Raw genomic sequence first — 57,671 nt, forward strand, 5'->3', positions numbered from 1 at the left:
CCGGGGCCAGCGGCTCCGAGGCAATATGGTAGTGCGCCCAGTTGGTCTGATCGTCCGCGCCCAGTTCAAACGGCAGGCGTCCGGTCAGAAGTTCATACAGCACCATGCCGAGGCTGTAGAGATCGCTGCGGCTGTCGACGGGGCGCCGGGTGCGGGTGGTATGTTCCGGCGACATCCAGGCGGGAGTACCGCCTGAAACGGTAAGACGGGTCTGCGAGAAGGCATCGGAAAAACGGCAGGAGAGACCAAAGCTGCCCAGACGGCAGGTGGCATCGTGATAAACAAAAATACTGCCGGGTTTGATATCGCCGTGGATCAGGTTTTGCAGATGCATCTGGCGCAGGGGGGCGCAGATCTGGATCGCCAGCTCGATAAAGCGCGCAATCCCGGAGATCGCCCTGCCCGCGCGTCGCGCCAGCAGCTCAAACGAAAACGGGGCGTAAACCAGCGCGAAACGCCCCCGATACTGGGTAGAGGCGACGGCGCGAATGGCCCAGCTGTCCTGGAGCACGTCGCGCAGCGCAAACTCGTTTTTCAGCAGCCGGGTGGCCCGCTCTTCCTCTTCGTCGCTCACCGCGGTGGCAATGATGAAGGAGCCGCCGGAATGGGGATGACGTGCGTTCATCCAGGCGATGCCGCCCTCCTGCGCCAGCACGGTAAAAATCACATCCTCTTTAAGGACAAAAACCCGCCCCTGATGAAGATTTCCCTGGGCGGGCCAGAATGCAGGCTGCTCGTTTTCGTTCATCCGCGATCCTTATTGTCGGCGGGCCAGCTCCCGCTGAATATGATCCAGCAGAATATCGATGTTAATCGGCTTACGCAAAAATGCAGCGGCGCCCAGACTGAGGGCGTACCGCTGCATATTTTCATCAGCATGACCGGAGATAAAGAGTACAGGGGGTGGCGGTACGGCCAGCAGCCGCAGCTTGTCGAACAGCTCAAGGCCGCTCATGCCTCGCAGCTTGATATCGGTGATCACCAGCGCCGCGCCGGACAGCGCGAGAGGATGGCTCAGGAACCCCTCAGCCGAATCAAACGTATCGGTCGAATACCCTTCCGACTCCAGGAGATTACTCAACCCGCTGCGGACGGAACGTTCGTCATCAATGATGGCAATGCGCCACGGCAGCGTCATGCGGTCTTTCCTCTCACAAATCATTAAACGTCGCGCGTGTCCTTCGCGGGCGCCGGGGGCGCCGTGCCGCTGATTTTCGGTACGCATTCGTGACGAAACCAGGCGAGGGTCAGCGGTTCGCGACTCATTAAGCGTCGTCCCACCGGGATGAGCTGCTCCCCCACCAGCATGCCAAACAGGCCAAGCAGGGCGACAACCGGCGGTGCCGGCGAATGGACGTCGAGCAGAGCGTAAATTACCCCAGCTACCACGCCGCACACCAGCGAAATAATCCATGCTTTCATGACGATGCTCCTGTCTGCGGTGCTGCCGGAACGGTGACCTGTGCAGGCGCACTGTCGCGGGATAACAGATGCCGCGTCGCCTGTTCACCCGCCAGCATCCCCAGCAGGCCAATCAGCGCCAGCGCGGGCGGCGCGGGGGAGCGCACCTTCAGCACGGCATACATCAGGCCAATCAACACGCCTGCCGCAAGGGATATCAGCCCAGTACTCATTGTGAACTCCAGAGAAAAAAGCAGCGGCGAGCCGGATGAGGGACCAGCCCGCCGACAGGGCTTAGCGAGCCGGGACCGGCGCTAAGGTGCGGTGCTCGCTCTTCTGGCGAGATGGCGCTTTGTGCACCATGGTGTAGGCGTAATCGACGCCCATGCCGTACGCGCCAGAGTGCTCGCGCACGATATCCATTACCGCGGTGTAGGTCTCTTTACGCGCCCAGTCGCGCTGCCACTCCAGCATGACCTGCTGCCAGGTCACCGGGATCACGCCCGCCTGGATCATGCGCTGCATCGCGAAGTCGTGGGCTTCTTTTGACGTGCCGCCGGAGGCATCCGCCACCATGTAAATTTCATAATCGCCTTCCAGCATCGCGCACAGGGCAAAGCTGTTGTTGCACACTTCGGTCCACAGACCTGCTACCACGACTTTCTTCTTGCCGTTGGCCTTCAGCGCGTCACGCACTTTCTGGTCGTCCCAGGAGTTCATGGAGGTACGCTCCAGAATGTCCTGGCCCGGGAACACGTCCAGCAGTTCCGGATAGGTGTTACCGGAGAAGCTTTCGGTCTCTACGGTGGTGATGATGGTCGGGATATTGAAGACTTTCGCCGCTTTCGCCAGCGCCACGGTGTTATTTTTCAGCACCTGGCGGTCAATAGACTGCACGCCAAACGCCATCTGTGGCTGGTGATCGATAAAGATTATCTGACAGTTCGCAGGGGTTAACACTTCGAGCTTTGAAGAGGTCATAGCATTTTCCAGTGGTTAAGGGTGAAATCGCCGTGAGCGCACGGCGATAAAGTCACGCTCATCCTGCGGTTTATCGCCCCTGGGCGTAATTATCTCTTCGTATAGTTAACCTTAGGTATAGTTATACTTTGGTATACCTATCCTATTGTATAACTGGATCTTTGCCGAAACCGGTTCCCATAATCCTGACCATTCCCCTCTCAGTCAGGAGCAGTTATGGTTACCCTCGGTAAAGCCGATCTCATTCTGGTTAATGGCCAGTTTCATACCGTCGATCGCGAGAACCCCATCGCGGAAGCCGTTGCCGTGCGCGATGGAAAATTTCTGGAAGTGGGTACCGTCGCTGAGGTGATGCAACATCACTGCGACGGTACGAAAGTGGTCGATTTGAAAGGCCACACCGCCATCCCCGGGCTGAACGATTCGCACCTGCACCTCATTCGCGGCGGGCTGAACTACAACCTCGAGCTGCGCTGGGAAGGCGTGCCGTCGCTGGCCGATGCCCTGCGGATGCTGAAAGAGCAGGCTCTGCGCACGCCGTCGCCGCAGTGGGTACGCGTGGTGGGCGGCTGGACCGAGTTCCAGTTTGCCGAACGCCGCATGCCGACGCTGGACGAGATCAACGCCGCCGCCCCGGACACCCCGGTTTTCATCCTGCACCTCTACGACCGCGCCCTGCTCAACCGCGCCGCGCTGAAGGTGGTCGGCTATACCAAAGACACGCCGAACCCGCCGGGCGGCGAGATCCAGCGTGACGCCAACGGCAACCCAACCGGGATGCTGATTGCGCGCCCGAACGCCATGATCCTCTACGCCACGCTGGCCAAAGGACCGAAGCTGCCGCTGGAGCAGCAGGTTAACTCCACCCGTCAGTTCATGCGCGAGCTGAACCGTCTGGGGCTGACCAGCGCCATCGACGCGGGCGGCGGCTTCCAGAACTACCCGGAAGATTACGAGGTGATTGCCGAGCTGCACGAGAAAAAGCAGATGACCATCCGCATCGCCTACAACCTGTTTACCCAGCGTCCGGGCCACGAGCTGGAGGACTTTGAGAAATGGACCGACATGCTCACGCCGGGCCAGGGCAGCGACTTCTTCCGCCATAACGGCGCGGGCGAGATGCTGGTCTTCTCCGCCGCCGATTTTGAAGATTTCCTCGAACCCCGCCCGGATCTCGCGCCGGGCATGGAGGACGAGCTGGAGCGCGTGGTGCGCCACCTGGTGGAGCACCGCTGGCCGTTCCGCCTGCACGCCACCTATAACGAATCCATCAGCCGCATGCTGGACGTCTTCGAGAAGGTGAACCGCGACATTCCGTTCAACGGCCTGCACTGGTTCTTTGACCACGCGGAAACCGTCACCCAGGCCAACATCGACCGCATCAAAGCGCTCGGGGGCGGCATTGCCGTCCAGCACCGTATGGCCTTCCAGGGCGAGTACTTTGCCGAACGTTACGGTATCGAAGCCACCCGCCATACACCGCCGGTGGCGAAAATGCTGGAGACCGGGGTACCGGTGGGCTTAGGCACCGACGCCACCCGCGTGGCGAGCTACAACCCGTGGACCGCGCTCTACTGGCTGGTCTCCGGCCGTACCGTCGGCGGGATGCAGATGTACGACCACAGCGCCCGTCTGGATCGCGATACCGCCCTGATGCTCTGGACCCAGGGCAGCGCGTGGTTCTCCAGCGAGCAGAATCAGAAGGGGCAGATCAAGGTCGGCCAGCTCGCCGACCTGGCCGTACTCAGCAAAGACTACTTCCGCGTGCCGGAAGAGGAGATCAAGGGCATCGAGTCCGTCCTGACGGTGGTCAACGGCGATATCGTCTACGCGGCAGGCACCTTTGGCCCGCTCGCGCCGCCCGCCATTCCGGTTCTGCCCGACTGGTCCCCGGCCGTGAAAGTACCGGGCCACTACCGCAGCGCGCCGCCGCAGGCCGCACGCGTGGGCATGAGCGCCGTTCACCACTGCAGCGGCCCGTGCGGGGTCCACAGCCACCAGCATGATTTTGCCCGCACGTCAGAAATGCCGGTGTCCGACGATAACGCTTTCTGGGGGGCGCTGGGCTGCAGCTGCTTTGCATTCTGATGAAAAACACGCTTGCTCCGCCCCGGGTTGACCTGGGGCTGTTCTTCCTGCGCCTGACCGGCAGCCTGCTGCTGCTGTACGTGCACGGCCTGCCAAAGGTGCTGCACTTCAGTGAAGAGCTGACGCGCATTGAAGATCCGTTCGGCTTCGGGCCCTATGCCAGCCTGATCCCGGCCATCGTCGCCGAGGTAATTTGCCCGCTGTTTATCATTGCGGGCGTGTATACCCGCCTGGCGTGCCTGCCGATTATCGCCGTGCTGCTGGTGGCGATGCTGGCGGTGCACCCGAACTGGTCGATTGCCGAAGGGCAGTTTGGCTGGCTGTTGCTGATTATCTTTACCACCCTTGCCCTCACCGGCCCGGGCCAGTGGCGATTGCAGCGTAAGGCAGCGGAGAGGTTCGCATGACCCAGGTTAACGACGTTCGCGACGCACACGTCGAGACGACGCACACATCAACGGTTTCGCCCTGGCAGCCGCTAAGCCAGCCGGTGTTCAGGATGCTGTGGATCGCCACGGTGGTCTCTAACGTCGGCTCATGGATGAGCGACGTCGGCATCAACTGGAGCATGCTGACCCTGAGCGCCGATCCGCTGGACATCGCGCTGGTGCAGGCCGCCAGCAGCCTGCCGATGTTCCTCTTCGCCCTGCCGTCCGGGGTAATGGCGGATATCGTCGACCGACGTAAATACCTGCTCTTCTCCCAGCTGTGGGTGTTTATCGCTGCCGCCGGGCTGACGGTGCTCTCTTTCACCGGACACGTCACCCCCGCCGTTCTGCTGGTGGCGACGTTTCTACTGAGCGTCGGCGCGGCGATGAGCTCGCCGCCGTTTCAGGCCGTGGTGCCGGACCTGGTGAGCAAGCCCGAGCTGGGTGCCGCCGTGGCGCTGAACTCGCTCGGGGTAAACATCAGCCGGGCGATTGGCCCCGCGCTGGGTGGTTTTCTGCTGTCGCTCGCCGGGCCGTGGATGGTGTTTGCCCTGAACGCGCTCTCCGTGGTCGGCGTGGCGTGGGTACTGTGGCGCTGGCGTCAGGCCCCGACCGTGCAGCGTCTGCCGCCGGAGCATTTCTTCTCGGCGGTGCGATCCGGCATTCGCTACGTGCACGCCGCGCCGGTGCTGCGCAACGTGCTGGTGCGCACCGTGGCCTTCTTCGTTTTCGGCAGCGCGGGCTGGGCGTTACTGCCGCTGGTGGCGCGCCGCGAGCTGGGCTTAGGCCCGGCGGGCTACGGCGTAATGCTGGCGTGCATTGGCCTGGGGGCGATTGCCGGTGCGATTCTGCTGCCGCGCCTGCGCCAGCGGCTGAATGCCGACCGCCTGATGGTGGCCGCCAGCCTGACCTTTGCCCTCACCATGCTGGCGCTGGCGTTTGTGCGCCACGTCTGGCTGCTTAACCTGTTTGAGTTTTTCACCGGCTTCGCGTGGATTGCGGTGCTCTCCACCCTCAATCTCGGCGCGCAGCGCAGCGCCGCCCGCTGGGTGAAGGCCCGCGCGCTGGCGGTGTATCTGACGGTGTTCTTCGGCTCGATGACCGCAGGCAGCGCCCTCTGGGGGCAGATCGCCTCCCGGTTCGGTACCCCAACCTCGCTGGTTGTCGCCACGCTGGGGATGGTGCTGGCGAGCGCGACGGTGTTCCGCTGGAAGCTGGAGAAAGATCCGGACCTGAACCTCGACCTGAGCGGTCAGCCGCTGGACGGCGTGGAGATTGACCTGCCAAACGAACGCGGCCCGGTGCTGGTCTCGCACGAGTACCTCATCGACCCGCAACACGCCAAAGCCTTCCTGGAGGCGGTCCACGAGCTGCGCCGGGTGCGCCGCCGCGCTGGGGCGATGAGCTGGGCGGTATATGAAGATATCGAGCGCCCCGGTCTGTTTATCGAGACCTTCCTGATGGGCTCGTGGATTGAGCATCTGCGCCAGCAGGAGCGCCACACCATGAATGACCTCCTGCTGCAGAGTCGCGTTCTGGCTTTTCATCAGGGCACAACCTCACCGGCTATTCGCTACCTGGTCGCGCCGGTATAACCATAACCATCACCTGTACAGGAACACACTATGGCAACGTTTAAGGCAAAAGACGGCACGCAGATTTACTACAAAGACTGTGGCGCGGGTAAACCGGTTCTCTTCAGCCACGGCTGGCCGCTGGACGGCGACATGTGGGACAGCCAGCTGAACTACCTGGCCGAGCGCGGCTTCCGTGCCATCGCCTTTGACCGTCGCGGGTTTGGCCGCTCGGATCAGCCGTGGAACGGTTACGACTACGACACCTTTGCGTCCGACATCAATGACCTGATCACCACCCTGGATCTGCGCGACGTGACGCTGGTGGGCTTCTCCATGGGCGGCGGCGACGTGACCCGTTACATCAATAACTACGGCAGCTCACGCGTCGCCGGTCTGGCGCTGCTGGGCGCGGTCACGCCGATCTTCGGTAAATCCGACTCCTTCCCGCAGGGTGTGGATCAAAGCGTATTCGACGGCATTCGCGACGGACTGCGTAAAGATCGCGCCCAGTTCATCAGCGACTTCGCCACCCCGTTCTACGGTACCAACGCCGGACAAACCGTTTCTGCCGGTGCCCTGACCCAGACGCTGAACATTGCCCTGCTGGCATCGCTGAAAGGCACCATCGACTGCGTGACCGCGTTCGGCGAAACCGACTTCCGCCCGGATATGGCGAAAATCGACGTGCCGACGCTGGTGATTCACGGCAGCAACGACCAGATCGTGCCGTTTGAAAGCACCGGCAAGCTGGCGGCAGAGATGATCAAAAACGCCACGCTGAAGGTGTACGACAACGCGCCGCACGGCTTTGCGCTGACCCACCAGGACCAGCTCAACGAAGATCTGCTGGCGTTTGTGAAGTCGCTGTAATTTTCTGTAGGCCGGGTAAGGCGCAGCCGCCACCCGGCGCTTTCGCAGACGCGTTCCGCTCTGCCAGCAGCCGACAAATCTCCGCATGCTTCTCCTCGGTAAAGGTAAAGCGCGACATAAAGCCCATTCGGATCGCTGACCCCATCGCCGGCAGCAGGCAAATCCCAAAGAACAGCCCCTCCAGCACGCTTTCACTCTGGATCTGCGCCTGCGGCACGTAGCCAATCAACGTCAGGAACACGCCGATTAACCCGCCGCCCACCGCCACCGACATCTTGCCGGTAAAGGTCTGCCCGGAGAAGGTAATCGCCGCGCAGCGCTTGTGGGTGTGGTACTCCGCGTACTCGATGGTGTCGGCAATCATCGACGAGGTGAGGATGTTGGTCATCATCACAAACAGGGTGCTCAGGCCGAGCAGGATAAACAGCATCGTCACCTGCTGATACCCGACAAACCACATCACCACGCGCACCGCCACGTCCAGCCCGCAGAGGATCATAAACAACTTCCGCTTCTGCATCCGGCGCGTCAGCATCGGGGCGACCAGGCACAGCACTGCCGCGACAATCCCCATCACGCCAATCGCCATCTGCAGGCTGCCGTCGCCCAGGTTGTTGATAAAGAAGTAGATATACAGCCCGCCCGCCACGTTATGGAACACGCAGAAGAAGAACGACAGCAGGACGATAAACAGCGGCTTGTTCTGACGCAGGTTGTGGAAGGTATCGCGGATGGTCACCTTTTCCGGGCTCGGTGGCACGCGCTCTTTGATCTGCATAAAGCCGTTAAGCATCAGCGGCAGGCCCACTAGCATCATCACCAGCGCCGCCATAAAGTAACCTTTGTCGTTACTGTACTGGGCGAAAAACGCCGCCAGCTTCGGGAAGAAGATATTAGCGCAGGCAATCCCGGCGTTCACCCCGAGCATCGCCGCCGTCACCGCGCGGGTGCGCTGGGCGGAGTCGTTGGTCATTACCGACGACATCGACCAGAACGGAATATCGGAGATGGCATACAGCGTCCCCCACAGGATGTAGGTCACCCCGGCGTAGAGGATTTTGGTGGTCATGTCCGCTTCAATTTTATAGAACGACAGCAGCGTGACGCCGGTGATCAACAAAGGGGCGATCAGCAAAAAGTGGCGAAACTTGCCGAACCGGCTGTTAATGGTGTCCATAATGCTGGCAAAAAGCGGATCGTGAACCGCGTCCCACGCGCGGGCAATCAGGAAAATGGTACTCGCCGCCAGCGCCGAAATGCCCAGCACGTCGGTGTAAAAATAGTTAATAAACGAACCCACTAAACCAAAGCTAAAACACTGACCTAAACCATAACCAAAATAAGACCACAACTCGCGAGACGGTATTTTCATTGTCATTGCCATTGTTATATGCCTGCCTGGTTGCCCGGCGGTGGACCGCCGGGTCGATATTATTAGTCCTGCGCCTTCGGGGCGATCTTGCGCAGCTGCTGCATCAGGGCGATTTCACGACGTGAGAACGGAATGCCGTTTTCCTCAAACACGTCGTGGAACCAGAGGCGGCAGTAGTCCGTGGACTCCTTCATCACCACCGGCCACGGCAGCCACGTCTGGGTTTTGCCGCGCACCAGCCCCCACTGGTAGGGCGCGACCTTCGCCGCATACATCAGCGGGAGCTGCTCTTCGATGGTGCTGCCCACGTGGCGCGCCAGCCATTCGGTGCAGAACAGCGGACGACCGAGCGTTTGCAACTGCTGGATAATCGCCGTCATGCGCCCGGTATGGGTGTAGGCGTGGAAGCTCACCACGTCAGAGAGCGCCAGCGCGGTCTGGTCCAGCGGATGCTGGAAGAATGTTTCGCCCTCCTCTTCCGGCGGCAGACGCCACGCGCAGACGGTGAGCGGCTGGGTAGGGTCTTCTTCACGCACCCACTGGAACGCGAGCTTCATCAACTCGTGCGCGCAGGTCTCCAGCTTCGCGTCGTACTGCACCTCCTGCGTGCCCGTCGCGAAAATACCGCGGTTGCCCGGCTCGTTATAGAGATCCCACAGCAGCACGCGCTTGTCCGCGCGGAACTGGCGGACAACGTCGCGGATATAGCGCTCAATCTGCGGCCAGCAGTCGGGATCGCACACCTTATCCCGCCCCGGGCTCGCCGCCGCCTGGCTGTTGTGCTTGCCCGGCACGGGCGGCTTTTGCGGGCCGAGGTACGGCTCGTCGCCGGAGAAGCCACAGTCGTCCATCAGGGTCAGCATGGTGCTGAACCCGCGGCCGTCGGCTATGGTCAAAAACCGGTCGATGCGCGCCATCAGCCCGTCGCGGTCATGCTCCCAGACGATAAACGGCAGGTTGATGCGCAGGGTGTTGTAGCCCGCCTCCGCCGCCCAGCCCAGTTCGCGGTCGATGGTCTCGGCATCGAAGGTCTCTTCCTGCCAGATATCGGTCCAGTTCACCGCCGTCGACGGCAAATAGTTAAACCCGCACAGCCAGCCTTTTTGCTCATACCACGCCTGTGCCTGCTCCCTGCTCCACTGCTCTTTCATTACGCGTCCTCTTACTGATAATATTTAGCTAATAAATATTAGTTGCGGGATAAATGCGCAAATCACGGCACGCCGAAAAGCGACGGCCTTCACAAAGTTCGCGCTTCGATGAATGAGAAACGTGATCGACGGCGCGTAAGCGCGCGGTTAGGGTATGATGCGAATTCGCGAAAGGGAGAGGACGGATGAAGCGAAAACCGAAAGTGACGATGAACGATATTGCGCGGGCGGCAGGGGTGTCGCAGGCGACGGTATCGCTGGTGCTTAACCAGTCCCGCAACATCAAGCTCAGCGACGACACCCGCCAGCGGGTGATTAACGTGGCCACTGAGCTCGGCTACGACCGCCTCCCCGCCGTTCACGCCCCGCGCAACCAGGAAGAGATCGCCCTGCTGGTCAGCTCCATGCAGAGCTTCGACCCGTTTATCGACGCCATCAGCCAGGCGCGGGAAGCGGCGTGGCGCAACGAGACCCTGCTCACCGTCTACGACTACGGCGACGACATCGAGCTGGCGCTGAACATCATCCGCCAGCTGGAGAAGCGCAACTGCATCGGGATTATTCTCGCCTCCCCGGTCACCACGCTGGTGGACATGACGGCTTTCCAGGACTGCACCCGCATCCCACTGGTGTTGCTCAACCAGCGCGACCCCGGCTCGCCGCTGCTGCCGTCGTTTATTCCGGACGACTACGCCAACGCTTTTCAGGTCACTAAACACCTGATTGCCTGCGGGGCGACGCGCATCGCCCACATTACCGGGGAGAGCTGGATGGAGGCCTCCCGCCAGCGTCTGGCGGGCTATCAGGCGGCATTACAGCAGGCCGGACTCGCGTGCGACGAGGGCCTGGTGCGCCAGACCAACTGGCAGTTCAGCGAGTCCTTTACCGCCACCACCTCCCTGCTGGAACTGGCCGAGCGCCCGGACGCCATCTTCTGCGCCAGCGACTGGCTGGCGATTGGCTGCTATCAGGCGCTGGCGGTGAACGGCGTGCGCATCCCACAGGACATGCTGCTGGCGGGCTACGACGACCAGAAGATCTCCGAGCAGCTCACCCCGCCGCTGACCAGTATCCAGCTGCCCTACAGCGAGCTGGGACGGCTGGCGGTGGAGTACCTGTGCAATCAGGAAGATGCCGCCACGCACGTGACGCTGGCAGGCAGGCTGAAGGTGCGCGCCTCAAGCCTCGTCTGATGTAAACACCATGCCCGCATAGGGCTTCTCGCGACACGCCGCCAGCCGCGCGGCGAGGCTGCCCACGTGCAGCTCCAGCTTGTGCCCGTCCGGGTCGAGAAAATAGAACGACGCCCCCTCGCTTTTGTTCTGCTTCCAGACGGTGACGCCCGCCTGCTCCAGCCTGTGCGAGAACGGTTCAAAATCCGCTTCTGCGACGGTAAACGCGTAGTGGGTGTAGTCGCTCTCCTGCGGCGGCACATACTGGCGCGCCTCGTCGTACGACAGGCAGACCCACAGATCGCCGCAGGTGAGATAGGCCCCGGTATTCCAGCGGGCGTGGAGCGTCAGCCCCAGCAGCTCGTGCCAGAAGGTGATGCTTTTTTGTAGGTCGCTGACCGCGAGGGTCAGGTGATTGAGTGATTGCAGCATAATGAGCCCTTTTGTTTTTCGCGCCGGACGTGATACGGTAAAGAGATGAACATAAACCACGCCGTGCTCACCGTAAACCGCTGGTGGCTGCCTTCTTAAAGGCGGCTCGGAGTAGTTTTCCCCATTTTCAGATAGCCGCCGAAAGGCGGCTTTCACATTTCTAAGACCCCTTTCGGCACTTGCACATTAAGGAGTCTTTATGAACGTTCAAACCATCCTCACCGGCGACCGCCCAACCGGCCCGCTGCACCTGGGCCATTTCGTCGGTTCGCTGCGCCAGCGCGTGGCGCTACAGCAGACGCATAACCAGTTTGTGCTGATTGCCGACCTGCAGGGGCTGACCGACAACGGCAGCAACCCGCAAAAAATCCGCGACAACATTCCCGAAGTGCTGGCCGACTACCTCGCCGCGGGCATCGACCCGAACCTGACCACGATCTGCCTGCAGTCCGCCCTGCCCGCCCTCGCCGAGCTGACGATGCTGTATATGAACATCGTCACCGTCGCCCGCGTGGAGCGTAACCCGACGGTGAAAAACGAGATTGTGCATAAGGGGTTTGCCCGCTCGCTGCCGGTCGGGTTTATGGCCTACCCCATCAGCCAGGCGGCGGACATCACCGCGTTTAAGGCTGAGTGCGTGCCCGTCGGCGACGACCAGCTGCCGATGATTGAGCAGACCAACGAAATTGTGCACAAGATGAACAGCCTGCTGCCCGCCCCGGTGCTGCGCCACTGCAAGGCGATGCTGAGTGACACCAGCCGCCTGCCCGGTATCGACGGCAGCGCCAAGATGTCGAAATCGCTGGGCAACACGCTGCACCTTTCGGCCAGCGAAGAGACCATTCATCGTGCGGTGAGCGCCATGTACACCGACCCGAACCACCTGAAGGTGAGCGATCCGGGGCAGATTGAGGGGAACGTGGTGTTTACCTACCTGGACGCGTTTCATCCGGACAAGGAGAAAATGTCGGCGATGAAGGCGCACTATCAGTCGGGCGGGCTGGGTGACCGGGCGTGCAAGAACGAGCTGGAGGGGTGTTTGCAGGAGTTGATTGCGCCGATGCGGGAGCGGAGGGCGATGTATATGCAGGATAAAGGCGAGCTGATGGCGACGAAGGCCGGACTCGAATTTCACACCCAATAGACTGATATCAATGTAGTTTATAATTAGGAATAAGTAATTATACCCGCACTTGTACCCACAAGTTAAAATCCGTACAAAAAGTAGACATTGAAAGTGGGTATAAAGCCATATCAGTAGAACACCAATATAGCTGTCGAAGCAAGATTCAGGCAGGCAGGAACGTTTTCTTCAGAGGCACCAAAAGTTTAGTCTCGATATCAACTTGTTCGTAGTTCTCAATAAGCGCACGGACGAGATCATCAAGTGTCCAGAGCGTCAGTGGTATCGTCGAACGGTCGGCTTCATATCGAGCATCTTTCGTAAAACCCCCTGTACTGACATAAAGCCCGCGATCGTCTTTATGGCGACCCCCGATAAAGCTGCGAATCTGCTGACTCCCCATTTGCTCCCTGCGATGTTTTACCTCAACGACGATACGTGGATTCTCAAATCCAAATCCATCAGGTGATGCGATGATATCCTTCCCACGATCTGGACCCACAGGAGACACCTGTGTTTTATATCCCATGCTGCGTAAAACTCCTGCAACCAGATACTCCATCTCCTTCGGATCGAGCCCATTAACTCGATCTTTAATACCTTCACGCGCCAACGACTCCACATCGCGAAGCGGATCAGAAACGACCTCATCTTCATCTGTCGCTGTTGGATTATGAGTAATAGCGTCTACAGTGGGTTTCTTATCCTGTAAAAGCTCTTCTGATGCATATTCCGGAAGCTGGAAAACCGTCAGCGTAGAGCCCAATGTGTTTTTGGTAGCAACAGACAGTCTATCGCGATCGATTTCTTGAGTATTCCATTTAACCTGCCGAGCGATACCCATCCCCTCTTCCACCCATTCAGGATGATATTGGAAGTCTGAAGTAACTTTGCCTAGCAAATAAGTACGGTTGGCTGGCGAATAAGTAATAACCCAATCACCCTTTTGGATCTCATTCACAAAACGCCAGACCTGCGATGCACCAGAACGGGCTGTTCCCAGCTTTGTTAAGGGATCTGCCTCCTGGTATAAGGCGAGTAACTGAGCTCGGGACAGGCCAGGTTTGACTAATGGAGCCAGCTGAGACCAACCGATGCCTACAATTTGCTTATCGCGAAAATCGTCATAGAGCTTGCCGCCATCGCCGCGGATCATCCACATTCTGTTGCCCATACCAGTCCCTTCATGAGGAAAAGAAATTAAGCTGGATCATAAGCTTGTTCGCCGCATGCGTCAAAACCATCAACAACGACGGCCCAGCATTCCCGGATTGTACTTGCGATAATGTGCCCAGTAAAAATTACAGCTTCTATTTGCATGATATTTCGTCCAAATAAGTAAAAGCACCAACCGGCATCGGCAGGTGCTTTTTGGAGTGAGTAAATAAGTAAGGAAAGCTGCAGTGTGAATCAGGAAGGCTATTCCCAATGTTCACCGTGCCGCGCTAATACGATTTCTTTTCAATAAACCAGTTGCCTGTCGCGCCCGCAGAATATCGACTGCCCGCAGATATGGGGACTGTTCTTCCCAGTTGAATCCTCTGCGATCAATACGAACCAGCCCGTACTTTTCCACCAGAAAATTAACGGCATCAGCCAAAGATATACCGGCATCGATATGTTCCTGAATTACCGTTTCATCACTGAACGGCGTGTCGTTGAGTGTCAGGCCATAATGCTGTTCCAGCAGGCGTGCAAGCAGCATTTGCCAGACAGTTACGGGCGACAGACATAGCTTCGCCGCCTGCGGAGTTGTTGCAGGTAGAGTTTTCATATTTGCTCTTGTAAAAGTAGTTAACGATGAGTGGGGTAAACGGCGATGTATACGTAGCCGCAACTGCCAAGGGTATCGGCTTCGCAGGTGAAACCATTGTGGTACAGGGTGACACAGTGGGCATGGCGAGGATTCATTTCACCAGTAGTCAGCATCGATTCCATCTGGCTGATAAAATGCGGGAATGCCACATCCAGCTTAAGACATTCTGCTTCGCTGAACTTTCCGGTGATACTGGCCCGGTCGGCCAGATAGTGCAGCCGGTTTCCCTCCTGTACCAGACGAGCGCCAAAGCAAGGTGTCACATTACGATTCAGACCCCACTGGAGAAATGAATCGTTCTCTGAGTCAGTAGATTTCATTGAAGTGCCCTCATATCCAGCCTCGCTCTGCAAACGACACAATTCCATCTGAACCGATAACCAGATGATCGAGAGTGTTCACATCAACCAGTGCCAGCGCTTCTTTAAGCCTGCCCGTAATGTTGCGGTCACATTGGCTGGGCTCCGGATCACCGGATGGATGGTTATGCGCCAGCACAACAGCAGCAGCATTGAAGCGAAGCGCTGACTTCACTACCTCACGGGGATGGACCTGGACATGGTTAACCGAACCGGCAAATAGCGTTTCACTCTCCAGTAAACGGTGCTGGTTATCGAGATAGAGCACCATAAACACTTCCCGTTCTTGTCCTGCCAGCTGTAACCGAAGCCAGTCACGGGCAGCCGTGCTTGAGGTAAAGGACATGCCGGGCTGGCGCAGATATTTATCCAGCAGGTTGATAGCACGTCGAATGGTCCGTTGGGCATAAGGTGTCAATCCGGAGGTCGCGGGGAGCAGGCAACTATGCTGGGCCATAACCGCCAGCGGACAGAGTTCAGGCTGCGATGACTCTGGGGATAATACAGTATTCATGTCAGGCATTCCTTAGTCGATAAGATGCATAATGGCGCTGCATTCCGGATGGTTTAGCGCGTAGTCGCGTAAGCGATAATAGTGTCCAGTCATAGCGTCACACTCGGTGCGGCAGGCGTGGTGGCTGTAAGCCATTAGGCAGGCGACTATCCCTGCCGCTTCGCCAGTAAGTTCCGCGCCGTTGCCGTTCATGCTGTTGAACAATGCCCACGTCTTACCGTGCTCTGACTCAGGAGCCATGAAAGCACCGCCGTTGCTGAGTGTCGAAAAGCGCCAGATACCACCTTGGTAATCGGCACACAGCCGATCCATCCAGGCGAAAATGCGAGGTTCAAGGGTTATCCATTGTGGGATGGAGCCAAAGTGCTGCGGCCAGAAGCCGATGCATAACTCGTCCGGGACCACTGAGGCAGTAATTGCGGTATGCTCCGCGAACTGATTATTTTGTGTATTCATTAAACTATCTCCTTATGCCGGAACTGTTGTTTAACGCCCGAAAAAATCGAGCATGTTTTCTGCCATTACCCACAGGGCACGATTAAGCTTCACATCGCCGTCAATACCGGTAACAGCATGGGTGCGGCTGCTTTTCCCCTGAGCGGTTCGCCCTGACAATCCACCTTTCATCAGGTTCTCCTGCACGCGCTGGTAGACGGTCCACAGGTCATCGCTGTAGTCCTCACGGCGACGTGGGGTCAGCAACTGCGATACCGTGACCGGCTGGTGCTCCTCACCAAATCGATACTTCAGTGCAGCATTTGCCAGCGCGTGACGGGCCGGGGCTGGTAACGCCAGCGACTGCATGGCATCGCGTTTCTCATCCACCCGGTCAAAGACCCCGAGCACTTCGTAAGCCCCTTCAATCACCTTCTCTACGACATTGCCTTTATGCGGTACCCGCACTTCTCCGAATGACTGACCGCAGACCAGGCCGTTGGTACAGACGCCACGAAACAGGCCCGGCAGCATCTGATAGCTTGATGAACCGTCATGGCTGTTGAGCAAAATGATTTCCGGTACCTGATGTCCGGTCAGTTGACCGGCACGACGCAGGCGAAGCATGTGTTTGGTGTGCTCCCGCCTGCTCAGGTCACGAACCTTCGTCTGACAGGCAAAGAACGGCTCAAAACCTTCACGCTGCAGGCTTTCGAGGATGGTGATGGTCGGGATGTAGGTATAACGGTCCGAGCGTGATTCATGCTTGTCACTTCCGAACACGCTGGGGACATGGCTCATCAGCTCTTCGTGAGTCAGAGGCCGGTCACGTCGTATCTGGTTGATACGGCCAAAGCGGCTGGCTAATCGCATGGCTAACTCCTTATCTGATAATGAAATGAAAACAAAAAGGCCATGTTCCCGAAGGAGCATGGCCTGTTGCTATCTGGTGTTGGTGTGTTGTGGGCTGTAGAGGACTGAAATGTGAAAGATTAATCGCTGTAATGGGTGGTTCTGCAGCCACTGAGGTCAGACAATTCTTTCTGCGTATTCTTCAGCCCCGGACTGAAGGTGCCGACTTTTTTATCGTTGACGTAAACATCAAAATTCGCAGCCTGGCTCAGGGCGTCAATAAATGACACCCAGGCATTGTCACCGTTTCGCCAGCCGAGGAATGACGGTAACGGATACTGACTGTTATCCATGACGACCGTTATTTCCGTCCCGTCGTCATGACTACTTACTGATGTTCCATCAGGCAGGGTGAGATCAACACCGTGTTGCAGAATATTCTGCGCATCCGGATTGCCAGTACAGTTCAGATTAAACACCACCTTCTCCGGGCTGGTAATGATATATTCGGTCACGCCCATCCCAAAACCATTCGTCCACATATTGGGAATAGCCTGTGCTGTTGATACAGAAACCAGCATAGCTAATGTAAATATTACGTAAGGCAGTCGCATAATGTTGTCCTCAAATCATGTAATAAAGCTTTTGTTGTTTAAAACAATAAAGTAATGAAAAAACAGTTGGATTATTTTATTTGTTTGTAGCGAAACGCTTCTTTCCCTGCATAAATCCCGACGAGATCGTCATAACTAGGGTCCTTTTTATTCGGGCGGAACGTTACTTTCATATCGGGACTGCACATATCCTTCATGGTCAGATTGAATTCTTTACCTGGTGTAATGGTATACCCTGTTGCCACATCATCTTTACTGGGAGTGATCCACCCCCACAGGCCACCCGGACAATCTCTGGAAGGTTTCGAGCGAACAACAATAAACCATCCCATTGAATCTACTTCCGTCGCTGTACAAATTTTTCTGACCTGTCGGTGGGCATCACACCAGAATATATTCCCACTCTTATTATTCACTGCCGCAGGCAGGAACCCGCGATAAGGACGTGCTGCGTCAGCATTACCTGCGATAAGTAAGGGGAAAAACATGACTGGCAGTAAAAACAATAATTTCAATTTTTTCATTGCATTAACCTTACATTCAATTATGGAGATCATCTCTAATCAGTTTGTCCGGATTGCCCCCGACTTTCTGAGGGAGAAAATGAATTCAGCAGTTGCTGAATAAAACGGAAATGAGGTAAGGCAGAGATAAAATGTTTATCCTCCGACAGCTGATGGAGAAGCTCACTGCGAATAAATGTTTCCCGGGATGGCCTTACCAGATGAATCTCATCCAGCCGGAAGACACGTAATTGCCTGTTATGTTCAGCGACAAGATACCAATAACCGTCCAGAGCGATTAGTCGGTAAGGAGCAACTGCCTCACGACGCTCCTCTTCAGTCAGAATGGTGATCCGCTGACATCCCGAAATAGCTCTGACCAGCCTGTAGAAGCAAAGCTTTCCTGCCGGAGGATGAGGTCTGTCCTGATGCCATACCAGGCATGGTCGATCATCACAGTCCAGCAGGCTGCTGACCAGTCGCCGGTCAAAGCCCGGGAAAACCCCGGCCAACCCCGTGCGATGAACAAAAGTCAGAATATCTATTTCCTGCCGCGTACTGTGAATATCCGAGCGCAGACTGCACTGCCCCTGGTAATAGTCCAGGTCGAGATACATCAGACGTTCCCGAAAGTCACGACGTAACGTGCGCTCTGACACCCCGAATTCAGTTGCCAGTTTGCGAATAAACAGAGTTTCACCGGACACCAGGCGGCTGATAATCAACGACAACCTGACGGCAAGCCGGTCATGTCGCCGCTCCTGAAGCGTCATGAAAGATTTCTCCTGAGAAGTTAACTCTCTGAATTAATAATGATTACTTTAAAGGAAGGGGTGGACAGGGTATGGACAACATCGGAACTATTTTTTATGAGCAGCACGGGCTTGTGGGCGCTCGTCTGACAGATAATGATGCTTCTCCTGATTTAGTTGATGATAAAACGCAATGGAAAGGACGTGTCCACAATCAACAAATCATTAACAACCAGTTCATCATTCGCAGAGAAAATTTCGATATCAGAAGAATATCCAGTCCCAGACGGCCCGTGCGACCGACACCACCACATCACGCACGCTGTGAATCACCGTTTTCAGCGATGCAGACAGGAACGAAGATGATTCTGCGGTATCGAAAACCCGGCCCACAGCGTCACCGAAACTGTCACGGGCCTGCGACTTTACCGGCTCAGTGCAGAGTCTCCCTTGCAGCTGTGTCACCACCGGGCTGGTGGCGCGGTCAGGCAGACAGCGCATCATGGCTGCCACCATCTCCTCAATGCCCCATCCAGTGCGGGCTGACACCGCACAGACCGGATGATACGGTTTAAACATCGCCATAATCGCAGCCTGCTTCGCTTTAATATTTCCCAGTTGATGCGGTGAAGGTTTGCTGGTGAGAGTATCCCATTCATGACAGGGTTCGATTTTGTCGGCCTGGTTAATCACAAACTGTACCTTTTGCCTATAAGGTTGCATCACGCCGTGCCAGAACTGCTCGTCCACGGTCAGTGCCCTATCATCGGCCTTGATGATCCACAGCACCAGATCCAGCTCCGGCAGGATTCGACGGTACAGGGCCCGGTACTCATGATCCCGTCGTCCGCTTTCACCTACACCCGGTAAATCGACAATCACCAGACTGTGACAACCGCTGCGCAGCCGGAAGCGCAGTACGTCGCGAGTACAGGCGTTCACGTCACTCACCGGGGACACCTCGCCCCGGAAAAGTTCGTTGCAGAGAGAGGATTTACCAGCACCACTTTTGCCCATGATGCCAATCACCGGCTCGTAATGGGTCAGATTCTGGATACGTTCAAGAATAAGCTGGCGAAGTGTGCACGGAAGCGACGCGAGCGGTTGTTCAAAGGCCTTAAGGCCGTCAGGTTTATTCATACAGTAGTCTCAGCGTGAAAAATAAAAAACCCCGCTTTCCAGTCAGGAAGGCAGGGATTCACGGAGATAATATCTGTCTGAAATTATTTGGAATTTTAGATTAGCACATAAAGGACTTTGTGCAGTCCTAGACTGAACGATGTCCATTCCGTGCCAGGAGCGGACCTTACTAAGTTCACACAACATTGATTATTGAAGATTAGGTCAGAAATATATACGTTATTTTTGCTAATTTAGTTACGTTAGAACACCGCACTGCACAAAGTAAAAATAAGGAATAATATGAAGCGGAGTAAAATAAACGTCTGGGATGTGAGACGAGGCACCAATAGTCCTCGAGTTGAGGAGATTCGATCTGAAGCTCAGCGCGACCTTTCTCGATTGATTCACTCGTCTCCTTTCAGACGATTGCAATCCAAGACACAGGTTCTTGGTCTGGGTGAAAGTGATTTCTACCGCACACGACTGACTCATTCTATGGAAGTCGCCCAAATCGGTTCAGGTCTTCTTGCTAAGCTAAAAAAATATATAAAGGTAAAGAGGAAGAGCAATTTTTACCAGATAACGATCTGATGCAAGCAGTATGTCTCGCACATGATATTGGACATCCTCCATTTGGTCACGGCGGTGAGGTAGCTCTTAACTACTGTATGCTGGATTACGGTGGTTTTGAAGGAAACGGCCAGACGCTTCGCATTCTCTCGAAACTAGATAAGTATACCTTAGAACACGGACTCGATCCTACACGCAGACTTCTTCTAGGCGTACTGAAATATCCGGTTAGATACTCGGATCTAGTGGTTAAAAAAGACAGTATCGCGGCCACTATCGGATCGCCGAACTGGCTCTTTAAGTCATCTGATTTTAAACCTCCAAAATGCTATCTAGATTCAGAATGCGATATTGTAGAATTTGCTCTCTCACCATTTACTGAACAGGATCGGAGGCTTTTTACTTCCTTTAAAGATGGTCAAACCAAATCCGATCATAAAAAAGCTTCTTATAAAGCTCTCGATACAACCATCATGGATCTTGCCGATGAAATTTCGTATTCGCTGCACGATTTGGAGGATGCTATTTCTCTCGGAATGGTGACACGAGCAATGTGGATGGAGCATTTCAGTGGACATGAAACCCTATTTACTGACTGCCATGGAAAAACATTTTCCGGAACATGCGAATCTGTTGCGGATAGCCTTTTTGGTAAAAGTTACAAGAGAAAAGAGTGCATCGGGATGCTGGTTCACCTTATGATTACAAGTGTTGAGCTTAATACAAAGAATGCAGCATTCGAATGTGGCATGCTCAAATATAATGCGGTCCTTCCGGAAGCGGTCGAAGCACTAAGGTTGAAAATTTTCAAACTGGTCAAAAACAAAGTAATTAAGCATGAAAACGTACAGCAGCTTGAATTCAAGGGACAAAAGTTGATTGTTGAGCTTTTCGGTGTGCTGGCTAACGATCCGTGTCGGTTTCTACCTGCCTCAACGAGGGAAATTTACGAGCAGCAGATTAGCTTAGACGAGAAGGCTGGTATGCGAGTCATTTGCGACTATGTTTCAGGGATGACTGATGACTATGCTACAAAGCTTTATGAGAAGATCCTTATTCCACGCAAAGGGTCTATTTTTGACCATCTCTGACACGACAAGAATGATGCTCTGAGTTCAATTGACCTATAAACATTAACCAAGGCATCTACCAGGGGGATATCAAATCCCCCCATTCTGAATTTGTTCGTGCAGAATCGGTGAACGTTCTCATCTGAGCGTTAAGCGCCAGTAATCGTTGATCTACACTGTTCATTAATACACCTTAATACCAGCAGCGTCTTACTCCGTTATGAGAACAATCGCGAACTTCCGCAGTTTGCTCAAAGCTGCCCTTGGCTTTTCTACGGCAACTTCGAGCCAGAAGCGGACATCTAGAAAGTTACTATACGTCAGGTAAGATGTTCAAAGATGCCTAGTCCGTTGGGTAGGACGCATACACTAGTACGAAGTTTCAGAGACCCCGGCTTCACGGCAAAGGTCCCTTACGGCACGCCCGGTCTCAACGGACTTCAGTACAGCAATGATCTTATGTTCGGTGAATCGGACTTTACGCATGGAGATCTCCTTACAGGGAAAATACAGAGATATCATTGAAAAAAAGATTAAATAACAACAATTAATCTAATAGCTCGTTGTAAACCCTCTTCAGTTTCTTATCTGTTAGGCTTGCAACATAATCCTTGGCCAAAATTAACTGATATACATCTATATATTTAGTATTTCCCGGATGGAAACCTATCATCATATCCAAAGGCAAGAATTTTAAAAGATCATAAGGTATTTCAATTGTTTTATGTTGGTCTCTATAATACTTCAAGTATTCAGTTGAATTTAATCTCTCATGCTCCATTCTAAATTGTGTATTTATATGTTCAGGGAATAATGTAAAAAGTAACAATAACTCGCTTACCATTTTTGAAGCCTTCATATTAGCAGATAAAACTCTCGGATCCATGTGAAGTTTGTTGACTTGAATTTTACCCCAAATCTCTCCCATGTCATTATCTATCTGTTCACTATGAAATATACAGTAATGGCCCGCATTAAAAACATCGGCTCTGGATTTTAATTTACTGATCCTCTTTGTTGACTCCAGAATGATATCTTCCATCAGGAGTTTTATTATAGATCCCCTTTGCTCTATAAACTTACCATATAGATTTTCGCCGCTTCTCATCCTAAAGTCTATTGGAGCTCGATGAAACAGTCTTGAACCTAAGAGGTCATGAAGTTGTATAGCTCCTAACTTTATTCCATCCTCTATATCTGATAGTAGATAAGATATTTTATCAGCTGCTCTAACTGCCTGACCTTCAAGGTGACTGTATCCTCCACATTTCAGATATTTTTGATGTTTTGTATGTTTCCATATATTTTCTTGACTAGGTCCATCCCCATTGTGGCAATACGTATGTTTTAAAATGCAATCACATACCTCTGGTGTTAAATTTAGCCCATTGTGCGATTCAATAACGCTGTATTGATATGAACCTTCCAAAAATCGAACAACATCCACACCGTGCTCATAATGGTTAAAGCCACCTTCAAAACCTAATTTTCGAAACATTTGATCTATTGCGTGTTCACCAGCATGCCCAAATGGAGTATGTCCTATATCATGAGCCAATGAGCCAGCTTCTATTAAGTTCTTATCTAAACCGAAAGCAGCACCAATAGTCGATGCTAGTTGCATTACCTCTATGCTATGTGCCAGTCGTTGTCTTAAATGTTCATCTTCTTCAATAGGGAATAATTGAGTTTTATCAGCGAGTTTTCTAAACCCATTCGACCAGATAATTCTATCTCGATCCCTTTGAAATTCTATACGAAAGCCATCACTTCTGCTTCCATGTTCTCTTTCAGAGGCTTTGGCTGCCCACTCACTAGACAAAGCATCATTTTTCTTTTTATTTCTTCAGATGTGCGGCGTACTGAAGATTCTGGGGTCATCGCCCAAAAACCAGTATATTCTTCTAGCTGTTCAATTATCTGTTTAATTGAGTTTATATTAGCTTTGTCGTTATTTTTCTCACCAATAATCTTTACTGTCTCGTCTATATTATTACCATCACTCCATAATTGGATTACTTCGTTAAAAAAGACTATATCGTCAACTTGGAATCCTTGTTTTTCCGAAGTCCATAAGTTTACTTTTTCAACATTATCTCTATTGCTAATAGATTTGGAAAAGCCATCAACTCTTCTAATTGGAAATCTAGATTCTACATTGTTTTCTTCTATGAACACCCGAAAAACATGATTATTCCCAACCCTAGAGAAAGATCTGACCTTGTTAATCACTTCGGACTCAAAGCTTAGTGTTTTAGTCCCATTGACTTTTATTACTAATAAATCAGAAGATCTCCATGGTTGATTCTTTGTCTCAATACCACTATTTTTTAATGCTTCTTCTTCAAAATATGGAACTATGTATTTCATCACACCAGGCTCAATGTATAATATATCATGACCACATTTTTGCAAAGATGAAATTAGTTCCGCTCTCTCCTCTCCAATCCCTGGTCGTGTAAGATTTTGTGGGATAGAGCAATAGATTGTTGCTCCATCTTTTGATAACTCTATTGCTCTAGAAATAAACTTTTTAAATTCAGAAGGGTACCAAGGAGGGTCTATTGTTATGCAGTCATATTTTTTTCTATGTAAGCCAATATTGCCGACATTTACATCATGTACCTCGGCATTTGATATACCTTTAAATACTTTATTAAATAAAGATACAACATCTTCATCAATATCAAGTAACGTTACTTCTTTGTTGTATGAAGAAATTGTTGCGGCTAAAGTAGGAGTGCCTATGCAGGCAATGTCATGATCATTATGAATATCCAGAATCCTAGTTGTCATTAACTCCTGTGATTCAAGAGTATACCACCATTGGAAAAATTTAGGGTTGGCCGCAGGGAGTTTGAAGAAAAATTTAGATTTATAGTCAAGCGAATTAGTAGATGTTCCAAAATTGGTATCTTTCAGTTCGTTAAATATGCGAAACGCATCTTTAGGTTGGGCTCCATCACACAGTGGTAATATCTCATCAAATTTTTTAAATCCTCGCTTAAGCAGATTTTTGATTTTTATTCTCAAGTTGGTCTCCCAAACTTGTTCTTGATGTGTGCGTGTAGTCATATGCTTTCCGGTGTTAGACTAGCTAAATTAAAACTATTGTTTAGAAATGCTGAGTATTGCATAAAAAAAATTGTGGTCAACTTGAGCTGCGGCCAGTTCACTAACATACCACTATGCTTGTAAAACCTTAAGCAGCAGTGGAAATGATCGTGAACTTCCGCTTCTCGCTCAAAGCGGTCATATCGAATGGATTCGTGGCATGATTGGTTTGCAGCAAGAAGAGTTTCGGGCATCTGGTCTGCATGAACGGCTGGTCTCTGAACAGAATATTCGCTCATAGGGCTGTCGCCTTTGAAATGCAGCGTGCACCACTCATGGTCCGCCATTGAATATCGTTGATTTGAAAACAACTTTATCAGGTTCGATCTGGCGGAAGAGAGCGTTAGGAGACGTTATGACGATTGACTATCTACAAGCCTAGTACAGCGGCAGCCGAACAATGCTGCGAGTGTAATCGAAGGATCCCCCCTCGTTTCTTCGTGATAGTGTCATGATCCAGGCCTGGAGTGTGTTAGTCATCATATGGTTATCTAGCCAAGAAAAGCGATAAGTAATTCTCGTTTCTGGCAGTATGAACCGTGTAAAAATCACTTTTGCTGAATGAGAGTTACCGTGAGTCTGCGCAGAGGTCAGTGAAGCGCAGATTAATCAGCTCAGTAAGACAGTGACTATCCCTCCGATTCCTCATAAACAAGGAAAGCACCATGTTCGGATTCTTTAAAAAGAAAAAACCTGAAGCTGAAACCCGGCAAGTTTCCCGACTGACGGCAAAACAGTTTATCGCGCTGACGCTGAGTGATGAAAAGCTGTCTATGCCCGTATACCTGCCGGGGATCCGCAATGAGGCAGAATGCGACGAGCTGGGTTTATGGCCGCTCATCTACATCTGGAATGTGGATCATGCCACTGGCACTTTCAGCCTTTCTGTTAATGGTAAGGCCATTGCCCACCTCCTGGAGCCTTTTGTGACCCGTGAAGACCCTGCGTATGTCGAAATTCGTGATGAAGCGATGCAGGTCATCTCCGAGGCTTCAATGCAGTCCGTACTGGCAACCATAGAGAAAACCGGCCTCATGCCCGATGTTTTGTTCGTGTACCATGCTGAGGATGTACAGCGGGAGAAGGGCTAATTGTTGGGGGGAGATTACGTCAGGGATTTTGTTAGTCACTCCTGTCATCGCAACGCTAAACTTTCGTCAAGAAATGCTTCAGGCTGCCGAAATATAGATAATAAGTAATCCTTGATGATAAACTGAATGGATGTTCAATGAAAAAAGATATCACAGTAACTATTGATTCTTCTTCGTTTCCCAAAAGTCAAGTACAGTACTATAACCCGTTACTTACTGTTAACAAAATTGATGTGAACTGCATGCTAATTCACACAGCTCTATGGACTCGCCCCCCCAAACTTACTGGCTTTCATTTGTCTGATTTCTGGGCATGGCTAAGATACTTCCCTGCCTTTTCGAAAACCTCATCTGACTTGCGACTTCGTAAAGAATGGAAAGACATAGATCCCCATCAAAAAACCATTTTAAGTGATGAAATAGGGGTCGGTTCAACCACGTATACATTAATCAATACATTAAGTTTTCAGGGGTTCATTGATGCAATTTACGTGTTGGAAACATTAAACCTTACTCACCTTCTTTTAAAGAAATCTAAAAACGGTAAAGGTAAAACACCTGATTATATTGGTTTGGATAATTTTGGAAGGGTTATTGCTCTTGAATGCAAAGGAACACAAAATAAGATAAAGGATTTGTACAAGGCTATAACAAAGGGCATAGAGCAGAAGGAAAATTTGACAAAAAACCCTACTGGCCCAATAAAGACTGGGTTGGTTGGTGGGATATTTATTCCTCAGTTTGACAATCCTGAAAGTGCATTAATACATTTCCGAGATCCAGACTGGAATGAATTTAACGAGATTATTTCTGAGGTTGCCCCCGAGGAACTGGCTAAAGCCATCATTCGTGGGGCGGTGATTAAACAATTGTATCTCGCAGGTGCAAATAATTCTGCGAACGAGTTGTCAAATTATATTAAAGGTAACGATTTTGAATTGTCTGCACAGGCAACTCAAGAACTAAAATCCTTTGAGCGAGAAATAATTGTGTTTAGTCATAATTTCAGGAACCCAGTTGAAGGAGGGGTTTCGAATATAAAGTTCAGCGCCCAAATAGATAATAAAATCCTTCCCCTTATTGAAGGGTTAACCTCAAATAGTGCCAAGGCATCTGTATTAATTAATGAGCTAAGTGTTACAAAGAAAATTTTTGACCGACGGCATAATGATCGCTCATGGATTTCATTTGAAAATGATTATAGTGGAATGATTGTTTCTCCACACGGTTTTAAGTTTAAATTAAATTATAAAATGAATGATTAGCTGCAGCACTAACTTGAGCCGATCACTTAGTAATCACTGAGAAAAGTGTATGTTGAAGTCAACGTACATACGACCGGGCTCCGGATCAAGTGAAAGACAGAGCTGAGCACGTTCTCAAAGAAAATGAGACCACATTGACGGATGCCGTCAATAGCACCCTGCTGTTTATTGCGGATCTCCAATAGATCCCCTTCATGCCAGCCATCATGACCAGACCGTACGCGATGTGGCGATCAGAATCTGTGATCTCCTGGCTGAAAATAGGAACGCCCTGCTGCTCATCGAGACCAGATCATCCGGCGCGCAGTAGAGCAGAGTGACCTTTAGCCCCTTTTGTACGCATTTCAGCCGCTGTCGCCTGCATCCCAGTTAAACCCTTTGCTGGCTACAGTCCGCCTCTGAAATGCAGCCTTCCATGAATATGCTGACGCGGACGTTGGCGCAGTTACACCTGGTGGTCTGCGACCTAGCGCTGGTCAGCGGGAAGATCTCAATATCGGTTGGTGTACAAACGTAATCCTCTGACATTGTCTGTTCGGTCAGATCGCTGATGTGACCAGCCCCCAGTATTAGATACAACCGTCAGTTGGTAATGGAGTGACCACGCTCCGGTAGACGATCCTGCCCTATTTTTCTCGTCACAATTTTTTATCGCCGTTTTGAACGTCCGCTCCTCGCTCAAAGCTGCCGGTCAACTACTGCAATCTCCTGAAGGTGTATCAACAGCCATTACGCATGCTGGGCAGAATTTGTCTAAGGGCGTGGGGTCAGTCCACTTCTAAATTACAAAGGTTAAAAGCAAATCACAACCCTCCCGAACCTCCGCTTTTTGCTTGCTACTGCCCATGCTGAGCATGAATTTCGTCTATGTCCAGAAGCGGACATCGATAGTTCAGAAACCATGGCAAAAGTGTGGTGTCAGCCCCTCACCTGATCCCTGACAGCATCGCACCTCGCTTCATGGCTAACCTCTCTGTTAGCCCGGCATAGTCAATGGCTCTGTTGACAATGGTGCTACTTTCCAATAAGTTAAACACAAGGTTAGCGCGACCCGGCAGCTCACGGCCAAAGCGGAATGCAGCGCAGACTTATCAAATCTTTTTTGGTTAAGTGTCTTTGATTCTTATGGTTCGTGAGCACATAAGACAGATAAGAGACTTAAACCATGAAACGACTCCCCACATGCGCAGAAGCAAAAGCCCACGCTAAATACCTTTCACGGTCGCTCAATATCAATCTAAGCTACGCCCGGGATGCAGTGGCATTACGTTATAACTGCCATAACTGGTCGGAACTCAGCACAGTATTTGGTCAGCTTAGCGATAAGTACATGTCGTGCTATGGCCTTGCCAGCCATGAAGAAAAGCGTGTTTTTAGCCAGCTTCTGGCACCGTATATCGCAGAATTGCAAAATGCCATTCATCCTGACCGCCATGTGCCGGAAAGCTTGATACGTAAGATTGCTGAAGGCCATATTTCCCGAGTATCCGGTAAAGTCATGTCGGCTGTAATACGTGAATGCGAGGATTTTCCTCCCACGACAGTTAAAGACATCATTGAACTGCTTGAATTTTATGATGATACGGCCAGCCGGGTATTAGCAGGACACCACAGACAGATCCCGACCAATAATCCTTGGCTGGAACCTTGGGTATTTGGTGTGCGCTTTTATGCCTATTACCACTTTAATGGCAAGCAGGTCACCATCTTAAGCCGGGAGTGGGATTTAGATATTCATGATGCCTACCTGCCACATTCACGTGACAGAGTATTTTCACGCCCATGGTTTCAAGACTATATGATCGGCTATCTGGCCTACCTCGTGAAGCAATTTATCGGATTGGGTTACGACGGTACCGTTAAGATTTGTTGCATTAATAATTATAGCGCGCTGGATTACCATCAGAAAAAAGCAGCCCCCAACGGTCGTGTGGGGCTCAATCACTTATACAGAGAGTTACTTAATCGCGGGGGAGAGGAAAAGTGGTCGTTTAGTCAAAATGGTCATAAACATGATTTTGGTATCGAGCTCCCGTTTGCCACATTGATCTCATTGAAGAAAGGAAGAAAATGAGATGAACAAAGCCGGAAAAATAGCGTATTCATGGCTAAATGCACAGAGCGATAGCGAAAAAATTCGATTTATTGCACAAGCGCTGGGGAGTGTCGAATATCAGGCGTTTATAAAAAAACATCAGCCTGAAAAGCAGCATACCCACAATCTACCTTTAAGTTTTTTGAAATGGTATTTGCCTCAGAAACTAGTGGCCTCTTTTCACGGCAAGGAGATCGGCCTAAGAAGTGTGCCGAAGACGGTTGGCGATAAGCTGGAAATTCGGCATACCTGGATGCCAACAGGACAGTTTGCTCCTTCGCGTCATGGATCTTACATACCACTGGGAACCCACTTTGCTTGTACTGCTCTGATGCAACCCTTTTTGCAAAAGCAGCAGGAAAAATGTCTGGAGCAGGCCTGGCAGGCAGCGCTTCCCCTGCTTCTGTCACCTGACATCAGTAATGGCAATGAATTCACCGCTCCATGGCTGGATTACGAGCCCTATCTCAATGGTGAAACGGATGTCTACTTTTTACTGGATGAACCTCAGGAAAGAGTCAAGATTGGAATATCAGGTAATCTCAGGCAACGCGTGGATACCTTGAAGCAACAACATAATACCAGCCTGAGTCTTATCTCCATAATACCCGCAGGGGGTATTGAGACAGAATCTGCATTACATCTTTTCTTTAAAAAATACAGGTTGGATCAGAAGGGACTTGGTAGAGAGTGGTTTTCTTACACGGATGAATTATGCGAATTTATCAATACCCTGAACACCTATGCAATCAGGAGCCACTGCCTAAGAGCTTACGGCATTATCTGACATCAGATCGTATCTTTAGGGCCCGTGGCGCTACGCACCTACAGGTGTGAAAAATCGATTATTTAACCCCAGTGCCGTATGTAACCATTAAGCCAGTACAGGTCTGACAGAGCCAGACAACAACGTGACAGAATGAATGCTACAAGCCATCTGTCTTGGCAAGAGAAATTATATCTTCTTCGGGAGCGACACGCTGGTGAGTACAACGAAAACCTATCTTTTTACGCCACATCTAGATCGCACCAACTGCCTTTATGCGCTGGTGCGTATCAGATATCAAGACTTATGCCCTGGAACCCCGGTTCATGTCAGACAGAGCGTCGACAGTGCCGCATAATATATTCTTTGTGACTTTGCTGACTTTCATCCGCACTTGGTAAATAACCCAAAATGAGGATAAGGTTGCCACGGGATAAATGAAAACGCGTGGCATGGCAGGAACAAGAATCAACGTTACTTTTTGCCCTGGTAGACCACTGTGATGTTGTCTGGTTTTCTTAACGTCGGTGCCGTAGCTGGGTCAATCAGATACACAGGCACTATCACGGCATTTTTCCCACTAACCAGGATTGGCACCCAGCAGTGAACAAGTGGGTCTCTTGTCGTCTCCGGAATACCACTTGTACCGTATGACATAAGATCAACCACATTGATAAAAAGCGCCTTACCTATATCAAAGAAAAACTCGTTAAAAACCACATCTTTTGTCAGCAAAATTACAGCGTCACCTGCCGCCAGTTTTACTGGCGATGAAGAGTGTTCAGAGGTTTCTACATCAGTAAAAATAATCCTTTCGGTATAGATAAAACAAGCATAGCGGGCATCCTGTTCTGACCTTTCCAGGAGCGACTGACAGAACTCTTTGATATGTCGATTTTCGACCCTCCCAACTGCATTATCTCGACGGAGGTGTCGCTTATGTTCGCGAACATGCACCTTGCCATTGACGCTGTCAAAGTCATACCCTTTCCCAACCTGAAGCTTACTCTCCCAGATCTCCATACAATACTTTTCAGCAGCTACAACATTTCTTCGGCGAGGCAAATCCTGCTGGTAGACACCAGACAGTAGCCGGGCCTTAAGCTCGTCCGCAAGCTGATAATAGCGATTAATATCTTTCAGTACCGGAACGGTGGCATCCAGCAATGTGGAAATAACCTGCGATCGTGAGATCTTCTGTTTTTTGCTGTATTCATCCACAACACGCAGAGTCTCAGAATTGGTTACATTGAAAGTGATTCGTTCTGACATGCCAATCACCTATTAAGCATTTTAGAAAAAGTGCATAACAATTAACCTTAAACACCTTTATTATCAACAAGTTTATTCTATTGCTCTTTCTCTTTAGTTATCAATTCACAGTAACATGCTCTCACGTAAAAATGCTGAATATGTTGCGGCCAGAACAGTCTGGATACCAGGAACGAACATTTGGGTTTTTAGTATAATTAATGTCTTCATGTTTTAAGAACTTCCTCTTCATATCCCCTCCCGCTGTGATCCGCTTAACCCATCTGTATATCTCCTGTCCCCACAGTACTGCTCAGTAAACAGAAATACTGTGACTTTCCTGCATAAAAATTACATATCACCACCTTCCTTTGTACACACACTACAGAGGATTAAACCATGGACTTTCCCTGGCCCTGGAACCGCAAATACACGATGAACTGGTTCCTGCTGTCGTTACTGAACCACCATCTTGATCAGCTACTGGAACGTTACTCCCGCCTTCAGCCCCTCAGACTCGATTTGTTCTATCAGAATGACACATGGCGTTATAACCATCACGGATGGTACGAAACAGAAAGGGAAGTACGCCAGTTAACAGAATATCTGATGTTAGAGAGCAACATCGTTGGTCACTTCTGGGTGCTGGAGTGTACTTCCCGACACAAATGCCATGCACATATCGTGATGTATCTTGATGGTCACTATAACCAGGTCACGTATCCGGTGGCTGAACAGGCAGGGGTTGTCTGGCAGAAGATTACACAGGGTGAGGGGTACCACAATCGCTGTGATCGTAAGAAATGCTACGAAGCCGATATCACCCGCCCCGTCAATTACGATGATGCAGCAGCCATCGACAACCTGCGCTACATCATCAGCTATCTCGCCAAGGAGAAATCAAAACACGGGCAGACTTACTACGGGGCCAGCGAGGTACCACCCGCGAGTGGACTGGGCAGACCGCGAGGGCTTCGATAAAACGACGCACTTTTTTACGTCAGTTCCGGTTGTTATGCCGGAGAAAGCTACAGTGATTCATCACACGACTCCGGTACTTATTTAGCTACCGGAGAATCTCGTCATGACCATTAAACTTTCTCTGTCTGAAGACCAGTTTGTCAATATGGCTTTCATTACCCGTCTCACCGGATTAACCGATAAATGGTTCTACAAGCTCATCAAAGACGGTGAGTTTCCGGCTCCCATCAAGTTTGGTCGCAGTTCCCGCTGGCGACAGAGTGAAGTAGAAGCCTGGCTGCAGGCCCGTATCGATGCATCACGCTCACAGCGCTAAGTCCTTCTCCCGTCGTAAACACAATTCATAACCGTCATACCTAATCCGTTCCAAACGGAGGCTTACGGCTGCACTCAATTCACTTATCAAGGAATATCAAAAATGATCCATTCAATTTTACTCAACCATTATCAGACCTGGCTGGATGATTTTACCCGCATCAGTCTGTCCCACGGTTTATGCCAGCAGCACATAACGCAATGGCACCGACTGGCGATAACCACCAGCCCAACATTGGACGGAAGCGTAATAGAAATCGTCATTCCACAGCGCCTGCTACCGATCACCCGTACCGCTCGACTGGAATCCAGTACTGTCGACCCCGGCCTAACTAAAAACACAGACTATACCCTTCTACCCGGCGTGCTGCTCAGCGAGTGTTACCGGCTGGGGAAGAGCCGGTTGGCAGATCAGTTACAAATGTTATTCCGGCTTCATGTACAGCCCGGTATGCGACAGACGCTGACCCTACTGTGCTGGTGTGAGCTTGCAACAGGAAAGGATATGAGGGAATGGTATGCGCTGCATCTGCCGCTACCTGAAATGCTGAGGCAATGGCTTACGATAAAACAACGGGCATACCGGGGTCTGAAGACACTGACGGAGGATTACATTCGTGCCACCCGGCCACTATAAGAATCGGATACCTGTCCGTAACAGCGATCCGGTATCGACCAGCATGCGCGATGTTCCTGAGCATACGACCAGGATTGAGCAAAAAAATACGCTCTTACTCTATGGGTGTAACAAAGTACCTGATCGTCAATTCACCGGGCCACAGCGAGAAATCGATTTCTGAGTCTGACAGTTTTATTACGTCAGCATTCCGTAGTGTGATAAGCACATCGCGATCCCCTTTTAACCCTTTTAATCCATCCAACCGCAAGGCGCAGGCTTCCCCTTTTCGGGACGACTTGTGCCTGCCCTCAGGAGTTTTAAGATGTTTGCCAAACTCTTCCTCGCACACAACGGTAAACGGTACTGTCTGGCCTGCCATACCGGTAAATGCAGTACAAGACATAACATCCCAGTGGAGGTAGCAGCATGCGCATGCTGAAATGTTACCTTGGCAATAATCGTGACGGGCACGTTGTCACTGCTAAAGACGCTATGCAGTCACCGGGTAGGATATGGACCTGCACTTCCTGCGGCTGTCAATTGATACTTCATGCGGGTTCATCTGGTGAGGCCCCGTGGTTTGAACATGACCAGCGAACAGTGACGACAAACGTTCTGATGCAATGTACCCATCTCGACCCTGAAGTTAAAGCCGAAGCCCGATGCCAAAAATTACGCAGTATCATCGGCGGACTGGATGCACCTGTTACGGTGCCATCCTGGTACTGCGTATGGTGCGGCAGTCATTATCAGGGGCGGAAGCACTGCGGCCGCTGCCACTCGGGGATTTACAGTATTGAAGAGACCAGCTGGCAGAGAAATTACTGCTGTAACACACTCCCCGGATAAGCTCTGTGGATAGACGGACAGACTAACGAGGCGGGTACAGTGCGGGATTAATCGGGCTGTCGGCTGATGAATCGTGCTGGGATAAAGAAAACGCTCTACCGAACGAGGGAGGAGGCCCACAGCAATATTTTTGATTATATCGAAATGTTTTATAACAGTTAGCGTCGGCATTGTTCGAGTGATCAGATGCCACCAGCTGAATATAAAAAACTATATTATCAACGTCTCAGAAGTGTCTAAATTAGACGTGCCGATTCAGAGCCTATTAACAAAAACAACTATGACATTGAGATATTAGTCCTCTTCTTTCGAACCTTACCCTCTCACAAATTGCCTTTTCTCATGGCATCCCGCTCCTTCCCCCATTACAATCATCATTTGTTTTTTTGCGAGCAGCATAGCAGTTTTCAGAGGGTAGAAATGACGGTGAAGAACGACAAGGCATGGATTGGAGACCTGTTAGGCGGGCCACTGATGAGCAGGGAAAGTCGTATCATCGCTGAGCTTATGCTTACCAATCCCGATGAACAGACCTGGCAAGAGCAGATCGTGGGTTATAACATTCTGCAAGCCTCCTCTGCCAATACAGCAAAGCGCTATGCCACAACGATAAGACTACGCCTGAATACGCTTGATAAAGCGGCATGGTCACTTATTTCGGAAGGGAGCGAGCGCGAGCGTCAGCAATTACTGTTTGTCGCGCTGGTACTCCATTCACCGGTTGTTAAAGACTTCCTGGCTGAGGTGGTGAACGACCTGCGTAGACAGTTTAAAGAAAAGCTGCCTATGGATAGCTGGGATGAGTTTGTGGCTAACCATCTTCGCCAGCAGCCCGTACTCACTAGTTACTCAGATTCATCCATCAAAAAAATGGGTAACAACCTGGTTAAAGCACTGGCTGAGGCGGGTTATCTGGATACACCACGCCGACGTAATCTCCAGTCAGTCTTTCTTTTACCAGAAACTCAGGCGACCTTGCAGCGCCTTGGAAAACAAGAATTGGTTTCTATTCTGGAGGGGCAACGGTGATCGATTCCGTGCTTGAATACCGTCTGTCGCAGGTTCATAGCCGCATTAAAGAAGAGCGCTTTCTCAAAAATAACGGCTCCGGTAATGAGATTGGGTTCTGGATTTTTGATTACCCCGCTCAGAATGAGCTACAGGTGCGTGAACATCTGAAATATCTGTTTCGTAATCTGGAAAAAGACCACAAGTTTGAGCACCTTAATATCTTTCAGATCATTATCAACATGCTCGCTGAACGTGGATTATTTGAGCGCGTCTGTCAGCAGGAAGTGAAAGTCGGTACCGAAGCGCTGAAAAAACAACTCGTTGGCTTATTGAATCAGAAAAAGATCGCGGATTACATAGCAAAAAAAGTCGATCTTCAAAATCAGGAGTTTGTCATTCTGACAGGTATGGGGAATGCCTGGCCGCTGGTTCGCGGCCATGAGCTGATGAGCGCCTTGCAGGACGTGATGGGTTTTACCCCCCTGTTGATGTTTTATCCGGGAACCTATAGCGGACACGATCTCTCCCCCCTGGCGGGCATTGACTCCCGAAATTATTATCGCGCCTTCAGGCTGGTACCCGAAAGCGGGCCTGTGGCGACATTGAATCCTCGTTAAAGAGCACAGCAATGAATATTGAACAGATCTTTGAGAAACGTCTGGACCGAAATATTAATGGCGTTGTAAAAGCCGAACAGACGGACGATGCCAGCGCCTGGATTGAGCTTGATGAATACGTCATCACCCGGGAACTGGAAGGACATCTACGCCACTTCTTTGAATCTTATGTTCCGGCAACCGGTCCGGAGCGCATACGCATGGAAAACAAAATTGGCGTATGGGTTTCAGGGTTCTTTGGCTCTGGTAAGTCGCACTTTATCAAGATCCTGTCGTATCTGCTGTCTAACCGCAAAGTCAGCCATAATGGTACAGAACGTAATGCATACTCCTTCTTTGAAGACAAAATCAAAGATGCTCTGTTCCTCGCTGATATCAACAAAGCGGTCCATCATCCGACGGAAGTGATTCTGTTCAATATTGATTCTCGTGCTAACGTCGATGACAAAGAAGACGCCATCCTTAAAGTCTTCCTGAAGGTGTTTAACGAACGGGTTGGCTACTGCGCTGATTTTCCGCACATCGCCCATCTGGAGCGTGAGCTGGCTAAACGCGGGCAATATGAAGCGTTTAAAAATGCATTCTCCACTATAACTGAGTCAAGCTGGGAAAAAGAGCGCGATTCCTACTATTTCATCAGCGATGAAATGGCAGAGGCATTAAGCCAGGCCACCGGTCAAAGCATTGACGCCTCACGTCAGTGGGTAGAACAGTTGGATAAAAATTTCCCTTTAGATATCAATAACTTTTGCCAGTGGGTCAAAGAATGGCTTGATGAGAACGGCAAAAACATCCTCTTTATGGTGGATGAAGTCGGTCAGTTTATTGGTAAAGATGGCAAAATGATGCTTAAGCTGCAGACGATTACCGAGAATCTTGGTGTCGTCTGCGGCGCACGCGCGTGGGTTATTGTAACCTCGCAAGCCGATATTGATGCCGCCATTGGCGGTATGAGCAGCCGTGACGGACAGGACTTCTCTAAAATCCAGGGCCGCTTCTCTACCCGCCTGCAGCTTTCAAGCTCCAATACATCCGAAGTTATCCAAAAACGTTTGCTGGTGAAAACCGATGCAGCAAAACCCGCGCTGGCTAAAGTCTGGCAGGAAAAAGGCGATATTCTACGTAACCAGCTTGCATTTGACCCTACAACAGCCGCTTCTTTACGCTCTTACTCCAGCGAAGAGGAGTTTGTTGATAATTACCCGTTTGTCCCGTGGCACTACCAGATTCTGCAAAAGGTCTTTGAATCTATCCGTACTAAAGGCGCCGCCGGTAAACAGCTAGCGATGGGTGAGCGTTCTCAGCTGGAAGCCTTCCAGACAGCAGCACAGCAAATCGCTCCGCAAGGACTGGATTCTCTGGTTCCCTTCTGGCGCTTCTATGCGGCAATTGAAAGCTTCCTGGAGCCGGCCGTCAGCCGCACCATTACCCAGGCCTGCCAGAATGGCATCCTTGATGAATTCGATGGTAACTTGCTGAAAACGCTGTTCCTGATCCGCTATGTCGATTTGCTGAAAAGCACGCCTGAAAACCTGGTTACCCTTTCAATCGACAAAATTGATGCTGATAAAGTCGAGCTGAGCCGTCGTGTTGAAAAAAGCTTGAATACGCTCGAACGTTTAATGCTGATCGCACGCGTTGAAGATAAATACGTATTCCTGACCAATGAAGAAAAAGAGATCGAGAACGAGATCCGTAACGTCGAAGTCGACTTCTCCGCGATCAACAAGAAACTGGCCTCGATCATCTTTGATGACATTCTGAAAAACAGAAAGTATCGCTATCCAGCGAATAAGCAGGACTTCGACATCAGCCGCTTCCTGAACGGGCATCCGTTGGACGGCGCAATGCTTAACGATCTGGTGGTAAAGATCCTCACGCCAAAAGATCCGACCTATGATTTCTATGACAACGACGCGGCATGCCGCCCATACACCTCTGAGGGAGACGGCTGCATTTTAATTCGTTTACCTGCCGATGCCCGGACCTGGACCGATATTGATTTGGTCGTCCAAACGGAAAAATTCCTCAGGGACAACGCAGGTCAGCGACCGGAACAAGCCAGTCTGCTTTCAGAAAAAGCCCGTGAGAACAGCGTTCGCGAGAAACTACTCCGTGTAAAATTGGATTCGCTTATTGCCGAAGCGGACATCTGGGCGATCGGCGAGCGCTTACCGAAGAAATCGTCGACGCCATCCAGCATTGTGGATGAAGCCTGCCGCTATGTGATTGAAAATACGTTTGCCAAACTAAAAATGCTGCGTCAGTTCAATGGCGATATCGCACGTGAAATCCATGCGCTACTAATGGTGGAGAATGATGCGGAGCTGGATCTGGGCGAACTGGAGGAATCCAACCCCGACGCAATGCGCGAGGTGGAAACCTGGGTCAGCATGAACATCGAATACAATAAGCCCGTCTATTTACGCGATATTCTGAACCACTTTGCCCGTCGTCCTTATGGATGGCCAGAAGAAGAAGTGAAGCTGCTGGTTGCTCGCCTGGCACGCAAAGGCAAATTCAGCTTCAGCCAGCAGAATAACAATATTGAGCGTAAACAGGTGTGGGAGCTGTTTAATAACAGCCGTCGTCACAGTGAGTTACGTCTGCACAAAATTCGTCGTCACGACGAATCACAAATTCGCAAAGCCGCACAAACTATGGCGGAAATTGCCCAACAGCCGTTTAGCGAACGTGAAGAACCGGCCCTAGTTGAACATATCCGCCAGGTCTTCAATGACTGGAAGCAAGAACTGAATGTCTTCAGAGCGAAGGCTGAAGGTGGCAACAATCCAGGAAAAGAAGAGATTGAGTCAGGCCTGCGCCTGCTGAATTCCATTCTCAGCGAAAAAGAAGATTTTGCACTGATTGAGAAAGTCACCAGTCAGGCCAATGAATTGCTGGATTTCAGTGAAGATCGTGAAGATTTGGTCGATTTCTACCGCAAGCAGTTTGCTACCTGGCAAAAGCTGGGCGCGGCTCTAAATGGCAGTTTTAAATCCAACCGCAGCGCGCTGGAAAAAGACGCCGTGGCGGTAAAAGCGCTGGGTGAGCTGGAAAGCATCTGGCAAATGGCTGAGCCTTATAAACATCTCAACCGCATCACACCGTTGATTGAACAGGTGCAGAACGTCAACCAGCAGTTAGTTGAACAGCACCGCCAGCACGCTCTGGAACGCATTGACGCCCGCATTGAGGAAAGCCGTCAACGCTTGCAGGAAGCGCATGCCACGTCGGAGCTGCAAAACAGCGTTCTGCTGCCGATGCAAAAAGCCAGAAAACGTGCCGAGGTCAGCCAGTCAATTCCGGAAATTCTGGCGGAACAGCAAGAGACAATGGTGCTGCAAACGGATGCAGAGATGAAGATTAACCAGTGGATTGACGAGCTGCGTAAAAAGCAGGAAGCCCAGCTACGAGCCGCAAATGAAGCTAAACGCGCTGCCGAGTCAGAACAGACTTATGTTGTAGTAGAGAAACCCGTTATCCAACCGGTACCGAAAAAAACGCATCTGCTGAATGTCGCCAGCGAGATGCGCAAAGCCACCGGTGGTGAAGTGCTGGAAACCGCCGAACAGGTGGAGAAAGCGCTGGATACACTCCGTACTGCGCTGCTGGCAGCCATTGAGGCAGGTGACCGGATTCGTCTTCAGTAACCCCCATTTCAGGGCAGCGCTCTGCTGCCCTTTGCAGGATTTTCTATGAATACCAATAACATCAAAAAATATGCTCCACAGGCTCGTAACCAGTTCCGCGATGCAGTGATCCAGAAGCTGACCACGTTGGGGATTTCCGTCGATAAAAAAGGCACTCTGCAAATTGCGGATGCCGAGATCGTCGGCGAAACCGTGCGCTACGGCCAGTTCGACTACTCTAAATCTACCCTTACCCGCCGCGATCGTCTGGTCAAACACGCCCGTGAACAGGGCTTTGACGTCCTGGTTGAGCACTGTGCCTATACCTGGTTCAACCGCTTATGCGCCATTCGCTATATGGAGATCCATGGTTACCTTGACCACGGTTTCCGCATGCTCTCGCACCCGGATAATCCAACCGGCTTTGAAGTGCTGGACCATGTGCCGGAAGTGGCGGAAGCGCTGCTGCCGGAGAAAAAAGCGCAGCTGGTCGAGATGAAGCTTTCCGGCAACCAGGACGAAGCCATCTACCGTGAATTGCTGCTGTCACAGTGCCATGCCCTGCACCGCGCGATGCCGTTCCTGTTTGAAGCCGTCGATGATGAAGCCGAACTACTGCTGCCGGATAACCTGACCCGCACCGACTCCATTCTGCGCGGTCTGGTGGACGGTATTCCACCTGAAGACTGGGATGACGTTGAGGTTATCGGCTGGCTGTATCAGTTTTATATCTCTGAGAAAAAAGAGGCCGTTATTGGCAAGGTGGTAAAGAGCGAAGATATTCCTGCCGCCACCCAGCTCTTCACCCCAAACTGGATTGTGCAGTACCTGGTGCAGAACTCCGTCGGTCGCCAGTGGTTGCAGACCTACCCGGATTCGCCGCTGAAAGGCAAAATGGACTACTACATTGAGCCAGCCGAACAGACGCCGGAAGTGCAGGCGCAGCTGGCAGCTATTACGCCTTCCAGTATTGAACCGGAAAGCATCAAGGTGCTCGACCCGGCCTGCGGCTCCGGGCACATTTTGATTGAAGCCTATAATGTGCTGAAAAATATCTACGAAGAGCGCGGCTACCGTGCTCGCGATATTCCACAGCTGATTCTGGAAAATAATATTTTTGGTCTCGATATTGACGACCGTGCTGCCCAGCTTTCCGGCTTTGCCTTATTAATGATGGCCCGTCAAGATGACCGCCGGATATTCACCCGCGACGTGCGCCTGAATATTGTCTCCCTTCAGGAGAGCCTGCATCTGGATATTGCTAAGCTGTGGCAGCAGCTCAACTTCCACCAGCAGAACAAGACCGGAAGCATAGGGGATATGTTTGCCGAAAATACTGCATTAGCCCATACCGACAGCGCAGAATATCAGCTACTGATGCGTACGCTGAAACGCTTTGTGAATGCTAAAACACTGGGCTCGCTGATTCAGGTACCGCAGGAAGAAGAAGCGGAGCTGAAGGCGTTTATTGATGAGCTTTATCGCCTTGAACAGGAAGGGGATTTCCAGCAGAAAGCCGCAGCGAAAGCGTTTATTCCGTATATTCAGCAGGCGTGGATACTGGCGCAGCGGTATGATGCGGTGGTAGCGAATCCGCCGTATATGGGTAATGGTGGGATGAATAGTGATTTAAAAGTATTAGCTAAAACTCATTTCCCGTACAGTAAATCAGACCTCTTTGCGATGTTTATGCAGCATGCCTTTTATTTGCTTAAAAATAATGGATATAATGCTCAAGTAAATATGCAGTCATGGATGTTCTTATCGAGTTATGAAGATTTTCGCACCTGGCTATTGGATTGCAAAACTTTCATTACCATGGCCCATCTTGGTGCAAGAGCATTTTCACAAATATCGGGTGAAGTAGTACAAACTACCTCATGGGTAATTAAAAATAGCTCTACTAAAAACTATAAACCGGTTTTCATTCGTTTAGTTGATGGTAATGAAGAACAGAAAATTAAAGAGCTACTCTCATATAAAAAGCATTTTTACAGCATTAGTCAAAATGATTTAAAAAAAATCCCCGGATATCCGATATCCTATTGGCTAGGCCAGAATATAAATATTTTCGATAATGACAAAATAGCTAATTCATGGTTCTCTGGTGGTAGAATTAAAACTCACAATGGTGATAAATATATAAGATATATATGGGAAACTAGTCGTCTTTCGAGTAAATGGAAAAAACTAATCAAAGGTGGTGATTACAAAAAACATTTTGGCAATGAAATCTTTCTGGTAGATTGGTCCGTAAATGCTATAAAATTTTATGAAAAAAACGGTGGCATTTATCCATCAAAATTTAGAGATAAAGCTGGTATTTGTTGGTCTAAAATCACATCGGGCCAAGCTAGCTTTAGAGTCAAAAGTGAAGATGTAGAATACGATTCTGCATCACCTGTAATATTTAACGATAAATTTAACAGTGATCTTTATACGCTTGCTCTCTTGAATACAAAAGTTTTTAATGTTCTACTTAAAGCATTGAACCCTACTATTAATACCCAAGTTAATGATGTCATGTCATTACCATTCATCAAAATGGAAGCAGCTGTTCAAGAAAAAATCGAAACTAATGAACAGCTGCTGATAAATATAGCGATGCACGATTGGAATTCGCAAGAAATTTCTTTTGATTTTATGGTTAATTATTTAGTCAGCGAATCGAGAGCATCATCTGAAGTAGCATCAAGCTATGCTATAGCAAGAAAAAAGTGGCAAGATGCTTTTAATAAAACGAAAGAGTTGGAAGAAGAAAATAACCATTTAGTCATTACAAGTAGCAACTTTAATGGGATAAATGAAGAATTAATTGATTCAGAAATAACTTTAGTCAGCAACCCATACTACAAGTACGGTGATTCAACGACTAATAATGAAACTCGTTTGTTATCGGATTCAATAGCAGATGTATTAAGTTATTCCATCGGCTGCATGATGGGTCGCTACTCCCTCGATCGCGAAGGCCTCGTCTACGCCCATGAAGGCAACAAAGGCTTTGCCGAACTTGCCGCTGAAGGTGCGTACAAAACCTTCCCGGCAGACAATGACGGCATCCTGCCGCTGATGGATGACGAGTGGTTTGACGATGACGTCACCTCTCGCGTCAAAGAGTTTGTCCGCACCGTCTGGGGCGAAGAACACTTGCAGGAAAATCTCGAATTTATCGCCGAAAGTCTTTGTTTATACGCGATCAAGCCGAAAAAAGGCGAATCTGCACTGGATACCATCCGCCGCTATCTTTCCACCCAGTTCTGGAAAGATCATATGAAAATGTATAAAAAGCGCCCGATCTACTGGCTGTTCAGCTCCGGTAAAGAGAAAGCGTTCGAGTGCCTGGTCTATCTGCATCGCTACAACGACGCGACGCTGGCGAGAATGCGTACCGAATATGTGGTACCGCTGCTGGCGCGCTACCAGGCCAATATCGATCGCCTGAACGAACAGGTCGATGGTGCCTCCGGTGGCGAAGCCACCCGTCTGAAACGTGAGCGTGATAGCCTTAGCAAGAAATTCAACGAACTACGCAGCTTCGACGATCGCTTACGCCACTATGCTGATATGAGAATCAGTATTGATCTCGACGATGGCGTTAAGGTTAACTACGGTAAGTTTGGCGATTTGCTGGCAGATGTAAAAGCCATTACTGGCAATGCGCCTGAGGTGATTTAAGTCAGATAGCATTCCTTCCCACACCACCGGGTTTTAGCCCGGTGGTGATCTCGATACAGGAACCAGCCTTATTCAGGCATCCCTCACCTCCAGTTCATGATAAAATGCGGCTTTGTGTCAGAACGCAGAGCACGGTTTCCAGACGTTCAGACAACTTCGAATTTACCGAATCAACATGGGATTGTGACCTTGCAAAATCAGGAATTTATTGCCGGCCTTAAAGCAAAATTCGCCGAACATCGCATCGTTTTCTGGCACGATCCCGATAAGCGTTTCCTCGAAGAGCTGGGTAATCTCGAACTGGGGAACATCACGCTACTCGACATGACCGACCAGTCGCAGCTGGCGGTAAAAAAGCGCATTGAAATTGATGAGCCTGAACAGCAGTTTTTGCTGTGGTTCCCCCACGATGTACCTCCCAAAGAGTTCGACTGGCTGCTGGATATTCGTCTTTATAGTACGGAGTTCCATGCCGATTTCGCCGCCATCACGCTGAATACGTTAGGCATTCCGCAGCTTGGCCTACGCGAACACATACAACGCCGTAAGGCATTTTTCAGTACTAAACGTCTTTCTGCCCTAAAGGGACTGGTCACTGAGCAGGAAAACGAAGCTTCTCTTGATAAGAAGATGGTTGCGGTCATCGCTGGCGTAAAAACCGCAAAAACGGAAGAGATTCTGTTCAGCCTGATAACCCAATACGTTAATCAGCAGAAAGATGACGACAGCGACCTGGAAAACACGCTGGCGATGCTGAAACGCCACGATCTTGAAGGTGTGCTGTGGGACATTCTGAATCAGGAAATGGGCTATCAGGCCGAACATCCGACCCTGGAAAATCTGATCCTCAAGCTGTTCTGTACCGATCTTTCCGCACAGGCTGATCCGCAGAAACGCGAATGGCTTGAAAAAAACGTACTGACCACGCCGTCAGGCAGAGCCTCCGCGCTGGCCTTTATGGTCACCTGGCGTGCCGACCGTCGCTACAAAGACGCCTATGATTATTGCGCACAACAGATGCAGGATGCGCTACGGCCAGAAGACCAGTACCGTCTCAGCTCACCGTATGATCTGCACGAGTGCGAAACCACGTTGAGCATTGAACAGACCATTATTCATGCGCTGGTGACTCAGCTTCTGGAAGAGAGCACCACGCTTGACCGTGAAGCCTTTAAAAAACTTCTGTCTGAACGTCAGAGCAAATACTGGTGCCAGACGCGTCAGGAATACTACGCCATCTATAACGCGCTTCGTCAGGCTGAGCGGCTGCTGAATCTGCGTAATCGTCATATTGATGGCTTCCACTATCAGGATAGCGCAACGTTCTGGAAAGCGTACTGCGAGGAGCTGTTCCGCTTTGACCAGGCCTACCGCCTGTTTAACGAATACGCGCTGTTGGTTCACAGCAAAGGCGCAATGATCCTGAAAAGCCTGGATGACTATATCGAAGCGCTGTATTCCAACTGGTATCTGGCAGAATTAAGCCGGAGCTGGAATAAGGTTCTGGAAGCCGAAAACCGTATGCAGGAGTGGCGTATTGCGGGCGTTCCACGGCAGCAGAACTTCTACAATGAGGTGGTTAAGTCACAGTTTAACAATCCACAAATCAAGCGTGTGTTCGTGATTATCTCCGATGCGCTGCGTTATGAAGTAGCAGAAGAGCTGGGCAATCAGATCAATACTGAGAAACGCTTTACTGCCGAACTGCGTTCCCAGTTGGGCGTGTTACCCAGCTATACCCAGTTGGGTATGGCAGCATTGCTGCCACATGACGAGATATGCTACCAACCGGGTAATGGTGACATCGTTTATGCAGACGGGTTATCCACCTCTGGTACGCCCAACCGCGATACCATTCTGAAGAAATATAAAGGGATGGCAGTAAAATCGGACGATCTGCTGAAATGGAAAAATCAGGAAGGACGGGATCTTATTCGCGATTACGAAGTCGTCTATATCTGGCATAACACCATTGATGCCATGGGTGACAGCGCATCTACGGAAGAGAAGACCTTCGAAGCGTGCCGTAACGCGGTGGTTGAACTGAAGGATTTAGTGACACGGGTGATAAACCGTCTCCACGGTACACGCATTATCGTCACGGCGGACCACGGTTTCCTGTTCCAGCAGCAGCCCCTTTCCGTGCAAGATAAAACCACGCTGCAGATCAAGCCAGACAATACGATTAAAAACCACAAACGCTTTATTATCGGCCACCAGCTTCCTGCCGATGATTTTTGTTGGAAAGGAAAAGTGGCGGATACCGCAGGCGTCAGCGATAACAGCGAGTTTCTGATTCCGAAAGGGATCCAGCGTTTCCATTTCTCTGGCGGCGCACGGTTTGTGCACGGTGGAGCCATGCTACAGGAAGTCTGCGTTCCCGTCTTGCAGGTGAAAGCGCTACAAAAAACCGCAGCGGAGAAGCAACCGCAGCGTCGTCCGGTAGACATCGTCAAGCATCATCCGCTGATCAAACTCGTCAATAACATTGATAAAGTCAGCCTGCTCCAAACCGATCCGGTAGGCGAACTGTTCGAACCGCGAACCCTGAATATCTTTATTGTCGATAACGCCAATAACGTGGTTTCTGGTAAAGAGCGCATCTGTTTTGATAGTGACAACGATGCCATGGAAAAACGCATACGCGACGTGACACTGAAGCTGATTGGGGCGAATTTCAATCGCCGTAATGAATACTGGCTGATACTGGAAGATGCGCAAACGGAAACGGGTTACCAGAAGTACCCTGTGATTATCGATCTGGCATTTCAGGATGATTTCTTTTAAGTGAGGCGATATGCAAACCCATCATGACTTACCCGTTCCAGCCGTATCCGAAGGGGAACTCGTCGCAGAAGGTTACGATCTGGACGCCTTGCTGAATCAGCATTTTCGTGGTCGGGTGGTGCGTAAAGATCTGACCAAGCAGCTCAAGGAAGGGGCTAACGTCCCGGTCTATGTGCTGGAGTATCTGCTTGGTATGTACTGCGCCTCCGACGATGACCAGATCGTCGAGCAAGGGTTGCAGAACGTTAAGCGCATTCTGGCTGATAACTACGTCCGCCCTGATGAAGCGGAGAAGGTGAAATCGCTCATTCGTGAGCGAGGATCCTACAAGATCATTGATAAAGTATCGGTAAAGCTCAATCAGAAGAAAGACGTTTACGAAGCCCAGCTCTCCAACCTCGGCATTAAAGATGCACTGGTTCCGCCGCAGATGGTCAAGGACAACGAGAAGCTGTTGACCGGCGGCATCTGGTGCATGATCACCGTGAACTACTTCTTTGAGGAAGGACAGAAAACGTCCCCCTTCTCTCTGATGACGCTTAAACCTATCCAGATGCCCAATATGGACATGGAAGAGGTATTTACCGCACGTACGCACTTCAACCGCGACCAGTGGATTGATGTCCTGCTACGTTCCGTGGGTATGGAACCTGCTAACATTGAGCAACGAACCAAGTGGCACCTGATCACCCGCATGATCCCTTTCGTGGAAAATAACTATAACGTCTGCGAACTGGGCCCACGCGGTACCGGTAAAAGCCACGTCTATAAAGAGTGTTCGCCAAACTCACTGCTCGTTTCCGGCGGACAAACCACGGTAGCAAACCTGTTTTACAACATGGCCAGCCGCCAGATTGGCCTGGTCGGCATGTGGGATGTGGTCGCGTTTGATGAAGTGGCAGGGATCACTTTCAAAGACAAAGACGGCGTGCAAATCATGAAAGATTACATGGCGTCTGGCTCGTTTTCCCGCGGCAGAGATTCGATTGAAGGCAAAGCGTCGATGGTGTTCGTCGGCAACATCAATCAGAGCGTTGAGACGCTAGTCAAGACCAGCCATCTGTTAGCTCCCTTCCCTGCCGCGATGATCGATACGGCGTTTTTCGACCGCTTCCATGCCTATATCCCCGGCTGGGAAATCCCGAAAATGCGCCCGGAATTCTTTACCAATCGCTACGGACTTATCACGGATTACCTCGCCGAATACATGCGGGAAATGCGCAAACGCAGCTTCTCCGACGCGATTGATAAGTTCTACAAGCTGGGTAATAACCTCAACCAGCGCGACGTTATCGCAGTAAGGCGCACGGTTTCTGGTCTATTGAAACTTCTTCATCCCAATGGTTCTTACAGTAAAGAAGACGTCCGTGTTTGCCTGACCTACGCCATGGAAGCCCGTCGTCGAGTCAAAGAACAGCTTAAAAAGCTGGGCGGTCTGGAGTTCTTCGATGTGAATTTCAGCTACATCGATAACGAGACGCTGGAAGAATTCTTCGTCAGCGTGCCAGAACAGGGCGGCAGCGAATTAATTCCTGCTGGCATGCCAAAGCCAGGCGTAGTGCATTTAGTGACGCAAGCGGAAAGTGGCATGACGGGTCTGTATCGCTTTGAAACTCAGATGACCGCAGGCAATGGTAAGCATAGCGTTTCCGGTCTGGGATCAAGTACCTCGGCTAAGGAAGCTATCCGGGTTGGATTTGACTATTTCAAAGGCAACCTCAGCCGCGTTAGCGCAACAGCAAAATTTTCTGAACATGAGTACCACCTGCACGTAGTCGAATTGCATAATACTGGACCAAGTACCGCGACCAGTCTGGCGGCACTTATTGCCCTGTGTTCCGTTTTACTGGCGAAACCCGTTCAGGAACAAATGGTCGTCTTAGGTAGCATGACGCTCGGTGGAGTAATCAACCCTGTTCAGGATCTGGCGGCTAGCTTACAACTTGCTTTCGATAGCGGCGCGAAAAAGGTCCTTCTGCCGATGTCTTCTGCGGTAGATATTCCGACTGTACCAGCCGAGTTGTTTACCAAATTCCAGGTCAGTTTTTACTCTGAACCTGTAGATGCGGTGTATAAGGCGCTGGGAGTAAACTGAATATATCGAGGAGTAGCTCACACTCCTCGATAAAATAAACGATAAAATTCCCTCACTTGTTATGATGAGAGTCCTTAATATTGCCTACTCCAAATGGAATGATGTACGATTGTAGAACAATGAAACTTATCGCTAATGGATTAAACAAAGCATTTTTTAGGTCTATACTTCCCCCGGCAGAAACTGAAATTGACGGCGTTGTTGCCGCCATTGCCTATGGCGATGATAAAACACCTCTACTCGAGCATTGTCTCAAAAACCATCACCGGTTAGATATCTGGATGCGGTATGACCATACTGTTCCTGTTGCTCCTTCATTTTTATCTAAACTGCTTTTCCATACTAGGAATAATATCTTTTGTAAGCTGGTACCCGACTGTCTTCACAGTAAAGTCATCTGGTGGAAAGGTTATGGTGCATACATTGGTTCAGCAAACCTAACCGATCGCGCGTGGAATACCAACATTGAAGCGGGTGTCTTCTTTAGTGAAAGCGACTTGTACAACTCGGATTTAATCTCACAATTAGACGAGTTTTTCGATAATTTAGCATCTCTTGATTGTTGTATTAGCCTGAGCCAAGAAATCATTGATGAACAAAAAAAGTTACAAAAATTAAAAATAGAGCAAGATAAAAAAGAACAAGAGCTTATCAAAAAACGCCTTGTACCTGAATGGGGCGGAGTCAGTAATTATGACAAGCTGAAGGCGAATGATAAAAGAAAAGACAGCTTCCATAAAGAATGGGAGAGTACACTTTCCATAATACGAAATATATCCTACCAGATAAGTGACTTCAGACCACACTGGGTCTCAGAGAACACACCTCTTTTCTGGCAAACCGACCAGTTTTTACACGCATATTATTACAACCAGGTTCATCAAAGTGATAATACTTATCCTTTTGAGGATTATCATCAGATAAACAGTAAAGATCCTCAAGCTGCACTAATGAATATGTTGTCATGGTGGAAGAATCTCTCTTTCCCCCCATCTCATGAAGATACCAACCTGGGAATTTACGCTCCTTATATTCGTGAGCACTTATCAAAAAGCAAAATTAGTTCATTGACTGAGGATAATCTCCATAACATATTCTTCTATACGCATGCAACGATGGACCATGTGATAAAAATGAGTACTGAAACCTTTGGCCTGTCTGCCCAAAATTCCATAAACAGGGAAGAACGTGCCATTTTATTCACCAAATGGATCATGGGCCAGACTAATCAAAAAGGTATGACTATTGCTGAATTACTCAACTATGTCCTCTACGGTGGAAAACCTTCATTAATGTGGGAAAGGATATACCAGGCAGGAAAGGATGAAGAGTACAAATTCCAGCATTACGGTATTAACTCTATTGCTGAAGTGGTCGGTTGGGCAAGGCCAGAAGATACTCCGCCCAGAAATGGCAGAACTAATAAAGCATTGCGGGCCTTGGGTTATCCAGTTCACGTGAATATTTGAACATATCGTCTCCTACTCCGTTAAATATGATTCTCAATAAATGAAGGAGTTCAAAGGCATGCTCAGTTCACTAGAACACGCTTGCCGGTGTGCAGTGGTCAACTTTACTTGGCCACCACTTTAGATTTTTTCCAGTATTGGTTTTCCGATTCGTTTGGCGGTAACCCACCGTTATATTAATGCGGTCTGAGCGCACTGTAATATCCGACGATATAGTCCGTTATTGCATGGGCTGCGTCGCTGAAGCTTATATAAGCAGTTACGGGTAACACCTCTGTTCAGGTAGCCAAAGCCAGTGTGCTACTACAAAAACACCGATGGAACGCTACTTTGAACTTACTGAAAAAACACTACACTCCGATACCGTTCACGCAAACTATCAACCCAATGAAGAGCATATTCAGGGACAGAATTACAAGCTTGAACTGGGAAAGTTCAAATGATGTCTATGAATTAGGCAATTAATTCTAAACATTGAACTTATTCAGATTAATTCCATTTCTTAAACAGAAAATGCGCAAACTACTGCCATCTTATTTTTCATATAGCATAACTGCTCCATATCTATGATTAATAAGTGACAGGGGCAGAAACTCTTTTAAATAATGCATCGAATCAAATGAATTTATGCCTTGACTAAAGAATGTGTAATCGGAAAATTTAGTTTTCCTAATATTTATTTTGCCAAAGTGATCCGTATGAGGCAGCCATTTATAGCTAGCGCAAAAATCATATACCTCTTGAAGTGATTCACTCATCTCTACTATTTTAGTGAATACTCTTTTGGGGAGGATAACGATATCTGTATCAGATTGCACACCTGTAAACCCATCTAAGATAACCACTCCCTTAACGTTCCATTCACTCAAATCTTTAATGCTACAACATCCCATTCGCAAGATGTGTTTTTTATGTTTATTTGCAGCGTTAACTTTTTTCTGAGCCTGCTCTACTTTTTCCATGCATACTTTTTGTCGATTAAAAATTTCATTTGGATCACTAGGCTGCAACATCCACCGAAGTTCACAAATCAATATTGTTTTGGAGCTTTCATCTAAAAGAATCAGATCAATTTCACCACCTTCTTTTTTGGGAAGCATTAAATTTGTTAGAGGTGTAAATTTACCATTAATTTCACTGAGAATATTTTTGGTCATTTCAACTTCAAATAAATGACTGATTTTATTGAATCCTTTTTCATCAATTCTACTATGAAGAGTCAACGCATTTCGGTCAAAGTTTGATGTAATTACGAGGTAATTAGGTATGACATACTCATTTCCTACGTCAATAAGAGGTTGCAAAGCCGGATCTGGGGATTTGACATTTTTTCCATAGGTCAGGAATTCGGTAATTTTTTCAATTGTCTCATTCGATAGACCTGAATATTTTGAGATATTCTCCTTGAGCAGGGATTTATTTATTCTTAATACTCTTTGCTCTAACCCTCCTCCTTTTATTTCATGAATCCTGCTGTTAAACAGTACAGCAACAGTATGATGAATACATATGCAAATTAAAGAACGAAAATACGCTCTAAACTCCAACAGGGAAAAATAAGGGAATATCCACCTCTCATCAACCGGAACGTAAAACGGGGCTATTTGGCTGTACAAGTAGCACATGAGTTTTTGGCTGTGAGGATAATTTATCAACTCACCTTCGAAATGAGCATCTGACAGTATCTCTTGAATTAAGCCATCATCAAAATCAAGAAACATTAGTTCATATAAGACTTGAAATGCTGATTTCCCTACAAGAGATGGTTCAAAAGATAAGTGGTGGTGGAGAATGGAGTACCCCAAATCAATTTTATTATAATTGAAGTGTATCTCGTCATTTTGCTGCATAGCATTTGTTAATTTTTTATGAAGTGATATAAATAGGGTACAAATATGACTATAATCACAAGATGCTCTGTAAACCTTTAATAATTGAGTGTAAACCTCTGGGGAAATAATCTCATCATAAACACATATATGACTATCAAAACACTGTTTATCTATTTCAGACAGCATATGCTTTATAGCAATTTTATTATTCTCAAATAACTCATTTATCCAGAGCAAGTGACTCGAGGTTGCTTTACCAAACCCTCTTTTATATAAGTCATTCATTGCGAAAAAGAGCGTGTCTTCCGAGACGGTAAGTGCTCGCCAAATTGCTAATCCTTTTATATCTGTCGTAAGATCAAGTGATTTGTAGAATAAATCAACTTCATTCTCAATTTGTTGAATGTTTTTCATAAACTATCCTTATTATTTGATTGCTATGGATAAAATAACCTATATTTCAGTGTAAGTAAATGCTGGGTGTTGTACGAGCAGTGAACTAAATAGCTGCGCCTAATAAATATCAGGATATTTATGAATACCGCTTCACCTTTCCTTGGCAACAAACATGGGTTAACGATAGTGGAGCGGCATTAGGCTCGGCTATTTAGATTCAAGTACTAAACCAAATTTGCCATCTAAGGTTTTTATAGACACTGCAGCATTGAGTTCTTTTATATTGTCAGAGAGCACCTTCATTATCTAGTCCTTAAATAAATTATTACTACCTTAAGTGGATAATAATAAGCCCCCTCTTCTATTCAAAAAATTAATTCTTTTCAATTGTTTTTTTTGCATAGTCAAACGGGCTAACCGCCTTCTCCCGATTGGCATCCAGATAATCCGCCCACCATTGCAGCATCAGTCTGCGTTCATCCAAGTGCTCCGCCTTATGGATATAAGCCGCCCGCACTGAGCTACGTTCCTGATGACTCATCTGACGCTCCACCGCATCCCTCGACCACAATCCCGATTCAATCAAAGAACTACACGCCATCGTTCTGAAACCATGCCCGCATACTTCCGTTTTCGTGTCATAACCCATTACTCTTAGAGCTTTGTTCACTGTATTCTCACTCATCGGCTTACAGGGATCATGATCGCCCACGAAAATCAGCTCTCGGTTCCCGTTCATGCTTTTGATCTTTTCCAGAATAGCTAAGGCCTGACGCGATAAGGGAACAAGATGAGGTGTCCGCATCTTTGAACCACGTTGAGAATGCTTAACACCTTCCAGCGGTTCACGCTCACCCGGAATCGTCCACATGGCAGTATCAAAATCTACTTCTGACCAGCGGGCAAAGCGTAGCTCGCTTGAACGGATGAAAACTAACAACGTGAGTTCCACAGCTAGTCGAGTTAATGGCCTACCAGAATAGTGATCAATGCGATGGAGTAATTCAGGTATGCGGTTAAGCTCCAGAGCAGCACGATGCTGTCTTTTCGCCGTAGCAACCGCACCGGCAATCTCTTGCGCGGGGTTGTAGTCGATTAAACCACTCTGCACAGCAAAGCGCATAATCGCGGTAGTGCGCTGTTGTAAACGAGCGGCAACTTCAAGACGACCGGATGACTCGACGGCTTTAATGGGTACAAGCAGATCCCGCGTTTTTAGTTCCGCAATGTTCCGCTTACCAATAGTAGCAAAGAGATTATCTTCCAGACTTTTTAATACACGAGCACTATGAGACTCAGACCACTTCTGATTGCTGGCGTGCCAGTCTCTGGCAACCACTTCAAACGTTATCGCCTCTTGCTCCTGCTCTACCTTAACAGCTTTCTTATTCTCAATAGGATCGACGCCGTTAGCTAAAAGCTTACGTGCTTCGTCTCGCCGCGATCGAGCATCTGCTAACGAAACTTCAGGGTATTTCCCCAGCGCCAGCATTTTCTCTTTGCCGCCGAAGCGATAACGCAGCCGCCAATATTTCGAACCGTTAGGGTGAACCAGCAAAACCATGCCGTCACCATCCGTCAGCTTATAAGCTTTTTCTTCAGGCTTAGCCGAACGAACCTTCACATCACTCAGAGCCATGATGAGTATCCTTTCAAGGGTTCTGTGTGGGTACAAACATTATCGAACCGGGATATACCCGCAGTTGTACCCGCATCAGCAAGTTGATGTAGATTGAATCAGGTTGACTTAGGTTGAGTAAAAAAGCGAGGAAAGCCTTGCGGATACTGGATTTCAGACACAAAAAAAGACGTCCGTTGACGTCTATTGATGTTCCGATGGTGCCGAAGGCCGGACTCGAACCGGCACGTATTTCTACGGTTGATTTTGAATCAACTGCGTCTACCGATTTCGCCACTTCGGCACTGAAGGGGATGCGGAAACGTTGTGGATTATACCTGTCGCGCGCCGCCATGCAAGCGACGACGCGCGAAACCCGCGCTAAGTGCCCAAAAAACCAGCGCCCTTCGTCACTCCAGCTCAGACACCGCCAGCCGAATCACCCCTGCCGCCTTCTGCTCCGGCAGCGCCAACACCTTCGCCCACATGTCCTGCACCATATCGCAGGAGAGCTTCTCTTTGCCCGCCGCCTTCTCCGGCATCTGCAGCAGCTGGATGTCCTCGCCGTACTTATCGGCAAGTTGCTTCATAATCGGCCGCACATCCTCGACGGCCGCCTCGCGTTCAGCCGGTGTCACGGTGTGGCGGTTTTTGCCGTAGGCCGCGCGCATCATGTCGGCGTCGGCCTGCATGCGCCGCGCCATCAGGTCTTTATCCAGCATGCGCATCGGGTTCACGCCGCCCTTCACCATCGGGTAGAGGAAGCGGAAGCAGGCGTCGTCGCTCACCTTTTGAATGGCGGCGGTTTGCTCCATGTTGATGGTCATGTAGTTCACCACGTTGGCGTCCGGGGCGTTTTGCAGGCGCGACATCTGCAGATGCAGGATCTGCGGCTGGATGGTGTCAATAATCTGCTGCTCCGGCTCGCCCGCTTTTTGCAGGGCGGCCATCTGGTCGAGGATGCGTTGATGCAGCGCAGGCTCCTGCTCCTTAATCACCTGCCAGGCGGGCATCGCGTTAAGGGCAGCATCCATCTGCTGTTCCGGCGCGCGCTGCCTGTCGAAGAACACCCAGAACGCCACGGCGGCAGCCGCGACGACGACAATCACAATACGGGTCCACGTTTTATTCATCTCGCATCCTTATCCTTGCGTTATGCCGGTTTACACCGGCACGCCGCTGTGGAAGCGAAACTCGTTGTCCGGTGTCGAGATAAGTGTGGCTTCAATTTCGCCAAAATGCTGTATGCGCGGTGAGATATCGTCGTCGCTCACCTGCTGGGCCAGCGTCAGGTAGTCCTGATAATGGCGCGCTTCCGAGCGCAGCAGCGAGAGATAAAACTTTTGCAGGTCGTCCTCGAGGAACGGGGCCAGCGCGGCGAAGCGTTCGCAGGAGCGGGCTTCGATGTAGGCGCCGCAGATGAGCTTGTCGATCAGCGTCAGCGGTTCGTGGGTGCGCACTTCTTTAAGCATCCCTTTGGCGTAGCGGCTGGCGGTGATTTTGACGTACGGAATGTCGCGGGCCAGCATCGCCTCGCGCACTTGCCAGAAGTGGTGCAGCTCCTCTTTAATCAGCAGCACCATGCTGTCGATGAGCGCCTGGCCCCATGGGTCGTCGGTTTTGGGCATCACGCTTTTGCCAATCTGCCTGTGCAGGGCGATGAAATCCGGCTCCGGGCCGTCGCGGAAGGTGAACAGTTCGTAGGGTTTGAGCCAGTCGAGCAGCGCGTCGGCACCGCTTTCGTCGGCGACGTATTTACGCACGAGCAGCAGCGCGGTCTGGGCGGCCTTGAGCTCGCACACCATGTGGTCGGTGAGCAGCAGCGGCAGGTTTGCCGGGTCGCGGGCTTTATCAATCCATGCTTGCGGGGTCGGGCACTGGAGAAAGTTGAGTACGGGGGCGAGTATCTGCGGGTAATCCATGGTTCTGCCTTGAAAAAGCGGTGGCGCGCGCCACCGCCTGAAACGCTTAGTGACGCACGCCGTCGTCGTCTTCGTCGACGTAATCTTCGTCGTCGCCTTCTTCGCCGTCTTCACCGTTCGGATCTTCGAAGTAGGTTCCCCAGCCGTCGTACTCCACCTCAAACTTCTCGGCCAGGTTCATCAGCTGTTCTACCTGCGCGTCGATAAGCTCCGCCTTCAGCGCGCCCTCGCTCAGGATGTCGCAGCAGATGACGGTGTCGCCCTCTTCCACTTCAAGCTCTTCCGGCTCGGTCACTTCGTAACCCAGCTTGAAGGCTTCCACCGCCATTTTTTCCAGCGCGTCGAAATCATCCGCAGAGAAATGGTGCTCGATGGTGTACAGCGCGTCCGGATCGCTACCGTCTTCCAGCAGCTCTTCAATAATCAGACGCGTCTCTTCGCGTTGCTCTTCCAGGTGTTCCGGGTTTGCCATGGCTCAATCCTCTTTAAAGTGCGGCAGATACTTCTATTTTCACACACGGACGGGTTTGCCTCCACCTTTGTAAGAAAGAATTGTGAAACGGGGTTGCAAATGAATAATTACACATATAAAGTGAATTTTAATTCAATAAGTGGCGTTCGCCAGGCGAGGATAAAATGTCCGATTTATATAAGAAACACTTTCTGAAAATGCTCGACTTTACCCCTGCACAGTTCACTTCTCTGCTGACCCTTGCCGCACAGCTCAAAGCCGATAAAAAAAATGGCAAGGAAGTACAGAAGCTTACCGGTAAAAACATCGCGCTCATCTTCGAAAAAGACTCGACCCGTACACGATGCTCTTTCGAAGTTGCCGCATTTGACCAGGGCGCACGCGTCACTTATTTAGGGCCGAGCGGCAGCCAGATTGGGCATAAAGAGTCAATTAAGGACACCGCACGGGTGCTCGGGCGGATGTACGACGGCATTCAGTATCGCGGCCACGGCCAGGACGTGGTCGAAACGCTGGCGCAATATGCGGGCGTGCCGGTGTGGAACGGCCTGACCAACGAGTTCCACCCGACGCAGCTGCTGGCGGACCTGCTGACCATGCAGGAGCACCTGCCGGGCAAAGCGTTTAACGAGATGACGCTGGTCTACGCGGGCGACGCGCGCAACAACATGGGCAACTCGATGCTGGAAGCGGCGGCGCTGACCGGGCTGGATCTGCGTCTGGTGGCCCCGAAAGCCTGCTGGCCGGAAGAGAGCCTGGTAGCGGAGTGCAGCGCGCTGGCGGAGAAGCACGGCGGCAAAATCACCCTGACGGAAGACGTGGCGGCCGGCGTGAAGGGCGCGGACTTTATCTATACCGACGTGTGGGTGTCGATGGGCGAAGCCAAAGAGAAGTGGGCGGAGCGGATTGCGCTGCTGCGCGGGTATCAGGTGAACGCGCAGATGATGGCGCTGACCGGCAACCCGAACGTCAAGTTCCTGCACTGTCTGCCGGCGTTCCATGACGACCAGACCACGCTCGGCAAGCAGATGGCGAAGGAGTTCGATCTGCACGGCGGGATGGAGGTGACGGACGAGGTGTTTGAGTCGGCGGCGAGCATCGTGTTCGACCAGGCGGAAAACCGGATGCATACGATTAAGGCGGTGATGGTGGCGACGCTTGGGGAGTGATCCTCTCTCCCACATTATTGATTCGGTGCGCTCTTCTTGCCGGGTGACGCTGCGCTTACCCGGCCTACAAAACCCGTAGGCCCGTGCAAGCGAAGCGCCGCCGGGCAAATCAGGCCTGCTCAATTGATTTTTCACCCCAAAAAAGGTACGTTTTCGCCTTAATTCCAGCGTGGACATGCCAGCATTATGCCGATTATTCAGTCTGTTGAACGTGCGTTGCAGATCCTCGACCTGTTCAACGAGCAGGCCACCGAGCTTAAGATCACCGACATCAGCAAACTGATGGGGCTGAGCAAAAGTACCCTCCATTCGCTGCTGAAAACTCTGCAGCTTCACGGCTATATCGATCAGAACCCGGAGAACGGTAAATATCGCCTCGGCATGAAGCTGGTCGAGCGCGGCCATTTCGTCGTGGGCTCAATGGATATTCGTCAGAAGGCAAAAGGCTGGCTGACGGATCTTTCCCGGCGGACCGGGCAGACCACCCATCTGGGGATCCTGGACGGGCGTGAAGGGGTCTATATCGAGAAGATTGAAGGCAAGCTGGCCGCCATCGCCTATTCGCGCATTGGCCGTCGCCTGCCGGTTCATGCCACCGCCATCGGCAAGGTGTTGATTGCCTGGCTGGGCGAGGCCGAGCTGAACGCCCTGCTGGAGGGCTATCAGTACACTACCTTTACCCCTTCCACTCTTGCCACCCGCGAAGCGTTGGTGGATGCGCTGAAAAAAACCCGCGAACAAGGCTACGCCCTGGACAGCGAAGAGAACGAGCAGGGCGTGCGCTGCGTGGCGGTGCCGGTGTGGAACCACGAGTCACGCGTGATTGCCGCCCTGAGCCTGTCGACGCTGACCTCGCGCGTGGACGACGCCGAGCTGGCTAATTTCCGCGAGCAGCTTCAGCAGGCCGGGCTCCAGCTCTCACGCGCGCTGGGCTACCCGGCCTGAGCCGCTATAGCGGCTCGTAGGTCAAGTAGTCGAAGTCCGCGTGGCAGCCGTCACCGCTGATGTCCTCGCAGTGCAGCCCCACAAATGCGCCGGTGAAGAAGCCGCGCCCGCCGATGTAGTCGTCCGACAGTTTCCACGCCTCATAGGTTACCGGCACGGTGTGCCACGTCTCGCCGTCGAACGAGTAGCTGTAGCGATAGACCAGCGTATCCACATCGACGCGCAGCCAGACGCTCTGCGCACTCTCCGGTACCGGAATCGGCTGCTCGTGCAGCGGCCATGACGGCACGTTGTGGTCGAGCTGGAGCACCTTTATTGTTCTCCCCTGCCCCTCCTCGTAGTCCACAAAGCAGTAGCTCCAGTTTTTACTGTTGTAGTAGCAGGTCAGCCCGGCGCTCTGCTGGAAGTGGACCGGCGAGAACTGCATCCGCGTCTCCGCCCGGAAGGTAAAGTGCTGCCAGCGGCGCGCCACGGTCGACTGGG

51 protein-coding genes, 1 tRNA gene and 5 pseudogenes (1 of these 57 running past the window's edge) are annotated in these 57,671 nt (G+C 50.4%); 27 read left to right on the plus strand and 30 right to left on the minus strand.

What is annotated here, in order from left to right:
* Window position 1 precedes the first annotated feature (1 nt).
* The 5 genes and pseudogenes from A4308_RS00005 to A4308_RS00025 all read right to left on the minus strand — a co-directional run.
* Window positions 2-748 (minus strand): annotated as a pseudogene (locus A4308_RS00005) (serine/threonine protein kinase); the annotation flags it as partial.
* Window positions 749-757: 9 nt separating this feature from the next.
* Window positions 758-1,138, minus strand: coding sequence for a response regulator transcription factor (locus A4308_RS00010; protein WP_014882384.1), 381 nt, complete (start codon window positions 1,136-1,138; stop codon window positions 758-760).
* A 23-nt stretch (window positions 1,139-1,161) separates the two neighbouring features.
* Entirely contained in the window at window positions 1,162-1,422 is a 261-nt protein-coding gene (locus A4308_RS00015) for a XapX domain-containing protein (RefSeq protein WP_014882383.1), read from the minus strand.
* Complete coding sequence (locus A4308_RS00020) at window positions 1,419-1,634, minus strand: DUF1427 family protein (RefSeq protein ID WP_014882382.1); 216 nt, start codon at window positions 1,632-1,634, stop codon at window positions 1,419-1,421. Before A4308_RS00020 ends, A4308_RS00015 begins: the two co-directional genes overlap by 4 nt.
* A gap of 61 nt (window positions 1,635-1,695) precedes the next feature.
* Window positions 1,696-2,382 (minus strand): hydrolase, encoded by a 687-nt coding sequence (locus tag A4308_RS00025; RefSeq protein WP_023331928.1) that lies wholly within the window; start codon window positions 2,380-2,382, stop codon window positions 1,696-1,698.
* A 216-nt stretch (window positions 2,383-2,598) separates the two neighbouring features.
* Here A4308_RS00025 and A4308_RS00030 point away from each other — a divergent pair, with 216 nt between their 5' ends.
* From A4308_RS00030 to A4308_RS00045, 4 genes are read left to right on the plus strand one after another with little or no spacing between them, the layout of a single operon-like run.
* Window positions 2,599-4,470: an amidohydrolase gene (locus A4308_RS00030; protein WP_063308404.1), complete on the plus strand. Its 1,872-nt coding sequence runs from the start codon at window positions 2,599-2,601 to the stop codon at window positions 4,468-4,470.
* Window positions 4,470-4,877: a DoxX family protein gene (locus A4308_RS00035; protein ID WP_014882379.1), complete on the plus strand. Its 408-nt coding sequence runs from the start codon at window positions 4,470-4,472 to the stop codon at window positions 4,875-4,877. Before A4308_RS00030 ends, A4308_RS00035 begins: the two co-directional genes overlap by 1 nt.
* Window positions 4,874-6,493, plus strand: coding sequence for an MFS transporter (locus tag A4308_RS00040; RefSeq protein WP_023331926.1), 1,620 nt, complete (start codon window positions 4,874-4,876; stop codon window positions 6,491-6,493). The genes A4308_RS00035 and A4308_RS00040 overlap by 4 nt, the downstream gene beginning before the upstream one ends.
* Before the next feature lie 30 nt (window positions 6,494-6,523).
* Window positions 6,524-7,345, plus strand: a complete 822-nt coding sequence (locus tag A4308_RS00045) for an alpha/beta fold hydrolase (protein ID WP_014882377.1) — start codon at window positions 6,524-6,526, stop codon at window positions 7,343-7,345.
* On the opposite strand, the gene A4308_RS00050 is transcribed toward A4308_RS00045, so the two are convergent.
* Window positions 7,308-8,729 (minus strand): MFS transporter, encoded by a 1,422-nt coding sequence (locus A4308_RS00050; protein ID WP_045134371.1) that lies wholly within the window; start codon window positions 8,727-8,729, stop codon window positions 7,308-7,310. The two genes, A4308_RS00045 and A4308_RS00050, sit on opposite strands and share 38 nt — an antisense overlap.
* Window positions 8,730-8,779: 50 nt before the next feature.
* Window positions 8,780-9,868, minus strand: coding sequence for a cellulase family glycosylhydrolase (locus tag A4308_RS00055; RefSeq protein WP_045134372.1), 1,089 nt, complete (start codon window positions 9,866-9,868; stop codon window positions 8,780-8,782).
* A gap of 185 nt (window positions 9,869-10,053) precedes the next feature.
* On the opposite strand from A4308_RS00055, the gene A4308_RS00060 reads away from it, so the two are divergent.
* On the plus strand, window positions 10,054-11,061 hold the full coding sequence (locus A4308_RS00060; protein WP_045134373.1) for a LacI family DNA-binding transcriptional regulator: 1,008 nt from the start codon (window positions 10,054-10,056) through the stop codon (window positions 11,059-11,061).
* Here the strand turns inward: A4308_RS00060 and fosA are convergent.
* Window positions 11,047-11,472 (minus strand): FosA/FosA2 family fosfomycin resistance glutathione transferase, encoded by a 426-nt coding sequence (gene fosA / locus A4308_RS00065; protein ID WP_045134374.1) that lies wholly within the window; start codon window positions 11,470-11,472, stop codon window positions 11,047-11,049. The genes A4308_RS00060 and fosA overlap by 15 nt on opposite strands.
* A gap of 199 nt (window positions 11,473-11,671) precedes the next feature.
* Here fosA and trpS point away from each other — a divergent pair, with 199 nt between their 5' ends.
* Window positions 11,672-12,616: a tryptophan--tRNA ligase gene (gene trpS, locus A4308_RS00070; protein ID WP_063308405.1), complete on the plus strand. Its 945-nt coding sequence runs from the start codon at window positions 11,672-11,674 to the stop codon at window positions 12,614-12,616.
* A gap of 145 nt (window positions 12,617-12,761) precedes the next feature.
* On the opposite strand, the gene A4308_RS00075 is transcribed toward trpS, so the two are convergent.
* The 10 genes from A4308_RS00075 to A4308_RS00120 form a co-directional block, all read right to left on the minus strand.
* On the minus strand, window positions 12,762-13,769 hold the full coding sequence (locus tag A4308_RS00075; RefSeq protein WP_017880110.1) for a restriction endonuclease: 1,008 nt from the start codon (window positions 13,767-13,769) through the stop codon (window positions 12,762-12,764).
* 258 nt (window positions 13,770-14,027) lie between these two features.
* Window positions 14,028-14,369, minus strand: a complete 342-nt coding sequence (locus A4308_RS00080) for a TA system toxin CbtA family protein (protein ID WP_063308406.1) — start codon at window positions 14,367-14,369, stop codon at window positions 14,028-14,030.
* Window positions 14,370-14,389: 20 nt separating this feature from the next.
* Window positions 14,390-14,731 (minus strand): type IV toxin-antitoxin system YeeU family antitoxin, encoded by a 342-nt coding sequence (locus tag A4308_RS00085; protein ID WP_063308407.1) that lies wholly within the window; start codon window positions 14,729-14,731, stop codon window positions 14,390-14,392.
* 10 nt (window positions 14,732-14,741) lie between these two features.
* A complete protein-coding gene (radC, locus tag A4308_RS00090; protein WP_063308408.1) occupies window positions 14,742-15,284 on the minus strand; it encodes a RadC family protein in 543 nt (180 codons plus the stop codon).
* Window positions 15,285-15,296: 12 nt separating this feature from the next.
* On the minus strand, window positions 15,297-15,740 hold the full coding sequence (locus A4308_RS00095) for an antirestriction protein (RefSeq protein WP_063308409.1): 444 nt from the start codon (window positions 15,738-15,740) through the stop codon (window positions 15,297-15,299).
* Window positions 15,741-15,770: 30 nt separating this feature from the next.
* Window positions 15,771-16,592, minus strand: a complete 822-nt coding sequence (locus tag A4308_RS00100; RefSeq protein ID WP_063308410.1) for a DUF932 domain-containing protein — start codon at window positions 16,590-16,592, stop codon at window positions 15,771-15,773.
* 119 nt (window positions 16,593-16,711) lie between these two features.
* A complete protein-coding gene (locus tag A4308_RS00105) occupies window positions 16,712-17,185 on the minus strand; it encodes a hypothetical protein (RefSeq protein ID WP_063308411.1) in 474 nt (157 codons plus the stop codon).
* Between the two features lie 71 nt (window positions 17,186-17,256).
* Window positions 17,257-17,709: a hypothetical protein gene (locus A4308_RS00110; RefSeq protein ID WP_082826293.1), complete on the minus strand. Its 453-nt coding sequence runs from the start codon at window positions 17,707-17,709 to the stop codon at window positions 17,257-17,259.
* Between the two features lie 35 nt (window positions 17,710-17,744).
* Complete coding sequence (locus tag A4308_RS00115) at window positions 17,745-18,461, minus strand: helix-turn-helix transcriptional regulator (protein WP_063308413.1); 717 nt, start codon at window positions 18,459-18,461, stop codon at window positions 17,745-17,747.
* Between the two features lie 243 nt (window positions 18,462-18,704).
* Window positions 18,705-19,580, minus strand: coding sequence for a GTPase family protein (locus tag A4308_RS00120; RefSeq protein WP_063308414.1), 876 nt, complete (start codon window positions 19,578-19,580; stop codon window positions 18,705-18,707).
* A gap of 572 nt (window positions 19,581-20,152) precedes the next feature.
* Between A4308_RS00120 and A4308_RS00125 the strand changes: the two genes are divergently transcribed.
* Window positions 20,153-21,223, plus strand: a complete 1,071-nt coding sequence (locus A4308_RS00125) for an anti-phage deoxyguanosine triphosphatase (RefSeq protein ID WP_231867149.1) — start codon at window positions 20,153-20,155, stop codon at window positions 21,221-21,223.
* Window positions 21,224-21,574: 351 nt separating this feature from the next.
* On the opposite strand, the pseudogene A4308_RS22355 reads toward A4308_RS00125, so the two are convergent.
* The 3 genes and pseudogenes from A4308_RS22355 to A4308_RS00140 all read right to left on the minus strand — a co-directional run.
* A pseudogene (locus A4308_RS22355) lies at window positions 21,575-21,688 on the minus strand (transposase); the annotation flags it as partial.
* 61 nt (window positions 21,689-21,749) lie between these two features.
* On the minus strand, window positions 21,750-23,024 hold the full coding sequence (dgt, locus tag A4308_RS00135; protein ID WP_071890778.1) for a dGTP triphosphohydrolase: 1,275 nt from the start codon (window positions 23,022-23,024) through the stop codon (window positions 21,750-21,752).
* A complete protein-coding gene (locus A4308_RS00140) occupies window positions 22,955-24,277 on the minus strand; it encodes a bis-aminopropyl spermidine synthase family protein (protein ID WP_063308417.1) in 1,323 nt (440 codons plus the stop codon). Before A4308_RS00140 ends, dgt begins: the two co-directional genes overlap by 70 nt.
* Window positions 24,278-24,981: 704 nt before the next feature.
* On the opposite strand from A4308_RS00140, the gene A4308_RS00145 reads away from it, so the two are divergent.
* The 4 genes from A4308_RS00145 to A4308_RS00160 all read left to right on the plus strand — a co-directional run bounded on the left by A4308_RS00145 (window position 24,982) and on the right by A4308_RS00160 (window position 29,554).
* Window positions 24,982-25,407, plus strand: a complete 426-nt coding sequence (locus A4308_RS00145; protein ID WP_063308418.1) for a hypothetical protein — start codon at window positions 24,982-24,984, stop codon at window positions 25,405-25,407.
* Window positions 25,408-25,544: 137 nt separating this feature from the next.
* Window positions 25,545-26,672, plus strand: coding sequence for a hypothetical protein (locus A4308_RS00150; protein ID WP_063308419.1), 1,128 nt, complete (start codon window positions 25,545-25,547; stop codon window positions 26,670-26,672).
* Between the two features lie 1,165 nt (window positions 26,673-27,837).
* Window positions 27,838-28,746: a hypothetical protein gene (locus tag A4308_RS00155; RefSeq protein ID WP_063308420.1), complete on the plus strand. Its 909-nt coding sequence runs from the start codon at window positions 27,838-27,840 to the stop codon at window positions 28,744-28,746.
* A gap of 1 nt (window position 28,747) precedes the next feature.
* Window positions 28,748-29,554, plus strand: a complete 807-nt coding sequence (locus A4308_RS00160; protein WP_063308421.1) for a GIY-YIG nuclease family protein — start codon at window positions 28,748-28,750, stop codon at window positions 29,552-29,554.
* 453 nt (window positions 29,555-30,007) lie between these two features.
* Here the strand turns inward: A4308_RS00160 and A4308_RS00165 are convergent, their stop codons facing one another.
* Window positions 30,008-30,805 (minus strand): hypothetical protein, encoded by a 798-nt coding sequence (locus tag A4308_RS00165; RefSeq protein WP_063308422.1) that lies wholly within the window; start codon window positions 30,803-30,805, stop codon window positions 30,008-30,010.
* Window positions 30,806-31,183: 378 nt separating this feature from the next.
* Between A4308_RS00165 and A4308_RS00170 the strand changes: the two genes are divergently transcribed.
* From A4308_RS00170 to A4308_RS00225, 12 genes and pseudogenes are all read left to right on the plus strand, one after another.
* A complete protein-coding gene (locus A4308_RS00170; RefSeq protein WP_063308423.1) occupies window positions 31,184-31,765 on the plus strand; it encodes an inovirus-type Gp2 protein in 582 nt (193 codons plus the stop codon).
* A gap of 103 nt (window positions 31,766-31,868) precedes the next feature.
* Window positions 31,869-32,081 (plus strand): helix-turn-helix transcriptional regulator, encoded by a 213-nt coding sequence (locus A4308_RS00175; RefSeq protein ID WP_063308424.1) that lies wholly within the window; start codon window positions 31,869-31,871, stop codon window positions 32,079-32,081.
* A 102-nt stretch (window positions 32,082-32,183) separates the two neighbouring features.
* The gene (locus tag A4308_RS00180) at window positions 32,184-32,717 is read left to right on the plus strand and encodes a hypothetical protein (protein WP_063308425.1); all 534 of its coding nucleotides are present in this window, start codon (window positions 32,184-32,186) and stop codon (window positions 32,715-32,717) included.
* A gap of 474 nt (window positions 32,718-33,191) precedes the next feature.
* Window positions 33,192-33,548: a putative zinc ribbon protein gene (locus A4308_RS21500; RefSeq protein WP_442856097.1), complete on the plus strand. Its 357-nt coding sequence runs from the start codon at window positions 33,192-33,194 to the stop codon at window positions 33,546-33,548.
* Between the two features lie 72 nt (window positions 33,549-33,620).
* A pseudogene (locus tag A4308_RS22680) lies at window positions 33,621-33,788 on the plus strand (IS3 family transposase); the annotation flags it as partial.
* Window positions 33,789-33,974: 186 nt separating this feature from the next.
* Complete coding sequence (brxA, locus tag A4308_RS00195) at window positions 33,975-34,577, plus strand: BREX-1 system protein BrxA (protein ID WP_156491236.1); 603 nt, start codon at window positions 33,975-33,977, stop codon at window positions 34,575-34,577.
* Entirely contained in the window at window positions 34,574-35,176 is a 603-nt protein-coding gene (gene brxB, locus A4308_RS00200; protein WP_063308428.1) for a BREX-1 system protein BrxB, read from the plus strand. The genes brxA and brxB overlap by 4 nt, the downstream gene beginning before the upstream one ends.
* 11 nt (window positions 35,177-35,187) lie before the next feature.
* Window positions 35,188-38,829, plus strand: a complete 3,642-nt coding sequence (gene brxC, locus A4308_RS00205; RefSeq protein ID WP_063308429.1) for a BREX system P-loop protein BrxC — start codon at window positions 35,188-35,190, stop codon at window positions 38,827-38,829.
* Between the two features lie 45 nt (window positions 38,830-38,874).
* Complete coding sequence (pglX, locus tag A4308_RS00210) at window positions 38,875-42,483, plus strand: BREX-1 system adenine-specific DNA-methyltransferase PglX (RefSeq protein ID WP_063308430.1); 3,609 nt, start codon at window positions 38,875-38,877, stop codon at window positions 42,481-42,483.
* Between the two features lie 189 nt (window positions 42,484-42,672).
* Entirely contained in the window at window positions 42,673-45,270 is a 2,598-nt protein-coding gene (pglZ, locus tag A4308_RS00215) for a BREX-1 system phosphatase PglZ type A (RefSeq protein ID WP_063308431.1), read from the plus strand.
* Between the two features lie 10 nt (window positions 45,271-45,280).
* On the plus strand, window positions 45,281-47,365 hold the full coding sequence (gene brxL / locus A4308_RS00220) for a protease Lon-related BREX system protein BrxL (protein ID WP_001193068.1): 2,085 nt from the start codon (window positions 45,281-45,283) through the stop codon (window positions 47,363-47,365).
* A 119-nt stretch (window positions 47,366-47,484) separates the two neighbouring features.
* Window positions 47,485-48,834, plus strand: coding sequence for a phospholipase D-like domain-containing protein (locus A4308_RS00225; protein ID WP_063308432.1), 1,350 nt, complete (start codon window positions 47,485-47,487; stop codon window positions 48,832-48,834).
* Between the two features lie 104 nt (window positions 48,835-48,938).
* On the opposite strand, the pseudogene A4308_RS22685 reads toward A4308_RS00225, so the two are convergent.
* Window positions 48,939-49,109, minus strand: a pseudogene (locus A4308_RS22685) (IS3 family transposase); the annotation flags it as partial.
* Between the two features lie 33 nt (window positions 49,110-49,142).
* Between A4308_RS22685 and A4308_RS22360 the strand changes: the two are divergent.
* Window positions 49,143-49,277, plus strand: a pseudogene (locus A4308_RS22360) (IS481 family transposase); the annotation flags it as partial.
* 90 nt (window positions 49,278-49,367) lie between these two features.
* On the opposite strand, the gene A4308_RS00230 reads toward A4308_RS22360, so the two are convergent.
* The 6 genes from A4308_RS00230 to rraB all read right to left on the minus strand — a co-directional run bounded on the left by A4308_RS00230 (window position 49,368) and on the right by rraB (window position 55,074).
* Window positions 49,368-51,080 (minus strand): hypothetical protein, encoded by a 1,713-nt coding sequence (locus tag A4308_RS00230; RefSeq protein ID WP_063308433.1) that lies wholly within the window; start codon window positions 51,078-51,080, stop codon window positions 49,368-49,370.
* Between the two features lie 355 nt (window positions 51,081-51,435).
* The gene (locus A4308_RS00235; protein ID WP_063308434.1) at window positions 51,436-52,701 is read right to left on the minus strand and encodes a tyrosine-type recombinase/integrase; all 1,266 of its coding nucleotides are present in this window, start codon (window positions 52,699-52,701) and stop codon (window positions 51,436-51,438) included.
* A 198-nt stretch (window positions 52,702-52,899) separates the two neighbouring features.
* Window positions 52,900-52,984, minus strand: a tRNA-Leu gene (locus tag A4308_RS00240).
* 106 nt (window positions 52,985-53,090) lie between these two features.
* The gene (locus A4308_RS00245) at window positions 53,091-53,813 is read right to left on the minus strand and encodes a hypothetical protein (protein WP_063308435.1); all 723 of its coding nucleotides are present in this window, start codon (window positions 53,811-53,813) and stop codon (window positions 53,091-53,093) included.
* Window positions 53,814-53,843: 30 nt separating this feature from the next.
* Window positions 53,844-54,602: a tRNA isopentenyl-2-thiomethyl-A-37 hydroxylase MiaE gene (miaE, locus tag A4308_RS00250; RefSeq protein ID WP_063308436.1), complete on the minus strand. Its 759-nt coding sequence runs from the start codon at window positions 54,600-54,602 to the stop codon at window positions 53,844-53,846.
* A 46-nt stretch (window positions 54,603-54,648) separates the two neighbouring features.
* A complete protein-coding gene (gene rraB, locus A4308_RS00255) occupies window positions 54,649-55,074 on the minus strand; it encodes a ribonuclease E inhibitor RraB (RefSeq protein WP_014882320.1) in 426 nt (141 codons plus the stop codon).
* Between the two features lie 99 nt (window positions 55,075-55,173).
* Here rraB and argL point away from each other — a divergent pair, with 99 nt between their 5' ends.
* The 3 genes from argL (at window position 55,174) to xynR (ending at window position 57,188) form a co-directional block, all read left to right on the plus strand.
* Window positions 55,174-55,269: a putative translational regulatory protein ArgL gene (gene argL / locus A4308_RS22690; RefSeq protein WP_219976633.1), complete on the plus strand. Its 96-nt coding sequence runs from the start codon at window positions 55,174-55,176 to the stop codon at window positions 55,267-55,269.
* Window positions 55,239-56,243, plus strand: coding sequence for an ornithine carbamoyltransferase (argF, locus tag A4308_RS00260; RefSeq protein ID WP_045134394.1), 1,005 nt, complete (start codon window positions 55,239-55,241; stop codon window positions 56,241-56,243). The genes argL and argF overlap by 31 nt, the downstream gene beginning before the upstream one ends.
* 186 nt (window positions 56,244-56,429) lie before the next feature.
* A complete protein-coding gene (xynR, locus tag A4308_RS00265) occupies window positions 56,430-57,188 on the plus strand; it encodes a DNA-binding transcriptional repressor XynR (protein WP_014882318.1) in 759 nt (252 codons plus the stop codon).
* Window positions 57,189-57,192: 4 nt separating this feature from the next.
* Here xynR and A4308_RS00270 read toward each other — a convergent pair whose 3' ends face one another.
* Window positions 57,193-57,671 carry the 3' portion of a glycoside hydrolase family 43 protein gene (locus tag A4308_RS00270; protein ID WP_063308437.1) on the minus strand. Its footprint extends 1,132 nt past the window's final position, so the window shows 479 of its 1,611 coding nt (coding positions 1,133-1,611); its start codon lies beyond the right edge, outside the window; its stop codon occupies window positions 57,193-57,195.

Source organism: Enterobacter sp. ODB01, assembly GCF_001623605.1.
GTDB lineage: Bacteria > Pseudomonadota > Gammaproteobacteria > Enterobacterales > Enterobacteriaceae > Enterobacter > Enterobacter kobei.

Coding starts and splice junctions, on each gene's coding strand:
- radC (WP_063308408.1), bottom strand. CDS start 15,284: ATGAATACTGTATTATCCCCAGAGTCATCGCAGCCTGAACTCTGTCCG.
- A4308_RS00015 (WP_014882383.1), bottom strand. CDS start 1,422: ATGAAAGCATGGATTATTTCGCTGGTGTGCGGCGTGGTAGCTGGGGTA.
- A4308_RS00075 (WP_017880110.1), bottom strand. CDS start 13,769: ATGGGCAACAGAATGTGGATGATCCGCGGCGATGGCGGCAAGCTCTAT.
- A4308_RS00095 (WP_063308409.1), bottom strand. CDS start 15,740: ATGAATACACAAAATAATCAGTTCGCGGAGCATACCGCAATTACTGCC.
- A4308_RS00020 (WP_014882382.1), bottom strand. CDS start 1,634: ATGAGTACTGGGCTGATATCCCTTGCGGCAGGCGTGTTGATTGGCCTG.
- A4308_RS00145 (WP_063308418.1), top strand. CDS start 24,982: ATGTTCGGATTCTTTAAAAAGAAAAAACCTGAAGCTGAAACCCGGCAA.
- A4308_RS00225 (WP_063308432.1), top strand. CDS start 47,485: ATGAAACTTATCGCTAATGGATTAAACAAAGCATTTTTTAGGTCTATA.
- A4308_RS00160 (WP_063308421.1), top strand. CDS start 28,748: ATGAACAAAGCCGGAAAAATAGCGTATTCATGGCTAAATGCACAGAGC.
- A4308_RS00165 (WP_063308422.1), bottom strand. CDS start 30,805: ATGTCAGAACGAATCACTTTCAATGTAACCAATTCTGAGACTCTGCGT.
- A4308_RS00180 (WP_063308425.1), top strand. CDS start 32,184: ATGATCCATTCAATTTTACTCAACCATTATCAGACCTGGCTGGATGAT.
- A4308_RS00245 (WP_063308435.1), bottom strand. CDS start 53,813: ATGAATAAAACGTGGACCCGTATTGTGATTGTCGTCGTCGCGGCTGCC.
- A4308_RS00235 (WP_063308434.1), bottom strand. CDS start 52,701: ATGGCTCTGAGTGATGTGAAGGTTCGTTCGGCTAAGCCTGAAGAAAAA.
- A4308_RS00125 (WP_231867149.1), top strand. CDS start 20,153: ATGCAAGCAGTATGTCTCGCACATGATATTGGACATCCTCCATTTGGT.
- A4308_RS00085 (WP_063308407.1), bottom strand. CDS start 14,731: ATGAAATCTACTGACTCAGAGAACGATTCATTTCTCCAGTGGGGTCTG.
- argF (WP_045134394.1), top strand. CDS start 55,239: ATGTCCGATTTATATAAGAAACACTTTCTGAAAATGCTCGACTTTACC.
- A4308_RS00025 (WP_023331928.1), bottom strand. CDS start 2,382: ATGACCTCTTCAAAGCTCGAAGTGTTAACCCCTGCGAACTGTCAGATA.
- A4308_RS00230 (WP_063308433.1), bottom strand. CDS start 51,080: ATGAAAAACATTCAACAAATTGAGAATGAAGTTGATTTATTCTACAAA.
- brxL (WP_001193068.1), top strand. CDS start 45,281: ATGCAAACCCATCATGACTTACCCGTTCCAGCCGTATCCGAAGGGGAA.
- argL (WP_219976633.1), top strand. CDS start 55,174: ATGAATAATTACACATATAAAGTGAATTTTAATTCAATAAGTGGCGTT.
- A4308_RS21500 (WP_442856097.1), top strand. CDS start 33,192: ATGCAGTCACCGGGTAGGATATGGACCTGCACTTCCTGCGGCTGTCAA.
- A4308_RS00080 (WP_063308406.1), bottom strand. CDS start 14,369: ATGAAAACTCTACCTGCAACAACTCCGCAGGCGGCGAAGCTATGTCTG.
- A4308_RS00175 (WP_063308424.1), top strand. CDS start 31,869: ATGACCATTAAACTTTCTCTGTCTGAAGACCAGTTTGTCAATATGGCT.
- A4308_RS00035 (WP_014882379.1), top strand. CDS start 4,470: ATGAAAAACACGCTTGCTCCGCCCCGGGTTGACCTGGGGCTGTTCTTC.
- A4308_RS00010 (WP_014882384.1), bottom strand. CDS start 1,138: ATGACGCTGCCGTGGCGCATTGCCATCATTGATGACGAACGTTCCGTC.
- A4308_RS00040 (WP_023331926.1), top strand. CDS start 4,874: ATGACCCAGGTTAACGACGTTCGCGACGCACACGTCGAGACGACGCAC.
- A4308_RS00170 (WP_063308423.1), top strand. CDS start 31,184: ATGGACTTTCCCTGGCCCTGGAACCGCAAATACACGATGAACTGGTTC.
- trpS (WP_063308405.1), top strand. CDS start 11,672: ATGAACGTTCAAACCATCCTCACCGGCGACCGCCCAACCGGCCCGCTG.
- A4308_RS00050 (WP_045134371.1), bottom strand. CDS start 8,729: ATGGCAATGACAATGAAAATACCGTCTCGCGAGTTGTGGTCTTATTTT.
- A4308_RS00120 (WP_063308414.1), bottom strand. CDS start 19,580: ATGAATAAACCTGACGGCCTTAAGGCCTTTGAACAACCGCTCGCGTCG.
- miaE (WP_063308436.1), bottom strand. CDS start 54,602: ATGGATTACCCGCAGATACTCGCCCCCGTACTCAACTTTCTCCAGTGC.
- pglX (WP_063308430.1), top strand. CDS start 38,875: ATGAATACCAATAACATCAAAAAATATGCTCCACAGGCTCGTAACCAG.
- A4308_RS00140 (WP_063308417.1), bottom strand. CDS start 24,277: ATGACTACACGCACACATCAAGAACAAGTTTGGGAGACCAACTTGAGA.
- A4308_RS00115 (WP_063308413.1), bottom strand. CDS start 18,461: ATGACGCTTCAGGAGCGGCGACATGACCGGCTTGCCGTCAGGTTGTCG.
- A4308_RS00100 (WP_063308410.1), bottom strand. CDS start 16,592: ATGCGATTAGCCAGCCGCTTTGGCCGTATCAACCAGATACGACGTGAC.
- A4308_RS00150 (WP_063308419.1), top strand. CDS start 25,545: ATGAAAAAAGATATCACAGTAACTATTGATTCTTCTTCGTTTCCCAAA.
- A4308_RS00055 (WP_045134372.1), bottom strand. CDS start 9,868: ATGAAAGAGCAGTGGAGCAGGGAGCAGGCACAGGCGTGGTATGAGCAA.
- A4308_RS00105 (WP_063308411.1), bottom strand. CDS start 17,185: ATGCGACTGCCTTACGTAATATTTACATTAGCTATGCTGGTTTCTGTA.
- xynR (WP_014882318.1), top strand. CDS start 56,430: ATGCCGATTATTCAGTCTGTTGAACGTGCGTTGCAGATCCTCGACCTG.
- A4308_RS00060 (WP_045134373.1), top strand. CDS start 10,054: ATGAAGCGAAAACCGAAAGTGACGATGAACGATATTGCGCGGGCGGCA.
- rraB (WP_014882320.1), bottom strand. CDS start 55,074: ATGGCAAACCCGGAACACCTGGAAGAGCAACGCGAAGAGACGCGTCTG.
- A4308_RS00045 (WP_014882377.1), top strand. CDS start 6,524: ATGGCAACGTTTAAGGCAAAAGACGGCACGCAGATTTACTACAAAGAC.
- A4308_RS00155 (WP_063308420.1), top strand. CDS start 27,838: ATGAAACGACTCCCCACATGCGCAGAAGCAAAAGCCCACGCTAAATAC.
- A4308_RS00110 (WP_082826293.1), bottom strand. CDS start 17,709: ATGAAAAAATTGAAATTATTGTTTTTACTGCCAGTCATGTTTTTCCCC.
- brxC (WP_063308429.1), top strand. CDS start 35,188: ATGAATATTGAACAGATCTTTGAGAAACGTCTGGACCGAAATATTAAT.
- A4308_RS00030 (WP_063308404.1), top strand. CDS start 2,599: ATGGTTACCCTCGGTAAAGCCGATCTCATTCTGGTTAATGGCCAGTTT.
- fosA (WP_045134374.1), bottom strand. CDS start 11,472: ATGCTGCAATCACTCAATCACCTGACCCTCGCGGTCAGCGACCTACAA.